This window comes from Methylobacterium sp. P5_C11 (genome assembly GCF_054049775.1).
In genome coordinates this window covers 1-50432 of sequence record NZ_JBFULS010000039.1, presented here as the reverse complement: position 1 = coordinate 50432, position 50432 = coordinate 1, and the positions used below count along the sequence as shown (strand labels likewise).

Below are 50432 nucleotides of genomic sequence, written 5' to 3'. Positions count from 1 at the left end.
CTCCCCGGCCGCCCGGGCGCGGACGCGACCCGGCACTCGGCCGGCGCCCAGCGGCGCACGATGGCGAGGGCCGTGCGCCGGCCGTAATCGCGGTAGTAGCGCCGCAGCAGGCTTGCCGCCGCGTCGGCGCCGTCGTCCAGGGTGGCGAAGGCGGTGTGGCCCTCCCCGTCGGCCCCGATCTCGCCGGGCCAGCGGGCGGACTTAATGCACCAGCCGTTGTTGAGCCGGACGCAGCGGGCGACGTAGGGCGAGTCCGCGGCCAGCGAGGCCGTGACCGCCAGCGCCCGCGGCATCAGCTGCGCGCCGGTCTGCGCGTGCCAGTTGGAGACGGAGCGGGTCGCGGGATCGAAGCGCGGCGGCTCCGCGTCCGGAGACGCGACTGCCGCCGCGGGGGGCGTGAGGGCGCGCAACACGGTCTCGGCCCCCGCCTCCGTGCGGGGGATCAGGCTCGTGAGCAGGACGAGGGCCTTCAGCAGCACGCGCACCGTCCTGCGCGGCGGCGCACCCTGTCCCGTGTTCCGGAGCCCGTCACGGATTCAGCACCTTGAGCGCCGCCGCGTGCAGCCGCAGATCGCCCGCCGCCACGATCCGGCCGCCGCCGGCGGCCGGGCCGCCATCCCAGGCCGTGACCCGCCCCCCGGCCCCCTCGACGATCGGGATCAGCGCGACGATGTCGTAGGGCTTGAGACCCGCCTCGACGACGAGGTCGATCTGGCCGGCCGCCAGCATGCAGTAGGCGTAGCAATCGGCGCCGTAGCGGGACATCCGGACCCGGTCTTCGAGCGCCCGGAAGCCCTCGGCCTCCGCGCCGGCCGCGAACAGCCGGGGATCCGTGGTCGCCAGGATCGCCTGGGCGAGATCTCCGCAGCGCCGGGTGAGCAGGGTCCGTTCCCCCGCAGGCGTGCGCAGGCGCGCGCTGGCCCCGTCGCCGGTAAAGCGCTCCGCGAGGTAGGGCTGGTGCATCATCCCGCGCACCGGCGCGCCGTTGCGGGTCAGCCCGATGAGCGTGCCCCAGGTTGGCAAGCCTCCGATAAAGGCGCGCGTGCCGTCGATCGGGTCGAGCACCCAGACGCATTCGGCGTCGGTGCGCTCGGACCCGAATTCCTCGCCGAGGATCCCGTGGCTCGGGAAGGTCTGGGCGATCATCGCGCGGAGCACGACCTCGGCCGCCCGGTCGGCCTCGGTGACCGGATCGAATGGGGCGCCCCCGCGGGCCTTGTCGTCCAAGCCGAACTGGGCGCGGAAGAACGGCAGGATCGCCTTCCCGGACGCGTCCGCGAGGTCGTCCATGAACCGCCCGAGTTCGACGACGCTCATCGATTCTCTTCCYTGTTCCGCCCGCAGGCCGTCCGGCCAACCGGCCGGTCCCGACGAAACCGGGGCGCGCCCCCGCCCGTCAAGCCCCCCTGGCTCATGCCACGGCCGGTGCCGGGTGGCCGGTCGCCCCCGATTCCGCGTCCGCGCCGCGGTCGGGCGCCGAACCGGCCGCGGCGTCCCCGGTCACGTCCACCTGCGCGGCCGCGAGCACCGCCTCGACGGCTTCGCGCAGCGAGCCCACCTGCCCGTCAGCCTCTGCCCCGCGCCGTGCGGCACCCACGAAACCGGTGGATTCGCTGGAATCGGTGTCCTGGGCGAGCCAGAGGCCGATCAGGATCGGCAGGCCCGGAACCCGGTCCCTCAGGCGCCGGATCAGCCGGCGCAGATGGGTCGGCTCACCGTCGAGCGCCAGGGAGACCACGCAGGCCATGCGCGCCGGACCCGGCTCGAAGCGCCCGATCCGTGCCGAGGCCGCCTCCGCGAAGGGCACGGCGCGGACGCCGAGCCCGCGCTTCTCGAGGATCTGCGCCAGGATGGCGGCGGCGGCCTCGTCCAGGAAGCCGCGCCCGGCGACGCACAGGACCGCGCCCGGGCGCGTCCAGGCCGCGGGCAGCGCCTCCGGGGGCGGCCCCACCGGCTCGGGGCTGCAGGCGCCCTCCGCCCCGTCGCCGGAGGCGCCCTCGACGGCATCGCTCCGATCCGCGAGATCGGCGATCAATTCGGCGAGTGCAGTCCGCATCGCCCCCTTCTGCTGCGCAGTCAGCACCCCCCGGGCCGCGTCGCGGGCGGCGAGTTCCAGCGCCTTGAGGACGACGTCGTCGTAGTAGGACGAAAGGGCGCATTGCTGCAGGATCAGCTCGGCATGACCCAGCACCTCCTCGGAATCGCCCGCCAGGATCCGCTGGTAGAAGTTCTGCACGGGCGTCAGCGCCGGCCTGTCCCCGAACAGCACGTCCAGGAATTCCAGGGGCTCGACGTGGCGGCCCAGCACCACGAGGCAGACGGTGAGCGGGGTCGAGAGCAGCAGGCCGACCGGCCCCCACAACCACGTCCAGAACAGGGCCGAGACGAGGATTGCGAAGGGCGAGAGCCCGGTCGACTGCCCGTAGAAGACCGGCTCGAACACCTGGCCGGTGAGCGGCTCCAGGATGACGAACAGGATCGCCACGGCGATCGTCATGTTCCAGCCGGGATCGACCGCGGCGGCCAGGGCCATCGGCAGCAGCGCCGACAGGACGGCCCCGAGATAGGGCACGAAGCGCATCAGGGCCGCGAAGATCGCCCAGAGCACCGGGTTCGGCACGCCGATCACGTACAGGCCGATGCCGATCACGATGCCGAAGGCGGCATTCAGGGCGAGCTGGACGACGAAGTAGCGGCTGAGTCGTCGGGCGGCGTCGTCCATCGCCACGGTGGTTCGGTGCAGGTCGCTCGATCCCGCGAGCCGGATCATGCGGTCGCGCAGATCCTCGCGCTGCATCAGTACGAACAGCAGAACGATGAAGACGATTCCGACCGTGGCGAGCGGATGCATCACCGGCGTCAGCACGGTCGATAGCATCTCCAGCGGACCCGGAGGCCGCGCGGTGATCTCGACCAGGACGGGCTGCGGCGCCGGCTGGGCCTGATCCGCGCTGGGCTGCGGTGGCGGGGCCGGCTGCTGCGGCTCGGCGCTGCCCGCCTCCTTGGCGCCGCCGTGGAGCGCGCGGCCGATATTGGCGACATACGCGGTGGCGTGCCCGACGGGCGAGTCGCGCAGTCCCTCGACCTTGTGCTCGATCGTCGCCCTGTAGCGGGGGATGTCGCCCGCGAGGTCGGCGGCCTGGATGCCGATCAGGGTCGCGAGCGCCGCCACGATGCCGACCGTCAGGAGCACGCTGACGGCGACCGCCGCGATCCGCGGCAGCCGCAGCCGCCGCAGGCGGTTCACCAGCGGCGTCAGCACGAAGGACAGCAGCAGCGCGATCGCGATCGGGATGAAGATCTCGCGGCCGAAATACAGGGCCGCGATGATGGTGGCGCCGACCACCACCGGCGATGCCATGGCGGCCCGCGGGGTTTCGGCCGCTGCCACGCGTGTCGGCGGCGGTGGGATCACGGGGTTTCCGCGGCGCGCCGCCGATTCGACCCCGACCGGGGTGCTCGTGCCCATTCCGTGTTCCGGGTTCCGAACGCTACGCGCGGGGCGCCGCCGGAGCGACGGCCGCCTCGCGAACGGGGAACGGCACGGGGACCGAAAACGATCCCGCGGACGTCACGGAGCCGTTACGCCCCCGCTACGCCGGCCCGGGCCACGTCGCCCGCATCCTTGAGTTCGGGCAGCGACCAGCAGAGCTGCATCACCCGCTTGGCCTGCGCCTCCGGCAGGACGCCGGCGGCGAGATCGGCAAACTTCGCCTCCAGCTGCGCGTCGGACATCGGCTTCTCGACGCTGCCGATGGCATGCTCGATGTGCCGGTGGAAGGTCCGTCCGTCGTTCAGCGTCACGGTCATGTCGACCTGCGCGGGATCGACGCCGGGGGTGATCACCGGGACGACCTTCTGGCGCAGCGCAACCACGCGCGGGTCGTTCACCGCCCGGTCGCTGAACTGCTTCTCGCCGCCCGCGCCCTCCACGAAGGCCACCGCGGCCGCGTGGTAGATGCTGAACTTGCCCTCTAGGCCGGTCTTCGGTGCGGTCTTGCCGGTCAGCTCCAGCACCAGCGGGTGGACCTTGAGGTCGACCCGGGCGATGTCCTCCGGCCTGACGTGGTCCGTGTCGCGGATCTGGATCGCGGCGTCGATCGTCGGATGCATGACGATACCGCAGGCGAAGGGCTTGTAGGTGTTGAGCTGCGCCTCGTAGCGGGTGCCGAGGCCCTCGGTGATCTCGGACCAGTCCTGCTTGGTGGAGATCGTGTTGGCCCAGCCGCGCTTGGCCTCGATCATGCCGTCCGACGAGGTGAAGCCCTTCCCAGCCAGGATCGCCGCAAACAGGCCGTTGGATGCGGCACGGCCGGGATTGAAGCTCTTGTTCATGGAGCCGAACGACTCGCGCAGGCCCACCGGCTGCGAAGCGGCGAGCCCCAGAGCGTAGACCATCTGCTGCTCGGTCAGCCCCATCAGCTTGCCCGCGGCGGCCGCCGCTCCGAACACCCCCGCGGTGCCGGTGATGTGCCAGCCGGCATCGTAGTGGTTCGGGTAGACGGCGTTGCCGATCCGGCACTCGGTCTCGATCCCGACCACCAGCGCGTCGAGGAAATCCTTGCCGGAGACCGGCTTCATCGCCGCGTAGGCCAGGATCGCCGACGCGACCGGGCCGGCCGGGTGGATGATCGTCTTCAGGTGGGTGTCGTCGAAGTCGAAGATGTGGCTCGATACGCCGTTGAGGAAGGCGGCGTTCATGATGTCGAAGCGCTCGGTCCGGCCGAACAGCCCGGCCTGCGGCGGCCCCGAGAACGGCTGCAGTGCCGAGACCGCCACGTCCACGGTCTCATGGTGGGAGCCACCGATCGCCACGCCGACCCAGTTGAGGAAGCTGCGCACGCCCTCGCGGCGGACGGGATCGGGCAGCGAGTCGTAGGACGAGCCGAGGATCCACCGGGCGAGGATCTTCGTGACGTGCGGCGGGGCCGCCTTCGCGGCCGGCTTCACGGCGTCCGCGGCCTGCCCGCCCTGCAGGGCGGGCGTCGCGAGGGCGAGGCCCGCGGCCCCGATGAGCGAGCGGCGATTCATCGACATGGCGTTCTCCCAGACAGGGCCGCCCGCGGCGGCTCCGGTTGGCCGACATGATAATGAATTCAGTCACCGCGCGTCAGCCCGCGGGTTTCACCCTGCCGGCTCTGACACCGGCTCACACCACCACGGGCAGCGCCTCCTGCTCGCCCACCGAGAAGACCCGCCGGTAGCGGGCGACCTCGTCGGCCGGTCCCTGCGCCTTGGTGGGATTGTCGGAGAGCTTCACGGTTGGCCGGCCGTCGGCTTCGGTAACCTTGCAGACGATGGAGACCGGATCGAGCTTACCGTCCGGCAGGAGGCCACGGAAATCGTTGGTGAGCAGCGTGCCCCAGCCGTAGCCGATACGCATGCGCCCGTGGAACCGGGCATGGATGCGCTCGATCTCGTCGATGTCGAGCCCGTCGGAGAAGATCGCGAGCTTGTCCCGGGGGTCGCATCCGCGCGCCTGCCAGAAGCGGATCACCTCCTCGCCGCCCTCGATCGGATCCTTCGAGTCGATGCGGATCCCGGTCCAGTCGCTCACCCAGTCTGGCGCGTTCGCCAGGAACCCGGTGGTGCCGTAGGTGTCGGGCAGGATCACCAGCAGGTTGCCGCCGTAATCCTCCTGCCAGTCGGCGAGCACGGCGTAGGGCGCGGCGGCGAGCGCCGCGTCGTCCTCGGCCAGCGCCGCGTAGACCATCGGCAGTTCGTGGGCGTTCGTGCCCACCGGCTCGACCTCCTGCCGGGCAGCGATCAGGCAGTTCGAGGTGCCGAGGAACGCGCCGCCGAGGCCCTCCGCCATGGCCTGCACGCACCAGTCCTGCCACAGGAAGCCGTGTCGGCGGCGCGTGCCGAAATCCGCCACCGACAGGTCCGGCAGCTTCTGCAGTCGCTCGATCTTCTCCCAGACCCGTGTCATGGCCCGGGCGTAGAGCACCTGCAGGTCGAGCTTGCCGAGGCCCCGCAGCACGGCGCGCGCCCGCAACTCGTTGAGGATCGCCAGAGCCGGGACCTCCCACATGGTGGTCTCGATCCAGCGCCCGTGGAAGGTCAGCTCGTACTGGCCGTCATGGACGGCGAGTTCGTACTCCGGGAGCTGGAAGCCCTCGAACCAGCTCACGAATTCCGGGCCGAGGATGCGTCCCTGGCCGCGGAAGACGTTGCCGCGCAGCCACGTGATCTCGCCCTTGCTCAGGCGCAGGCTGCGGGCATGGTCGAGCTGCTCCCGGAGCAGCCCGGCATCCACCTCGTCGGCGATGCGGATGCGCCGTGTGCGGTTGGTGATGCCGAAGGTGGTCTGGATGTCGGGGTGCCGGCGCAGGATCGTCTGCGCCATCAGCAGCTTGTAGAAATCGGTATCGAGCAGCGACCGCACGATCGGGTCGATGCGGAAGCTGTGATCGTAGACCCGCTTCGCCAGATCGAGCATTCTCTTCGCACTCTGTCGCGCTTCGAAGGCGCAGAGCGCATGCCGAACCTGCGCCCGTCAAGAAGACGGGCGGCCTCCTGCCGGAGACCGCCCGCGCAACCTGTGCTGCCTGAAACCGAGCCCTCAGGCGAGATCGACCTTCTTGGTTTCGGTCTTGGGGCTCTCGCCGGTGAGCGAGGCCTTCACGTAGCCGTAGAGGTGCAGCATCGTGCTGTTCGGGCTGTCCCAGTACTCGCCCTTCTCCGGATGGACGCGGATCAGCGCGACCTCGGGATCGTTCTTGCCGTTCGGGAACCAGGTCTTCAGGCTCTCATTCCACTTCGCGTCGATGATCGCTTGATCACGGACGATCTCGGCCTTGCCGGCCACCGAGACGTAGTTCTGGCTCGACGGGTCGGAATAGGCGAGGTTGATCTGGTTGTCCCGGCTGATCTCCGCCGTCTTGGGCGAGTGCAGCTTGGTGAAGAACCACAGGTCGCCGTTCTCGTCGGCGTCGTTGTTCCACATCGGGCGGCTGTTGAGCGTGCCGTCGGAATCGACGGTGGTCATCATGGCGATCTTCACGTCCTTGATGAGCTCGAACAGCTTCTTCGCGCCCGCGTGGTCGCGGTGGTTGCCCTGATGCATGAAAGTGGTCTCCTACGCGTCGTGTCGGTCCCGGCGGGGTCTCCGGAGGGGTGCCCTGCCTGAAGGCTGCCCCGACAACGGATCAGTCTCCCGTTGGTTCAGCTTGCCCGCGCGGCGAGGAGGTTCGGATGACGCGTCTTCGGGTGATCGGCCGCGCAGCGGCCTTCCTGATGCTGGCCGGGTCCGGCCTCCGCGTGCTGCCGGCCGCCGCCGAGGTGCGCTTCGGCCCGGGCGTGCGCATCGGCGGCCATGACTTCTCGAACCGGCGCACCGGCAGCGTCCATGTCGAGCGCGTGAAGCGCCTGCGCGGCCCGCTCGGCTGCCGCCGCCTGCGCCACGGAGTTTACAGGCGCGGCGACGGGAGCGTGGTGCGCGGCCCCATGGAGGAATGCAACCTCATTGCCCGCCCGCATTGACGCGAACCGGCTGGCCGCCCGGCGGGGACGACCGCAGGGACGTCGGTGCTCGGCGCGATGAGCGATTGCAGGGCCGGGGTCTGGTGTTCTCGGCCCGCTCGGTTACATGCACTGGCATACCTGTTTGCCCGCTGGAGGACATCTTGGCGATCACCCGCGACGACGTGCTGAAGGCGCTCGCCAGCGTCACCGTCGATGCCGCCGGCACCACCCTGCCGGGCTCCGGCCGGCTGTCCCAGGTCGTGGTCGATCCGAACAGCCGCGTGATGTTCTCGATCCTGGTCGATCCCAGCGAGGCCGAGCGCTTCGAGCCGGTGCGGCGGCAGGCGGAGGGCCGGGTCCTGCAGATGCCGGGCGTTTCGGGGGTGTTCGCGAGCCTCACCTCCGAGCGAGATCAGAGCCATCCGGCCCAGAGCAGCGCCGCCCCGCGGCCCGTGACGCCGCCGCCGGTCGCGCCACCGCGGCCCGGCGCGCCGCCGAACCAGGGGCCGCAGATCGCGGGCGTGCGCCACATCGTGGCGGTCGCCTCCGGCAAGGGCGGCGTCGGCAAGTCCACCACCGCCTGCAACCTCGCCCTGGCGCTCCAGGCGCAGGGGCTGAAGGTCGGCCTCCTCGACGCCGACATCTACGGCCCGTCCGTGCCGAAGCTGTTCGGCCTCTCGGGCAAGCCGAATGTCGTCGACAACAAGGCCATGGAGCCGATGGTCGGCTACGGGCTCAAGGTCATGTCGATCGGCTTCCTGATCGAGCCCGAGACGGCGATGATCTGGCGCGGGCCGATGGTGCAGTCGGCCATCACCCAGATGCTGCGCGACGTGCTCTGGGGCGAGCTCGACGTGCTGCTCGTCGACATGCCCCCCGGCACCGGCGACGCCCAGCTCACCATGGCGCAGGCGACGCCGCTCTCGGGCGCCGTGATCGTCTCGACGCCCCAGGACCTCGCGCTGATCGACGCGCGGCGCGGCGTGACCATGTTCAAGAAGGTCGCGGTGCCGATCCTCGGCGTGATCGAGAACATGGCGACCTTCGTCTGCCCGAATTGCGGCCACGCCTCCCACATCTTCGGGCATGGCGGTGCGCGCATCGAGGCGCAGCGCCTCGGCGTGCCGTTCCTCGGCGAGGTGCCCCTCGACATGACCATCCGGGAGACCTCGGATGCCGGCCGGCCGGTGGTGGCCACCGACCCGGACGGGCCGCACGCCAAGGTCTACCGGGAGATCGCCGCTCAGCTCTGGGCGAACCTGTCCGGCGCGCCGGCCGGGCGCACGGCCCCGAAGATCGTTTTCGAGTGAGGCGATGGCGCCGCCCGTCCTGGGCCTGATCCTGGCCGGCGGACGGGCGCGGCGCATGGGCGGCGGCGACAAGCCGCTGCTGCGGCTCGGGGGGCGGACGCTGCTGGAGCGGGTGGTCGAACGGCTCGGGCCGCAATGCGGCGCGGGGCTGGCGCTCAGCGCCAACGGCGACCCGGCGCGGTTCTCCGGGTTTCCCGGGCCGGTGCTGCCGGACCCCGTTCCGGATCAGCCGGGACCGCTCGCCGGCATCCTCGCCGGGCTGGAGCACGCGGCGGCGCAGGGCATCGCGCGGATGGTGAGCGTGTCGGGCGACGCGCCGTTCCTGCCTGAGGATCTGGTGGCCCGGCTGCTCGGAGCCGCTCCGGACGACGGCATCGCTCTGGCAGCGTCAGGGGCACGCCAGCACTACACGATCGCCCTCTGGCCGACGGCCCTGCGGGACGATCTGCGGGCTTTTCTGGAGCGGGGCGAGCGGCGCGTTGGCGGCTTCATCGCGCGGCACGGGGCCGCGACGGCAACGTGGCCGGTCGAACCGGTGGACCCATTCCTCAACATCAATTCGCCGGAGGATCTGGCGGCGGCGGAATCAGGCCGCCCGTAAGGCTACGGGCGGCCCGTTCTCAGACCCGCTTCAGGCGGCGCCGACGGTCGCCTTCACGATCTTGTCCGGCGAGCGCGGCGGCTCGCCCTTGTTGATCGTGTCGACCACGTCCATGCCTTCCACGACCTTGCCCCACACCGTGTACTGCTTGTCGAGGAAGCGGGCGTCGTCGAAGCAGATGAAGAACTGCGAGTTCGCCGAGTGCGGGAAGTTGGTCCGCGCCATGGAGCAGGTGCCGCGCACGTGCGGCTCGGCGTTGAACTCGGCCTTCAGGTCCGGCAGGTCCGAGCCGCCCGAGCCGGTGCCCGTCGGGTCGCCCGTCTGGGCCATGAACCCGTCGATCACCCGGTGGAACGGCACGCCGTCGTAGAAGCCCTGGGCGGCGAGCGTCTTGATCCGCTCGACGTGGCCCGGGGCGAGGTCGGGACGCAGCGCGATCACGACGCGGCCCTTGGTGGTCTCCAGTACGATGGTCTCGTTGTCGGCCATATGTCTTTCCTTCCGGTTGGGGAGAACTGTATCGGCGCGCGCCGGATCCGGCCAGCGCCCTGAGGGGATCGCCGGCGGTCAGGCCGGCGGGCGGTAGACGAAGCGGAGCGCCACAGGCCGGCCCGCGATCGCCCGGCCGAGGCCCGGCGTGATGTGGACCGGGGTGCAGCGCGCCAGGGCGTCGAGGGTCCCGCGCACCAGGGTCGTCCGCTGATCGCCCGCGACGCCGGCGGCGTAGGTGACGCGCGGCGGCCCGATCAGGCTGCCGTCACGCTTGAGCGCGAGCCGCAGGGTGATCTCGAAGGCGTCGGCCCCGCCGCTGGGGCGGTCGAGCCCGACCGGCGCCTGCCAGCAGGCGGCGAGCGCCGGATAGAGTTCGGCCAAAGTGTCGGCAGGCCGCGTCGCCATCCGCGACACCGGCACCGCGATCGTGGCGCGCAGGGTCTGCGGCAGGCTCAACGGATAGCCGCCCCCCGGCTCGTACGCGTAGCCGTAGAAGGGCACATCGTAGGCCGCCGCCGCCGCCGGGATCAGGCTCAGCAGCAGGATCGAGGCGGCGCGCCGGCCGTGCATGCGGCCGCTACTTGGCCTTATCGGCGAGGGTCATGCTGACGATCTTGTCGGGATCCTGCACGGCACCGCCCGGCGCACCGGGCGCGGCCTTCTTGATCTTGTCGAGCACGTCGAGCCCGTCCGTGACGTTGCCGACGATCGTGTACTGGCCGTTGAGGAACGGCGCGTCTCCCAGGCAGATGAAGAACTGCGAGTTCGCCGAGTTCGGGTCCTGCGAGCGGGCCATGCCCACCGTGCCGCGGCGGAACTGCGCGGTCTGCGAGAACTCCGCCGGGATGTTCGGCAGGCTGGAGCCGCCGGTGCCGTTGCCCTTCGGGTCGCCGGTCTGGGCCATGAAGCCGTCGATGACGCGGTGGAACTTCAGGCCGTTGTAGAAGCCCTGGGAGACCAGCGTCTTGATCTGCTTGACGTGCCTGGGCGCCAGGTCCGGTCGCAGCTCGACGGTGATCCGGCCGTCCTTGGTCTGGAGATAGACGGTGTTGGCGTCGGCGGCCCAGGCCGCGTTGGCGGTGCCCAGCGTGAGGGCGAGCGCGAGGAGGGCGTGGCGTCGGTTCATAGGACCTTCCAGTCTCAGGAATGGGCGGCGAAGCGCTGCCGGAGGCGCGCGGCCACGGCGGCGGGCACGAAGGGCGAGACATCCCCGCCCATGCCGGCGATCTGGCGCACCAGCGTCGCGGTGATCGGGCGGACCTGAATCGACGCCGGCAGGAACACGGTCTGCACCTCCGGCGCCATGGCGCCGTTCATGCCCGCGAGCTGCATCTCGTAATCGAGGTCGGTGCCGTCGCGCAGGCCGCGGATGAACAGCGCGGCACCGCTGCGCCGGGCGGCCGAGACGGCGAGATCGTTGAAGGTGACGATCTCCAGCGTCGCGCCCTCGGCCTGGGCCACCGGCCCGCAGGTCTCGGTGAGGAGCGCCGCCCGCTCCTCGGCGGAGAACAGAGGCGCCTTGCCGGGATGCACGCCGATGGCGATCACGAGGCGGTCCACCAGCCGACAGGCTTGGCGGACCACGTCGAGATGGCCGTTCGTGACCGGATCGAAGGAGCCGGCATAGAGGGCGGTGCGGGTCATCGCGACCCGACCTAGAGCATTTTCGCGCCGGACGGAACCTGGGGCGGAAGCGGGGCCATGGTGAGCCGCTGGCGCGGCGCTCTTTGCGCTGGATCCCGGATCAGGTTCCGCTGATGCTCCACCTGTCCGGGAAAGGGCGCGCTCGAGAATGAAACGCTACCCTTTCCCGGGCGCATGTAGCGACAGCGGAATGCGACCCGGGACCCAGCGCAGGACTCCGCTGCGCATCTGCGCCGACGCGAGCGCGGCCTCAGGCCTCCTCGCCTCCCTCTGCACCGGCTTCGGCGCCCTCGTCCTCGCCCTCGATGTGCTCCACCGAGACAACCTTCTCGTCCTTGGCGGTGTTGAACACCGTCACGCCCTGCGAGGCGCGGCCGACGATCCGGATGTCGTCCACCGGCACGCGGATCAACTGGCCGCCATCGGTGACCAGCATGATCTGGTCGGAGGCCTCCACGGGGAAGGATGCCACGAGGCTGCCGTTGCGGGCGTTGACCCGCATCGCCGTGATGCCCTTTCCGCCGCGTCCCGAGGTCCGGTACTCGAACGACGAGGAGCGCTTGCCGAAGCCCCGCTCCGACAGGGTGAGCACGTACTGCTCGGCGCCCCCCATCTCGTTGTAGCGGTCGAGCGAGATCGCCGCGGCCTCGGCGCCGTCCTCGGCCTCCGCCTCGACACCGTCCTCCGCCTCGCCTGTGACGGCGCGGCGCATCTTCAGGTAGCCGGCCCGCTCCTCGGCGGTGGCGTCGAAGGCGTTCAGGATGGTCATCGAGATGACCCGGTCGTCCTTCGCCAGCAGGATGCCGCGCACGCCGGTGGAATCGCGGCCCTTGAAGACGCGCACGTCCTCGACGGGGAAGCGGATGCACTGGCCCATCGCTGTCGTGAGCAGCACGTTCTGGTCCGGCCGGCAGATCTCGACATGGACGATGTGGTCGCCCGGATCGAGCTTCATGGCGATCTTGCCGTTGCGGTTCACCGTGGTGAAGTCCGACAGCTTGTTGCGCCGGACGTTACCGCTCGCGGTCGCGAACATCACGTCCAGCGTCTCCCAGGACGCCTCGTCCTCGGGCAGCGGCATGATCGTGGTGATGCGCTCGGAGGTGTCCTGCAGCTGCAGGATGTTGACCAGCGCCTTGCCGCGGGCGTTCGGGGCGGCCATGGGCAGGCGCCAGACCTTCTCCTTGTAGGCCTGGCCCTGGCTGGAGAAGAACAGCACCGGCGTGTGGGTGTTGGCCACGAACAGGCGGGTGACGAAATCCTCGTCGCGGGTCGCCATGCCGGAGCGGCCCTTCCCGCCTCGGCGCTGTGCCCGGTAGGTCGAGAGCGGCACGCGCTTGACGTAGCCGGCATGGGACACGGTCACCACCATGTCCTCGCGGGCGATCAGATCCTCGTCCTCGACGCTGCCGTCGAAATCGACGATCTCGGTCCGGCGCGGGGTGGCGAAGAGCGCGCGCACCTCGGCCAGCTCGGTCTTGACGATCGCCTGGATGCGGACGCGCGAGCGCAGAATGTCGAGGTAGTCGGCGATCTCGTCGGCGAGTGTCTTCAACTCGTCGCCGACCTCGTCGCGGCCGAGAGCCGTGAGGCGCTGCAGGCGTAGGTCGAGGATGGCGCGGGCCTGGGTCTCGGACAGGCGGTAGGTCCCGTCCTCAGCGACCCGGTGGCGCGGGTCGTCCACCAGGGCGATCAGCGGCGCGATGTCGTAGGCTGGCCAGTCGCGGTCCATCAGGGCCTCGCGGGCCGTGTTCGGGTCCGGCGAGGTGCGGATCAGCCGGATCACCTCGTCGATGTTGGCGACCGCGATGGCCAGACCGCACAAGACGTGGGCGCGCTCGCGGGCCTTGCCGAGCAGGAACTTGGTGCGCCGGGAGACGACCTCCTCGCGGAAATCCACGAAGGCCTGGAGGAGGTCCTTCAGGTTCATCAGTTCGGGGCGGCCGCCGTTCAGCGCCACCATGTTGCAGCCGAAGGAGGATTGCAGCGGCGTGAACCGGTAGAGCTGGTTCAGCACGACGTCCGCCATGGCGTCGCGCTTGATCTCGACGACGATGCGCATGCCGGAGCGATCGGATTCGTCACGCAGGTCCGAGATGCCCTCGACCCGCTTCTCCTTCACCAGCTCGGCGATCTTCTCGACCAGCGTCGCCTTGTTCACCTGATAGGGGATCTCGGTGAAGATCAGCGCCTCGCGCTCCTTGCGTAGCTCCTCGACATGCGACTTGGCCCGCATGATCACCGAGCCGCGCCCGGTCGCGTAGGCCTGCCGGGTGCCGGCGCGGCCGAGGATCATGCCGCCGGTGGGGAAATCCGGGCCGGGCACGATCTCGGTGAGCTGCTCGATGGTCAGCCCCGGCTCGTCGATCAGCGCCACGCAGGCGTCGATCAGCTCGCCCAGATTGTGGGGCGGGATGTTGGTCGCCATGCCGACCGCGATGCCGCCGGCGCCATTGGCTAGCAGGTTCGGGAACCGAGCCGGGAGGACTTTGGGCTCCTCCCGCGATTCGTCGTAGTTCGGCTGGAAATCAACGGTGTTCTTGTCGATGTCGGAGAGCAGCGCGGTGGCGGGCTTGGCGAGCCGCGATTCGGTGTAGCGCATGGCGGCCGGCGGATCGCCGTCCACCGAGCCGAAATTGCCCTGCCCGTCGATGAGCATCAGGCGCATGGAGAAGTCCTGCGCCATCCGCACCAGGGCGTCGTAGATCGATTGGTCGCCGTGCGGGTGGTAGAGGCCGATCACGTCGCCGACGATGCGCGCCGACTTCACGTATTTCCGCTCGGGCAGGTGCCCGGATTCGAAGGCGGAGTAGAGGATGCGCCGGTGCACCGGCTTCAGCCCGTCGCGGGCATCGGGAAGCGCCCGGCTCACGATCACGCTCATGGCGTAATCGAGGTAGGAGCGGCGCATCTCGTCGGTGATGGAGACGGGGCGGATGTCGCTGGCGGACGGGGCGGCGCCAGTCGGATCGTTCTCGGCCAAGTCGATTTCCGTTCTGAGGCCCGGACGGGCGGTGCTCGCGGCGGCCACGTGACGCAGGGTGCGCCCGGACGGCCTTGCGGAAGAGCAGTGATATCAGACGGTTAAATAAGGTTTTCCAAGGCCGCCCGCAAGGTCGCGTCCCGGCCCGCTCGGGGGTCGGGACGCAGGTCAATTCGCTCAGTAGAACGTGAGGTGGCGGTGGCCCACGGCACGGCCGCGGAACGCGTGGTGCCGGTAGCCGTGGTGCCGGTAGCCGTGATGCCGGTAGCCGTAGTGGCGACGGTATCCGTAGTGGCGGCGCCAATGGTGGCGACGATGCCAGTGATGCCGGTGATGCCAATGCCGATGCCAGTGATGGCGCCGATGCCAGTGGCGCCGGTAGTGCCAACGGGCCTGCTGCACCGCGGGTGCGGGCGCCGTAGCCTCGGCTGTCGCCGGGACCGGAAGGGGTGCCGCGCGCGCGGGCGCGCTCGCCAAGCCGCCGAGCAGCGCGGCGAGAAGGACCAGGATTGGCCAGGGTCGCATCGTTTCTCTCCCGTGTGAGCACCCGTCCGAGTCCAGCGGAACCGGGCCGGCGCGCCTCGCGCGCCACCGCCAGAAACCGCCAAGGTCGGCAAACGGTTCGATCCGTCCTGACTGCGCAGACGCACGACCCTTGCGCGCGGTTAAGGAACACCCAGTTTCCGCTCAGCCTGTCCGGGCGGCTCCCCGCCCTGCCCCTCGACGAGTCGCGTAAGATCCCCATGGCGTTCGCGTTGTCAGACTCCCTTCGAGCCCTCCTGCCGCGCCGCTTCCGGGACCGCCATCCGCGGGTCGCCGTGGTCCGGCTCTCCGGCACGATCGGGGCGGTGTCGCCGTTTCGCCCTGGCCTCTCGATCGGCGGCGTGGCCGGCAGCCTCGAGCGCGCCTTCGGGATGCCGGGGGCCAAGGCGGTGGCCCTCGTGATCAACTCGCCCGGCGGCGCGCCCGCGCAGTCGCACCTGATCCATCGGCGCATCCGGGCGCTGGCCGAGGAGAAGGGACTGCCGGTGATCGCCTTCGTGGAAGATGTCGCGGCCTCCGGCGGCTACATGATCGCCTGCGCGGCCGACGAGATCGTCGCCGATCCGACCTCGATCGTCGGGTCGATCGGGGTGGTCTCGGCCGGGTTCGGCTTCCACGGCCTGCTGGAGAAGCTCGGCGTCGAGCGCCGCGTCCACACGCAGGGCGAGGCGAAGTCGATGCTCGATCCGTTCCGCCCGGAGGATCCCGCCGACGTGGAGCGCCTGAAGCGCCTTCAGGCCGACGTCCAGGACCTATTCACCAGCCTCGTCACAACTCGGCGCCCGAAGCTGGACCGCACCGAGAACCTGTTCACCGGCGCGGTCTGGACCGGGCGCCAGGCCCTGCCCCTCGGCCTCGTCGATGCCCTGGGCGACGTGCGGACCGTGATGCGGGCACGTTTCGGCGAGAAGGTCGACCTGCGGCTCGTGGCCGAGGCCCGGGGCGGCCTGCTCTCCCGCCTGCTGCGGCGCGGAGGCGCCCCGGGCGGAATCGAGGCCGGGATCGGGCTCGCCGAGGGGGCCGCGGCCGCCTTCGAGGAACGCGCGGCCTTCGCCCGATACGGGCTCTGACCGCACCGCGCCGTCCGCCTCAGACAGCGACCTGTGCGAGGACGTTCTCGATCTCGCTTCCTAGGTCGGCCGCCACGGCGTCCACGGTCTGCGCCGCTTCGGTGACGGTCGAGCGCCATCCGGGCCGAGCGCCGGGCGGCGCCCGACACGGTGGTGAGGCCGCTGGCGATGGCCTCGGTTGCGCCGCACGAAGCTGAACACCGTGGCGAACCCGCCGGAACAGGCGACCGCGTCATCCACCACGCCCGCTTCGGCGAAGCCGGACAGGTTCGGCGTGATCACCCGCGCGACGCGCGTCCCGGCGAGATGCGCCTTCGCACCGTCCATGCGGGCCGCCAGGACGAGCGCCAGGGTCCGCAGATTGCGCTCGCCGTCGGCGCACTGCCGCGCCTCCCTATGCGACAACGTCTGCCGTGACACGGTGATCCAGATGGCGCCGGCGGTGCGCGAGGCCGCCAGCATCGCAAGCAGGATCACCTTCGTGGACAGTGTCGCCGCGCGACGTGAGTCAGGACGTCTGGGTATATAGTGGTGTCCGTACGTATTGATCGTACGGACACTGTGAGAGGACACTGAAGGAGCCGTCAAAACTCGCTACAAAGGCGAAGTGCTGTCTGCGGCCTCAATCCTTCCCTGCACGACGCGCGGAGACGCGCGCCAGAGCGGCGAGGTCCTTCTCGCCGTCGCCGTGGCTGATCGCCTCGATGAGGCCGTCGCGCAGGACGCTGGCGAAGGGCATCGGCACGCCGGCATTCTCCGCCGCCTGGAGGGCGAGCCGGACGTCCTTGGCGCCGAGCTTGAGGATGAAGCCCGGCGGCTCGTAGCGGTTCTCGGCGATCGAGGCGCCGTAGCCCTTGTAGACCGGTGAGGCGAAGAGCGTGTTGGTCATCAGGTCGAGGAAGTCGGCCCCCGGAACCCCGTGGCCTTCCGTGAGGGCGCAGGCCTCCGCCATGGCCTCGATGGCGGAGATCAACATGAAGTTGCCGGCGAGTTTGACGGCGTTCGCCCGTGTCGGGTCATCGCCGAAGCGCCAGGTCCTGGCGCCCATGGCGTCGAGGAGGGGCGACGCGCGGTCGATCAGGGCCGGCTCGCCCGCAGCCACGATGTTGAGCTTGCCGGCCTCCGCCACGTCCGGGCGTCCGAAGACCGGCGCCGAGATGTAGGGGACCCCCGCCCGCCCGTGCACGGCGGCGAGCTGGCCGGCCAGCGCCACCGAGACGGTGCTCATGCCGATATGCAGGCCCGGGCGCTCCGGCCGGTCGAGCAGGCCGCCCGCCACGATCACGGCTTCGAGGGCCGCGTCGTCGGCCAGCATGGTGATCACCACCTCGCCCGCGAAGGCCTCCGCGGCGCTCCCCACCGGGGTGACGCCTGCGATGCCCTGGGCGGCCTCCGGCGTGCGGTTCCAGGCCCGGACCCGGTGGCCGGCCCGCGCGAGGCTCGCCGCCATGCCGCGGCCCATCCGCCCCATCCCGATGAATCCGACGTCCATGGTGTGCTCCTCGGCGCGATCCCTCGTCTGCCAACCTGGGCAGGCCCGGCTGTCGGTCAACAGCGCCCGGCCGGATTTGCGCCGATCGCCGGGCGTGGCAAGGTCGGCGCCATGCTGCGCAACCGCATCACCGACATCCTCGGCCTGCGGGTCGGTCACGCGAGCGACCTGAAGATCGCCAGCGGCGTCACGGCGATCCTGTTCGACGCGCCGGTGGTCGCCGCCGTGGACGTGCGCGGGGGCGGCCCGGGAACCCGCGAGACCGACCTGCTCGATCCCGAGCGCACGGTCGAGCGGATCGACGCGCTGGTGCTGTCGGGCGGTTCGGCCTTCGGTCTCGATGCGGCCGCCGGCGTGACGGCGTGGCTCGCCGAGGCCGGTCGGGGTTTCCCGGTGGGCGCGATGCGCGTCCCGATCGTGCCCGGCGCGATCCTGTTCGATCTCCTGAACGGGGGCGACAAGGCGTGGGGCCGCTATCCGCCCTATCGGGAACTCGGCTTCCAGGCCGCCGCGGCCGCGGCGGCGGACTTCGCCCTGGGCTCCGTGGGCGCCGGGACCGGGGCGCGCACGGGCCGGCTGAAGGGCGGGATCGGCTCCGCCTCGGCCGCGGTGCCGGGGACCGGTTTCCGGGTCGGTGCGCTGGCAGCCGTGAACGCCTTCGGCAATGCCACGGTCGGCGACGGACCGCATTTCTGGGCCGCGCCGTTCGAGGAGGGCGCCGAGTTCGGCGGCCTGGGCTTCCCGGATCGGGTGCCGCCGCAGGCCCTCGCCTTCCCCGCGCGCGCCCTGCCCGGCTCCGCCACGACGCTCGCCGTGGTGGCGACCGATGCGGTGCTGACCAAGGCCCAGTGCCGGCGCCTCGCGGTGGCGGCCCAGGACGGCCTGGCCCGCGCCCTCGTGCCGGCGCACACGCCCCTCGACGGCGATCTCGTCTTCGCGGCGGCCACCGGCGCCGTGGCGGTCGACGACCCGGTGGTGGACGTCGCGCGCCTCGGCGATGCGGCGGCATGCGTGCTGGCCCGCGCCATCGCTCGCGGGGTGTTCTGCGCCCGGACTCTGCCGGATCGCGCGGTCGCTCCGCCGCTATCTTGGACGGGCCTGCCGCCGGCCTGGATCGACGTGTTCGGCGCCTGACCGTCCGCGCGGAACGAAGTTCCGGAGACGGTGTTACCGGGCGCGGCCGAAGGCCGTGTCGCGGTTCGGACCTTCCCGGGCGGCGGCCTGTTTCAATCGGGAGGGATCCTCATGAGAATGACCGGCCTGATCGTCGCCGCGTCCGTCGCGCTGTTTGCCGGCGGAGCCCAGGCGATGCCCGTGACGCCCCTGACCGGCGGCGAGGCCTCGATCACCCTCGTGCGCGGCGGCTGCGGGTTCGGCGCGCATCGCGGACCCTATGGCGGCTGCCGCCTGAATCGCGGCCCGCGGGGCGCCATGCGCCGGGCGGTCACCGGCGCCCCCGGCGGCTGCCCGCCCGGCCTGTATCGCGGCCCGCGCGGCTACTGCCACCGCTGACACGATGCGACGCCGCCCGGTTCGACGGGCGGCGTCCGTCGCCGGAGCCGCGCCCTTCGAGGAGGCGTGTCAGATCTCCGCCCGGGCATCCTCGATCAGCTGCGCCAGCCCGGCATCGACCTCCTCGGCCAGCATTCTGCGCTCGGCATCGGTGAGATCCTTGGCCCAGGCGCCGCCGCCGAACCCCTCCGTGCAGCGCGCCCGCTCGGAGGCGATGTAGGCCTCGGTCTCGGCCGGCCGCGTCTTCATGGCGTGAACGAGGCCGAACCACGCCGCCCGCTCCACCACGGCGAGCCGTGCCCGCAGGCGGATCGCCACCGCCTTGTCCGGATCGATCCCGTTCTCGCTCATGGTCTGTCCCCTTCATCCTGCTTCGAGAGCTGCGCGATCAGGCCCTGAAGCTGTCCCGGCACCGGCTCGCTCGCCGAACGCGCGTAGAGCACGCGCAGTTGCCGCCCGATCTCCGCGAGGCTCATGGAGCCCTTGGCGATCACCCGGTCGGCTTGCCGGTTCAGGCTCTCCTTCTCGGCGGTGGTGATCTCCTTGGCGGTGAGAACCACCACCGGCACGTCGCCGTCGGGCCTCGCACGCAGCGCCCGCAGGAAGCCGAACCCGTCCATCTCGGGCATCATCAGGTCGAGGAGGATCAGGCTCGGCCGCGCCTGGCTGACCCGCTCCAGGGCGATCCGGCCGTTCTCCGCCTCGTCGACGGTCCAGCCCTCTCGGCCCAGCGACCGACGCAGGCGCTCGCGGGCATCCGCGTCGTCATCGACCACGAGGACGCGCGCCTCGTCCGGCGCCTCCGGCCGGTAGCGCTCCATCAGACCCTTGAGGCGATCCCAGTCGATCGGCTTGACGAAGTAGTCGGTGGCGCCGAGCGCCTGGCCGAGGCCCTGCTCGGCCACCACCGAGGTCATGATCACCGGCGTCCCGGCCAGCTCGGGATCGTTGCGCACCGCGTGCAGCACCGCCCAGCCGTCCATCCGCGGCATCTCGACGTCGAGCAGGATCGCCCGCGGCCGCAGCGCCCGGGCGAGCGTCAGGCCGGCGCGCCCGTCATTGGCGGTGCGGACGTGGAAGCCCTCCCGTTCCAGGAAGCGCTGGAGCAGCTCCCGGGCGGCCGGATCGTCGTCGACCAGCAGCACCGTCTCGTGCTCCTCGTGCGGCTCCACCGGGGTGTGGGGCTCGGCCTCGGTCGGCGGCGCATCCTCGGGCTGCAGAATCGCGGGCAGGCGGATCGTGAAGGTCGCCCCCGCCCCCGGTGTGCTCGCGACGCTGATGTCGCCGCCCATCGTCCGGCAGAACGCGCGGGTGATGGCGAGCCCGAGACCCGTGCCGCCGAACTGTCGCGTGGTCGAGTCGTCGGCCTGGACGAAGCGCTCGAACAGGCGCCCGATCTGTTCCTCGCTCAGGCCGATGCCCGTGTCGCTCACCGCGAAGGACAGCCAGTCCGCCCCCGACTCCCGGTGACGGCGCACCGTCAGGGTGATGGTCCCCGTCTCGGTGAACTTGGCGGCGTTGCCGATCAGGTTCAGGAGGCACTGGCGGATCTTGGTCTGGTCCTGGTGCATGGAGCCGAGGTCGGCGCCGTCCCCCGCGCCCGTATCGAGCACGAAGCGGTTGCCCTTCTTCTCCACCAGGGAGCCGGTGGAGTCGGAGACGTCCCGGAGCAGCTCCGTCACCGGGAAGGTCTCGGCAGAGGCGGTCATGCGGCCGGCCTCGATCTTCGAGATATCGAGGACGTCGTTGATCAGCGACAGCAGGTGGCGCGCGGCCGCCTCGATCTTGCGCAGGTCGGGCAGGAGGGCCGCCTGGCCGATATCCTCCAGCTCCTCGCCGAGCATCTCGGAATAGCCGATCACCGCCGAGAGGGGCGTGCGCAGCTCGTGGCTCATGTTGGCGATGAACTGGCTCTTCGCCCGGTTCGCCGCCTCGGCGGCCTGCCGTGCGCGCTCCACCGCCTCCTCGGCCTCCTTGCGATCCGTGACGTCGATGCAGGTGCCGACCCATTCCCGCAGGGTCCCGTCCTCGGCGAGAACCGGCACGCCGCGCACCTCCATGGCCCGCCAAGCCCCGTCGAAGCGGCGCAACCGGTACTCGACCTCGTAGATCTGGCGCGCCTCTACGCAGGCCGCCCAGGCGTCGGCGGCGTGGCCCCGGTCGTCGGGATGGACGGCGTCCAGCCAGCCCCAGCCCTGGTAGGCCTCCTCGCTCTGCCCGGTATAGGTGCTCCAGCGGACCTGCGGCGGCGTCAGCTCGCCGGCCGCATTGGTGTTCCAGATCACCGCCGCCGAGGCGTCCACCAGCGCCCGGAAGCGCTGCTCGGAATGGCGCAGGCGCTCCTCGACCGCCCGGCGGCCGGTGATGTCGGTGTTGGTCCCGTACCAGCGCAGGATCCGCCCGGACGGGTCCCGGTGCGGCATCGCCTTCGACAGGAACCAGCGATAGGTGCCGTCCCGCGCGCGCAGCGGGAACGTGTCCTCCCAGGAGCGCCCCAGGGTGACCGCGGCCCGGTAGCGCTCGGTCACCGCATCGACGTGTTCCGGATGATGGACGGACCGCCAGCCCCATCCCTGCATCCCGTCGAGGGACGTGCCGGTATAGTCGTACCAGCGCTGATTGTACCAGATGATCGTGCCGTCGGCCTCGGCGATCCAGGCAAGCTGCGGCAGCGTCTCGGCGAGGTTGCGGTAATCGGCCTCCGTGACGGCCTCCGGCACGCCCTCAGTCTCGCTCATCGACCCGACGCTGTCCCGCCATCCGCCCCGAGGCGGCTTCCCGGTATTCCTTATACACGCATCGCATCCGGATCCGACCGTCCGGAAGCGGGTGCCGGCGGCCTGCGGATCCGCAGGGCGTCCACCGTGTAGAGCGCGAGCGCCGCCCAGATCAGCGCGAGCATCAGCGCACGGTGCGGCGCGACGTGCTCACCGTAGACGAGGACGCTCAGGAGGAGCAGGCAGGTCGGCGCCACGTATTGCAGCAGGCCGAGGGTCGTGAGCCGCAAACGCACAGCCGCGGCGGCGAACCAGATCAGCGGCAGCGCGGTGGTCACGCCCGTGAGCATCAGGAGGGCGCGATCCCCCGGCGCGGCCGGCAGGAACGGCTCGGGCGAGAGGACGAGCCAGACGATCGCGGCGGGCAGGAGCAGCAGGGTCTCGGCCAGGAACCCGACCAGCGCGTCGACCCCGACGATCTTCCGGGCGAGACCGTAGAGCGCGAAGCTCACCGCCAGCGACAGCGACATCAGGGGCAGTTCCCCGGCCCACACCACCGCGACGGCGACGCCCGTCGCGGCGATGCCGATCGCGACGGCCTGCGCCGGACGCAGCCGCTCGCCCAGCACCACCCGCCCGAACGCCACGCTGACCAGGGGATTGATGTAGTAGCCGAGGCTCGCGTCGAGCAGGTGTCCGCTGCTGACCGCATAGAGGTAGAGCAGCCAGTTCACGCCGATCATCGCGGCCGAGAGCAGCAGCAGGGCGTGCCGTGGCCTGAGGGGCAGCGGCAGGTTCAGGCGGTGGCGCGCCGCGAGGATCAGCGCCAACGCCCCGGCGAACAGGCTCGACCAGACGATCCGCTCGGCCAAGATATGGTAGGGCGTGTAGGCCCCGAGCATCCGGAAATGCACCGGGACCAGCAGGCCCCAGCTCAGATAGGCGGCGAGCGCGTAGACGAGGCCCACGGAGTCCTCCCGGTCGGCCCGGTTGGGCGGCCGGGTCCGCGGGCTTTAGCCTGGGCGCGCAGCCCGGGTCAGGGGGTGGCGCGCAGGGCTGCCATCCGGAGGTCGCGGTCGAGGGGTCACGCCGCCCGGATCGTGGCGAGAAAGTGCCGCACCTCGCTGCCGAGGTCCGCGGATTGCCGGGCCAGCGCGGCGGCGCAGGCCTGCACCTGATCGGCAGCCGTCCCGGTTTCTCCCGCAGAGGTGGCAACGGACGCCATGGTGGCGGTCACCGCGCGTGTCCCGGCGGAAGCCTGCACGACGGTGCGGGCGATCTCCTGGGTGGCCGCCTCCTGCCGCGCCACCGAAGCCGCGACTCTGGCGGCGACCGCGTCGATCTCGTGGATCCGTGCGGTGATCGCGGCGATCACCGTGACCGCCTGATCGGTCACCCCCTGGATGCGGCCGATCTCTCCGGCGACGTCCCCCGTCGCCCGGGCCGCCTGCGCGGCGAGATCCTTGACCTCGCTCGCCACGATCGCGAATCCCCGACCCGCCTCTCCGGCGCGGGCCGCCTCGATGGTGGCGTTGAGCGCCAGCAGGTTGGTCTGGGCCGCGATGGCCCCGATCATCTCCACCACCGCGCCGACCTTGGCGGCGGCGGCGCTGAGATCCTGCACGAGGGTCGCGGTCCGATCCGCTTCGACGACGGCGTTCTGAGCGAGGATGGCCGAGCCGCCGATCTGCTGGCCGATCTCCGCCACGGTGGTTTCGAGCTCCTCGGCGGCGGCCGCCACCGTACCGACGTCGCGTGCGGCCGTCTCGGCGGCGCCGGCGACGGCCGTGGACTCGTCGACGGTCTGCGTCGCGGTGACGGTCAGGGTCCCGGCGGTGGACTGCAGGGCGACGATCGACTCCGACACCAAGCCGATGATGCGCCCCACCGTCAGCTCGAAGCCCTCGGCGAGCTGCAACAGGGTCCGGCTGCGGTCGGCGGTGGCTTCCTCGGCCTGACGCCGCGCGGTCTCCGCCTGCTCGGTGGCCTTCCGCGCGACGAGGGCCTTGATGCCCGCGACGGCGGTGCCGATGGCACCGATCTCGTCGCTGCGCCGCGCGTCCGGGACCTCCGCGTCGAGCTGCCCGGCCGACATGGCTTTCAGAGCCACCGTCAACCTGCCGAGGGGCCGGGCGACGCCGACATTCACCACCAGGACGCCGATCAGGATGCTGGCGGCGATGCCGCCTGCCGACAGGCCGATCGCCCACGACAAGGTCGTGCGGGTGTCCGCGCTGAGGGCGGCGGACCCCGTGCGGATCGACGTGCCGAGATCGTCCGCGAAGGCGTCGAGCGCGAAGAACAGCGTCTTCTGGAGCGGATCAACCTTCCTGTGCGCGAGCGTCAGGGCCTGGGCGCTCATGCCCTTCCTGGCCATGGCGCACATCTCGCCGGTGAGTTCGGCGTAGGTGCCCAGGAGGATCGCGATCCGGTCGGTCCGATCGTCGAATGTCGGGGCGTTCCGGCGTACGCCGTCGAGGAGGCGCGAAGCTTCGGCCGGGAGGGGTTCGAACGCGGCGCCGATGCGGTCCGACTCGTCCGGATCGGCCTCGCCGAGGGTGCGGAAGGCCACGTAGCTCATCTGATAGACCACGCGCCCCAGGCGTGCCGCCATCGCGGCCGCCGTGGCGTCGTGGCCGAGATAGACGCTATAGGCCGTATCGGCCGCGGTCATCCGTTCGGAGATGTGCCAAAGAAAACCAAACGCATTCACCGCGATGAAGGCGAACGCGAAGGCGATCTTGACGGCAATGGGGAACTTGAAGGGGCGACGCACTGGCTAAAGCTCCGCGCTGGTCGCTGCTTATGTGTCGCCCGGTTATGAAGTCGACTGCGAACGCGGGTCTTGGGACGGATCGGACGATGAATGGGACGGTTGCGCAAGCTTTCATCCCAGACGTGTGGATTGATTTTACGTTCAACCGTCGGCGCGTCGAATCGCACGGCGTTCCGAACGGTCGGCCGACAGCGGGCCGGCGGGCTACCGCGCGCGAGGTCTTCCCCGGTGGTGCGCCGTCGGCTCCATGGTCAGGGGGCCAGCCAGCCGCCCTGCCACGTGGATCCGCTCCGGCGCCAGGCGGCGCGCCGGTGGCCGCGGCGGTCGAGGTAGAGGAAATCCAGGCGTTCCACCCGGACCAGCACGGCGGCGAAGTGCGGCCGTCCCAGCGCCCCGGCCGTGGCCTCGTCCGGCAGGGCGTAGGCGCCCCCCGTCGGCAGGGCCGTGCCTGGGCCAGGTTCGCTCCCATAGCAGACCCGGCTCATCGACCGAGACCCGGCCCAGGCCGCCTCGGCCACTGCGTCGTCGACGTGCAGCGCGGCGCGGCCCTCGATGCGGATCTGGATCTTCGTCGCCTCGTCGTAGGCCGTCAGCGCGCAGGCCGGGTTCGCCAGGATCTCGGCGGCCTTGTCGGAGCGGTGGTCGCAGTGGAACCGGAGGGTTCCTGCGGCGCGGTCGGCGGCGCGCAGCACCACCGTGCGCAGCCGCGGGCCGCCCGCCGCGCCGAGCGTCGCCACCGTCGGCAGGTGAAACCCGCTGCGGCCGTGCGCGGCGCCGTCCGCCAGCAGGCCCCACAGCGCCTCGAACGTGGCGTCCAGGTCGTCGTAGTAGGCGGGCAGCGGCGCGCGGCTCATGGGCGACCGCGCTTCCGCTGCCGCTCGCGGAAGATCAGCGCGAGATTGCGCAGGTAGATGCCGGTGGAGAGCCCCTGGCCGATGATGATCACCGGCTCGCGGCGCACGAACCCGTAGACCAGGGTCATCAGGCCGCCGAGGATCGACAGGAACCAGAACGACAGCGGGATCACGCTCCGTCCGGCCCGCTCGCTGGCGATCCATTGCAGGATGAAGCGCGAGCCGAACACCACCTGGGCGACGATGCCGAAGACCAGCCAGAAGTCGAGCCGGGTGACGAACACATCGTAGAAATAGGCCGGCAGATCGTGGGCGAGCTGGATCAGCATCCGACGTCCTGGTCTGTCGGCGCGCCCGCCGGGCGGGCGACCTCCTCCGGCCGCGGATCGGCGCGCTTGCGCCGGATCAGCCACCAGACCCCGGCGAGATCGAGGAGCCCGACCCAGAGCCGGTCGAACAGACCGTACTTCGAGACGCCCGTGAGCCGCGGCCGGTCTACCACGTCGCGGTGGACCACGGAGAAGCCCTCCCGGGCCACCAGGGCCGGCATGAACCGGTGGAGGGCGTCGAAATAGGGCAGCCGGAGATACACGGCGCGCCGGAAGACCTTGAGACCGCAGCCGGTGTCGCGGGTCGCGTCGTTCAGGATCCGCCCGCGGACACCGTTGGCGATGCGCGACTGGAGCATCTTGAAGCGCCCGTCCTTGCGCCCGCGCCGCTGGCCCTGGGCGAGGCCCGCATCCGGACCCGCCGCCTCCAGGGCGGCCAGGAGGGCGGGGATGAAGGCCGGATCGTTCTGGCCGTCGCCGTCGAGGGTCGCCACGACGGTGCCGCGGGCGGCCAGGACGCCGCTGCGCACCGCCGCCGACTGACCGCCGCTCCGGGCATGGTGCAGGATCCTCAGCCAGGGCCGCCCCGCCCGGGCCGCCGCCAGGGCCGCCCGCGTCCCGTCGGTGGACGCGTCATCCACGTAGATCAGCTCGAAGGCGAGGCCCGCGCAGGCGGCCTCGATCTCGGCCACCAGGGGCGCGATGTTACCGGCCTCGTTCTTCACGGGCACGACGATGCTGAGATGCGGGGCGTCGCTCACGGGGTCACCGCGTAGGCCGTCACGAAGACCCGGCGGCCGGTGTTGAGGTTGAAGCCGTCGACCTCCGCCAGGGGCGCGGGTGCGCCGCGCCCCACGGGCCAGGCCGCGTTGAAGGTGTCGCGGTCGCGGGATTCCACGAACAGCAGCCGGCAGCCGCCGCCCTCGAGGAAGGACCGGGCGGCGGCGCCGTCGGGAGGCAGGGCGAGGTCGGTGCCGACGAGGAAGACGAGGCTCGGCTCCCGGTAGCCGAGGCTCGCCACCTGCGGGTCCGCGCAGGGCATCCGGTCGCGCAGGGCCGCGAGCCGCGGCGAGACCTTCAGGGCCGGCAGCGACAGCTGCGCCACGCCCAGGACCGCCGGCCCGAGCAGGATGGAGGCCACCACCCCGAGCACGAGGGCGCCCTCGGCCGAACCCTGCGCGAAGGCGCGCCAGGCCAGCGCCGCGACTGCGCAGGCGGCGGCGAGCAGCGGGAGGGCCGGCCACGGGATGGTGTGGGCGTCGAGCCGCCAGCCCGCGAGGCACAGGCCGAGCGTGAGGGCCACCGGGATCGCCGGCACCAGCAGGGCCGTCAGGCGTGCGCCCCGCAGGCGCGGGTCCAGCGCCCCCCGGGTCATCGCCAGCACGGTGAGGACCGCGAGCCACGGCATCAGCGGCAGAATGTAGTGCGGCAGCTTGGTCGGCACCGCCTCAAGGATCAGCCACGCCGGCAGCACGGCGGCGATCAGGAAGGCGACGGCGGGCTCCCGCCGCGTGTGCCACGCGAACGGCAGGCTCATGGCCGCGAAGGCGGCCCCCGGCCAGAAGGTAGCGAACACGGTGAGCGCGTAGGCGCCGGGTGGCGCCCAGTGGCGCTCGGCGCCGCCGCCGACCTTGGCCAGCATGTCGTGCCCGACCGCCTCGGTGTAGAAGGCGCCGCCGCTCTTCCACGCGATCGCCGCGAACCAGGGGGCGACCGCCAGGAGCGTCAGGGCGAGGCCGGGCAGCGGCCGAAGGGCGCCGAGCCAGCGGCCGGACCGGGCCACGACCGACAGGCCGAGCGCCGGCAGCGCCACGAAGAGCGGCACCATCGGCCCCTTCACCAGGATGCCCGCCRCCATCCCGAGCCAGAACGCCGCGACGGTCGGCCCGGATACGGGCTTGCCGTCGCGCCGCGCCAGCCAGGTGCGGGCGAGCGCGGCGAGGCTCGCGGTGGCGCAGGCGACGAGCAGCGCGTCGGTCTTGGCGAGATGCGCTTCGGCCGAGAGCATCAGGCAGGCGCCGTAGAGGGCGGCGGCGAGCAGCGCCCCCCGGCGGGGCAGGAACGCGAGCGCGGCCCAATAGGCGAGCAGCACCGAGGCGGTGGCGCCGATCAGGGACGGTATCCGGTACAGGGCGATCTGGGTGCGCGCTCCGGGCATGCCCAGCGCCTCGCCGGCCGCCACCGCGGCGGCCTGCGCCCAGTAGATCCCCGCCGGCTTCTTGTGCCGCGCCTCGCCCTGGAAGCGGATGTCCACGAGGTCGCCCGTCTCCAGCATCTGCTTCGAAGCCTGGGCGAAGCGCGGCTCGTCCCGGTCCATCGGCTGGAGCGAGATCTGGCCCGGCAGGAACAGGATCAGGCACAGCGTCAGCAGGGCCGCCACGGCGCGGCCGTGGGTGAGGCTCAGCGCGTCGAGCCCGCGGACGATCCGGTCGACTGGTGCGAGGCGCGGGGCGCCGCCGGCGGAGAGGCTCGTGATCATGCCGGGCCGGTCAATCAGGATCGGGCGGACAGGTCAAATCCGTTCCCGCCCGACGGCGTCGGCTCAGGCGGCGAGCAGCGGACGCAGGTCGCGCATGTCGGCGAGCGTCTCCAGCGTGTTGATCCGTGCGATCAGGCGCTCGGTCGCCTCCGGACCGAGCACCGGCGCCATGAGGTCCCGCGCCTTGGCGTTGACGGCCTCGGTGGTCAGGGGGGTCTCCCGTGTGCCCGGCGGATGCCGGGTGTGATGCTCCACGATCCGCCCGTCCGCGAGGGTGATCGTCACGACGGCGCCGCGCGGGGCGGCGGGATCCATCAGGGCCGGATCGCCCACCAGCTCGACCTTGGCCTTCTGGGCGGCGATCACGGGATCGTGCATCAGACCGGCATCGTGGCTGTCGGTGAAGGAGACGGCGCCCTTCACCAGCGCCAGCGCCACGAGGTGCTGGCAACTCACGTCCGGCATGGCGCTCGACCCGACGATGCCGACCGCGTCGGTGGGCACCCTCACTTGGATGTGCCGCACGGTCTCCGGCGTCAGGCCGTACTGCCGGCGCAGGGTCAGGGTCGCGTCGAGGGGGGACTGGATCGGGTAACCGACCGAGAAGGTCTTGATCGCCGTCTCGGTGACGAAGAAGCGGCTGCCCAGCCCCTCGAGCATCAGCTCGGGCTTCGGCGCGGTGGAGAGCGCGTTGAGAAGGTTGTGGCGGCCGTCGAGAACGTCGGCGACGCCGGTCAGGCCCGCTTCCACCATGCCGACTGCCGTCACCCCGTTGCGCGCGCCCATGCCGGCGAAGTCGAACGCCTTCTCGACATGGTCCTCGTCGCGCACCCAGCTCCACAGGCCGGAGACCTGCTGGGCCGCGTAGGAGAGGGCGAAACGCATGCCCCGCTCATCGAGGCGGGCCAGGGCCGCGGCGGCGCCGAGCGCTCCGAAGGTCGAGCTCGTGCCCTCGGCGCTGCGATGCGTGCCGCGGACGAGGTCGGGACCCAGGGCCAGCAGCAGACGGCAGCAGAGATCGTAGCCGAGTGCCACCGCCCGGACGAACTCGGCGCCGGAATTGCCGTGCCGTTCGGCGAGCGCCAGGGCCGCCGGGACCGTGGCGCAGCCAGGATGGGCCTTGGTCACCGGCTCGAAGTCGTCCGTCTCGTCCGCATGGGCGCACATGGCGTTGGCGAGCGCCGCGTTGACCGTGGTGGTCCGGAAGCCGGATGCGACGACCCCCGCCTGCTCGGCCCCGCCGAGGGTCCGGACGTAGGCCAGCGCCATCTCGCCCGGCCGCATCCGAGCCCCCGAGACCATGGCGGCCAGGGTGTCGAGGATGCGGTGCTTGCAGGCGATCAGGACTTCCGGGGGCAGTTCCTGCGCCCGGGCGGCCGCCATGTAGCGAGCGAGGCGGCCGGTCACGTCCGCCTCCGCGGCCGCCGCCGGGAGGGCGGCCGCCAGGGTGAGGGCGCCGGCGCCCTGGATGAGGCCCCGCCGGGTCGGCGTGCTCACGTGGCGGCCCGCAGGCGCGCGAAGCCGGCATCGAGGTCGGCCTTGAGGTCGTCGGTGTCCTCGAGTCCGATATGGAAGCGCAGGGCCGGTCCGCCGGGTGCCCACTGCGTGGCGGTCCGGTAGCCGGCGCAGTCGAACGGGATCACGAGGCTTTCGAAGCCGCCCCACGAGAAACCCATCCCGAACAGCTCCAGTCCGTCCAGCATGGCGGCGACCGCCGCCTCGGGCACCGGCTTGAGGATCACGCCGAACAGCCCGGAGGCGCCGGAGAAGTCCCGCTTCCAGATGGCGTGGCCGGGATCGTCCGGCAGGCCGGGATGCAGGACGCGCAGGACCTCGGGGCGGGCCTGGAGCCAGCCCGCCATCTCCAGCCCGGCACGGCCGTGCTCGCGCAGCCTCAGGGTCATGGTGCGCATGCCGCGGAGCGCCAGGAAGATGTCCTCCGCCCCGGCGCACATCGCGAAGTGGTCGAAGGTGCGGCGCACGGCCGGGAAGTACTGGGCGTTGGCGGAGGTCAGGCCGATCAGCAGATCCGAGCCACCGCTCAGGTACTTGGTCCCGGCCTCGACAGCGATGTCGACCCCGCGCGCGTGCGGCGGGAACAGCAGCGGCGTCGCCCAGGTATTGTCCATGATCACGCAGGCCCCGTGCGCGTGCGCCACCGCGGCGATGGCCGGGATGTCCTGCATCTCGAAGCTCTGCGAGCCCGGCGCCTCGACCAGGACGGCCTTGGTGTTCGGCCGCATCAGGGTGGCGATGCCGGACCCGATGATCGGGTCGTAGTAGGTGACCTCGACGCCGAAGCGCGCCAGTACGCCGTCGCAGAACTGGCGGGTCGGCCGGTAGGCGGAATCGGTGACGAGGAGGTGGTCGCCCGCCGAGACGGCGGCCATCAGCGCGACGGTGAGCGCTGCGAGCCCCGAGGGGGTGACGACGGTCCCGGCGGCACCGGCGAGTTCCGTCCAGGCTCCGGTCAGGGCGTCCATCGTGGGCGTGGCCGACGTGCCGTAATTATAGCGCCCGCGCCGGTGCTTGATGGCGTCGTAGGTCGGATAGAGGACGGTGGAGCCGCGATAGATCGGCGTGTTGACGAAGCCGTGCTGAGCGCCCGGATCGCGGCCCGCATGGACGAGGCGCGTCGCGGGCGCGAAGGTCTGCTTGGACTCGGGCGAGGGCTTCAGGGACATCGGGGCTCGGCGATCGCGTTGCGCTGCGGTGCACGAAGCGCGCCGCGCCCGGCGAGGTCAAGCCGGACGCGCCGATCCACGGCCCGGCAGACATGTCTTGTCCGCGGTCACGGCGTCTCGCGGGGATCGGAGGCCACCATCCAGGCGGCGCACTCGTTGGACCCGTCCGGATAGACGCATTCGCTCACGGGCTTGGCGTAGAGGCGGGCGTTGCGGCCCCGGAAGAACGGGCTGTCGCTCGCAATGGCCTGGACGTCGGTCAATATCGCCGACCGAAGACTTGGAGTGGGGCTTCGTTAACGGCCACGCCGTACATCTGTTGCCGTCTCAAGTCGCGTCCCGGGTCGTTGCGTGCGTATCCTGCGTTCCCTCCTCGGCGCCGTCCTCGTCCTCGTGTCGACGGCGACCGTCGCCCTCGTCAGCGCCGACCGGCTCGCGCATCTGGCGCCGGCACCGGTGGTGCGCGCGGCTCAGGCCGAGCCGTCGGCCACCGGGTCGCTTCCGGCTCCGGTCAAGGCCGCCCCGGCGGCGAAGCCGGCCTTGCCGACCATCCCGAACGGGTTCGACACCGAGCGGCTGCACGCGCTGATGCGCGGCGACCCGATCCTGCCGGGCCGCTGAGCGCCGGTCCGGACGGGTTTTCCGACCTCCGGACCGCATCCCGAGGTCCGCGGCGCGGCGGCCTCGAAGGTGCCCTCCGGACGCCTCCGCGATCCCTGACGCCCGCCGTCGAGGCGCGTGAGGCGCGCGCCCCTCTCCATTCTACCGCGCGGTCCGGAACACCTGGAGGTCGAGGTCGCGCACCTTCTTGCGCAGGGTGTTGCGGTTCACCCCGAGCAGCTCCGCCGCGCGGATCTGGTTGCCGCGGGTGGCGGCCAGCGCCGCGCCGATCAGCGGACCTTCGATCTCGCGCAGGATGCGGTGATACAGCCCCGGAGGCGGTAACGTGTCCCGATAGCCTGAAAAATAATCCGAGAGGTGGCGTTCCACCGCGCTCGACAGGCTCTCCGATTCGCCGCCGCCCTTGCGGGCGGCGCCGTTAGCGGCCGGGCTGGACGGTGTCGCGAGAGGCAGGGTGTCGAGTTCGGCCTCGATCACCGGCCCGGTGATCGTCTCCTGCGGATAGAGGGCGGCCAGGCGCCGGACGAGGTTCTCGAGTTCCCGGACGTTGCCGGGCCAGCGGTAGCGCTTGAGCCGCTCCATGGCGTCGCCGTCGAGGGTCTTGCGGGTGAGACCCTCGCGCTCGACCAGGACGAAGAAGTGGCGGATGAGGTCCGGCACGTCCTCGGAGCGCTCGCGCAGGGCCGGCAGCCGCAGCGGCACGACGTTGAGGCGGAAGAACAGATCCTCGCGGAAGATCCCCTGCTGGATCGAGACCCGCAGGTCCTTGTTGGTGGCCGCGATGATCCGGACGTTGGTGCGGATCGGGACGCGCCCGCCCACCGTCGTGTACTCCCCCTGCTGGAGCACGCGCAGCAGCCGGGTCTGCGCCTCCATGGGCATGTCGCCGATCTCGTCGAGGAACAGCGTGCCGCCCTCGGCCTGCTCGAACCGGCCGGCGGAGCGCTGGAGCGCCCCCGTGAAGGCCCCCTTCTCGTGGCCGAACAGCTCGGATTCGATCAGGTCGCGCGGGATCGCCGCCATGTTGACCGGCACGAACGGGCCGGTGCGGCGGCGGCCGTAATCGTGCAGCGCCCGGGCGACGAGTTCCTTGCCGGTACCGGATTCGCCGGTGATCATCACGGTGAGGTCGGTGGGCATCAGCCGGGCAAGCGCCCGGTAGATCTCCTGCATGGCGGGCGAGCGCCCGACCAGCGGGATGTCCTCGTTCTCCGGCGGCGCCCCGGCGGGGGCGGTGCCGCGGGGCCGCGAGAGCGCCCGGCCCACGATGGCGATCAGTTCCTTCAGGTCGAAGGGTTTCGGCAGGTACTCGTAGGCGCCCCGCTCCGAGGCGCGGATCGCCGTCATGAACGTGTTCTGCGCGCTCATCACGATGATCGGCAGCTCCGGCCGCACCCGCTTGATGCGCGGGAGCAGGTCGAACACGTTCTCGTCGGGCATCACCACGTCGGTGATGACGAGATCGCCCTCCCCCTGCGCGACCCAGCGCCAGAGGGTCGCGCAATTGCCCGTCGAGCGGACCTCGTAGCCCGCCCGTGACAGCGCTTGGTTGAGCACGGTGCGGATGGCGGCGTCGTCGTCGGCGACGATGATGTGGCCGTTCGGCATGACTCTCTACTCAGACCTCCGACGGGGGGCCGGATACGGGGATCGACATCACGGATCGACCGCCGATTCGCGCCCGTCCCGGGCACTCGACATCGGCAGAAGGATGCGGAACGTCGTGCGGCGGGGAGCGGGATCGCACTCGACGATGCCGCCGTGGTCGCCGACGATCTTGGCCACCAATGCAAGACCGAGGCCGGATCCCTGCGCCTTGGTGGTGACGAAGGGATCGAACAGGTCCGGCAGCAGGTCGGCCGAGATGCCGGGGCCGTTGTCGCGGATCGCCACCTCGATCGGCAGGCTGACCCGCTCGCGGGAGCCCGGCACCTGCAGGCGCAGGCCGGTGCGGAAGGCGGTCGACAGGGTGATCTCGCCCTCGACCGCATCCGGGCCGATCGCCTCGGCGGCGTTCTTCACGAGGTTGAGGATTACCTGGATCAGCTGGTCGCGGTTGCCGAGGACCGGCGGCAGCGACGGGTCGTAGGTCTCGACGAAGCGGATATGCCGCGCGAAGCCCGACTGCGCCGAGCGCTTCACTTGGTCGAGCACCCCGTGGACGTTGACGGCGCCCCGGTCCGAGGGCCGTTCGTCGCCGAACAGCTCCATGCGCTCGACGATGCGCACGATCCGGTCGGATTCGTCGCAGATCAGCTGGGTGAGCAGGCGGTCCTCCTCGGCGCCGGTGCTCTCCAGAAGCTGCGCGGCGCCGCGGATCCCGGCGAGGGGGTTCTTGATCTCGTGGGCCAGCATCGCGCCGAGCGCCACCATGGAGCGCGCCGCACCGCGGTGAGTGAGCTGGCGGTTCATCTTGTCGGCGATGGTCCGTTCCTGGAGCATCATCACCACGGCGTCGTCCTCGTCGCCGAGCGGGGTCGCGAACACGTCGACGCTGCGCTCCAGCCCCAGCCGCGGCTGGGTCAGCTCCACCCGGTACTCGCTGACGCTGGCCCGCCGCCGCCGAACCTCGGTCACCAGGGCGATGATCGGCGAGGCGAACGGGATGATGTCGCGCAGGCGACGGCGCAGCATCAGGCGCGCCGAATAGTCGAAGAACGCCTCCGCGGCATGGTTGCAGCGGAGGATGCGCTCGTCGCCGCCGATGGTCAGGACCGGCAGCGGCAGGGCGTTGAGCACGGCCTCGGCGGCCGAGTCGCGCCGAGCCCCAGGATCCTGCGGGACGGGTTCGTCGCTCACGCCGCCTCCCGGACCGGGTTCGCCGCGCCCGCGAAGGCCCGGATCAGCAGGGCGAGCGCGGTCTCCGGATCGGTGGTTGTGAGGAGCGCCGAACGCTCGGCCGGATCCAGCGCCCCGCCGGTCTCGGCGTAGGCGGCGAGGTGCTTGCGCGCGTGGCGCACCCCCATGTCGCGGCCGTAGAGGGACAGGAGACCGGCATAGTGCTCGGCGGCGAGGGTCGCCTGTTCGGTCCGCGACGGCGGTGCGGCCGGCCGGCCGGCCAGAGCCGCCGCCACCTGCCCGACGAGCCAGGGGCGGCCGGTCGCGGCCCGGCCGATCATCACCCCGGCGGCCCCGGATGCCGCGAGGCAGGCCCGGGCGCTCGCGCTGTCGGTCACGTCACCGTTGGCGATCACCGGGATCGACACCGCCGCGACGACCGGCCGGATCGCCGCCCAGTCGGCGCGGCCCTTGTAGAATTGCTGCCGGGTCCGCCCATGGACCGTGACGGCGTTCAGGCCCAGGCGCTCGGCGCGGGCGGCGAGGTCGGCTGCGTTGCGGCTCGCGTCGTCCCAGCCGAGGCGCATCTTGACGGTGACCGGCACGGAGACCGCTCCGCGAACCGCGGCGAGCAGGCGCTCCGCATGGTCGAGGTCCCGCATCAGGGCCGAGCCCGAGGCGATGCCGGTGACGATCTTGGCCGGGCAGCCCATGTTGACGTCGATCACGTCGGCGCCGCCGGCCTCCGCGAGCCGGGCGGCCTCGGCCATGGGCTGCGCCTCGCAGCCGGCCAGCTGGACCACGTGCAGGTCGACACCCGCTCCCTCGGCGCGCAGCGTCGCCTCGCCGGAACCCCGGGTGAATTCGCGGGCCGCCACCATCTCGGAGACCACTGCGTCGGCGCCGCAGCGTCGGGCGATCCGGCGCATGTGCAGGTCGGTGACGCCGGATAGGGGCGCCAGCAGGCAGAGCGGAGCGGGTGGTGCCGCGCCGAAAGCCTTTCCGATCCGGCGCAGCGCGCTCAAATAATGATCAGTCGTCATTCTGCACAACAATGAGGCAAGGACGGTCGGCTGGCAAGCGGGGCCGCGCGTTGATTTCGGCCCCTCCCCCGCTTAAACGACGGGCACCCCCTGCGGCAGGGTTCCGGCGGCACCGCTGTTCCGCGCGCCGGCCGCCGCTCCGCTCCTCAGGCCCTCACGAGATTCGTCGCCCATGCCCGCCACCGGCACGCCAGCCACCGGACCCGCAAGCGCGGGAACCGGCGTCGCCGCGGTGGTGGTGGCGGCCGGCCGCGGCATCCGCATCGGCGGCGGCACCCCCAAGCAGTATCGCCGGGTCGGCGGCCAGGCGGTCCTGACCCGCACCCTGGCGGCGCTGGCCGCGGATGCCGCGATCGCGCGGATCCAGCCGGTGATCGCCGCCGACGCGGCGGACTTCTTCCGTAGCTGCCTGGAGGAACTCGCGCCCGCGGTCCGCGCCAAGATCACGCAGCCGGTCGAGGGCGGGGCGACCCGCCAGCTCTCCGTGCGCGCCGGACTCGAGGCCCTGGCGGCCGGCGCGGCGCCCGAAATCGTCCTGGTCCACGACGCGGCCCGTCCCTACGTGGACGCCGCACTGATCGCCCGCGCGATCGCCGCGGGGCGCGACCACGGCGCGGCCGTGCCCGGCGTGCCGGTGACCGACACGGTCAAGCGCGTCGTCGACATTGCGCCCGGCATCGGCCGGGTGCACGAGACGCCGCCCCGGGAGCACCTGCGCGCGGTCCAGACGCCCCAGGCCTTCGCGTTCGGCCCTCTGCTCGGCGCCCACCGGGACGCCGCCGCGCAGGGCCTCGACGGCTTCACCGACGACGGCGCGCTCGCCGAATGGGCCGGGCTGCCGGTGGTGGTGTTCGCGGGCGACGTTGCCAACCGCAAGATCACCCAGCCCGCCGACCTGATCGAGGCGGACCGCGCCTTCGCGTCGGAGACCTCAGAAACGCCAGCGCCGGGAGTCCGCGCCATGACCACCTACGTGACCCGCCTCGGCACCGGCTTCGACGTGCACGCCTTCACCACGGGCGACCATGTCTGGCTGGGCGGCGTGAAGATCCCCGCCGACCGCGGCGTGCTCGCTCATTCCGACGGCGACGTGGTGCTGCACGCGCTCACCGACGCCCTGCTCGGCGCCATCGCGGACGGCGACATCGGCACCCATTTCCCGCCCTCCGACGAGCGCTGGCGCGGGGCCTCCTCCGACCAGTTCCTGGCCCATGCCTGCGAACTGGTCCGCGCGCGCGGCGGCCGCATCGACCATCTCGACATCACCGTCCTCGCCGAGGCCCCGCGCATCGGGAAGCACCGCGAGGAGATCCGCGCGCGCATCGCCGCCATCGCGGGCGTGCCGCTCTCGGCGGTCTCCATCAAGGCGACGACCACCGAGAAGCTCGGCTTCGTCGGCCGGGCGGAAGGGCTTGCCGCCCAGGCGGCCGCGACGGTGCGGCTTCCCGAGGAGGACGGTCCCGCCCTCGACGCGCAGGCCGAGACCGCGATGCGGCAGGGCTGAGCGGTTTCGGGTCGAGCGCGATCGAGACAGGACACGTCCGGCTTCCCTCTCCCGTTGCAGGCGTGCCGCTTCTCGCGTCCGCCGGGGCGACGCGGGTTCAGGATCGGGCGCGGGTCCCCTCTCCCGTGCGGGAGAGGGACAGGGTGAGGGATCCCGGCCTTTTCGGAGCTGCCGCACCGTGAACGCGCGTCGACGGCGTGCCTGATCCGGAGCGTCTTGCCCCTCACCCCAACCCTCTCCCGCACGGGAGAGGGTGCGCGTCGCGCTCTGCCTCAGGCCACCCGCACCAGCAGCGCGATCGCGGCGACGCCCAGGGCTGCCATCGTCAGAAGGATGCCGCCGCCCCGGCAGACGAACTGGCGCGGCGAGTTCGGGGGCGCGAACATCCCGATCGGGTGTAGGATCCGGGCGACCAGCAGGGCGATCAGCAGCGCCCGCACTAGCCCGTGGCCGCCGCCGCCCGCCTCCAGGAGGCCGATAACGATCAGCGCCAGCGGCACGTACTCCGCGAAATTCGCGTGCGAGCGGACGCGCTTGAGCACCGTGTCGTCGCCGCCGTCGCCGAACAGCACGTTCTCGGAGACGCGAGCCCCGATCACCCATCCCGAGAGGCCCAGATACACGAGGGCGAGCAGCCCGGCGTAGAAGGCCGTGGTCGCGGGGAAGATCATGGACAGGGTGTCTCCGATGGTGGCCGCCGGTCCTTGAGCCGGGCTCGGCCTTGGGTCACAACACGAGATAGGGCGCGGCCGCCCGGGGAGAGCCCGTTCGCGATGATCGACGACGCCGAGCTTCTCGCCCGGGCCGAGGCTCTGGTGGCGGCCTACGCGGCCGCCGGGCGCAGGATCGCCACGGCCGAGTCCTGCACGGGCGGCCTCGTGGCCGGCCTGCTCACGACGGTGGCGGGCTCCTCGGCCGTACTGGAGCGCGGCTTCGTCACCTACTCGAACGAGGCCAAGGCCGAGGCGATCGGGGTGCCCATGGATCTGATCCGCCGGCACGGGGCCGTCAGCGAGGCCGTGGCGCGGGCGATGGCCGACGGGGCGCTGGGCGCATCGCGGGCCTCCGTCGCGGTGGCGATCACCGGCATCGCCGGACCCGGCGGCGGGAGCGCCGACAAGCCGGTCGGGCTGGTGCACTTCGGCCTCGCCCAGCGGGCGGGCGCGACGCGCCATCTGGAGCGGCGCTACGGCGATCTCGGGCGCGCGGGTATCCGCCGGGCGGCCGTCGCCGATGCGGTCGGCCTGCTGGAGGAGGCCCTCGGCGCCTGACCGCGGTACGGAGAGGACGGCCCATGGACACGGTGACGACCCGCCTGTGCATCGTCGGCGGCGGCCCTGCCGGGATGATGGCCGGCCTGCTCTTCGCCCGCGCCGGCATCGACGTCACCGTGCTGGAGAAGCACGCGGATTTCCTCCGCGACTTCCGCGGCGACACGATCCACCCGTCCACCCTCGACCTGATGGACGAGCTGGGCTTCACCGAGCGCTTCCGCGCCCTGCCCCAGCGGCGCGTCGAGAGTTTTTCGGGCGTCGTCGACGGACGCAGCTACCGGGTCGCCGATTTCAGCCGGCTTCCGACCCGGAACCGTTTCCTGTCGTTCATGCCGCAATGGGACTTTCTGGACTTTCTGGCCGGCGAGGCCGGGCGCTTTCCGGCCTTCCACCTGCTCCGCCGGACCGAGGCACAGGACCTGATCGAGGTGGAGGGCCGCGTCGCGGGGGTGCGCGCCGAGGGGCCGGACGGCGCGGTCGAGATCCGGTCTGACCTGGTGCTCTGTGCGGATGGCCGGCACTCGCGGATGCGCGACCGCGCGGGCTTCGCGCCCCGGGCCTTCGGCGCGCCGATCGACGTGCTGTGGTTCCGCCTGCCGCGCCGGGACGGGGATCCGGAGGCGGCGGCCGGGCGGTTCGGGCCGGGGCGGATCCTCATCACCCTCGACCGGGGGGATGCGTGGCAATGCGCCTACGTGGTGCCGAAGGGCGGCGACGCCGCGCTCCGGGCCAAAGGCCTGCCGGCGTTCCGGGCGGCCGTGGCGCAGATCGCGCCGTTCCTCTCCGACCGCACCGACGCGATCGCCGACTGGGACGACGTCAAGCTCCTGACCGTCACGGTCGACCGGCTCGACCGCTGGCACCGACCGGGCCTGCTCTGCATCGGCGACGCCGCGCATGCCATGTCGCCGGTGGGCGGCGTCGGGATCAACCTCGCGATCCAGGATGCCGTGGCTGCCGCCAACCTTCTGGCCGAACCCCTGCGGGCGGGCCGCGTCACCGAAGCCGACCTCACCCGGGTCCAGGCGCGGCGGATGTTCCCGGTGCGGGTCACGCAGGCGCTGCAACGGGCGATCCAGTCCCGCGTGATCGCTGCGTCGCTGGCGGCCGACGCGCCGTTCCGGGCGCCGCTCGCCCTGCGGATCCTCGATGCCCTGCCGTCGCTCCAGGTTCTGCCCGCGCGGATGATCGGGATGGGCGTGCGGCCCGAGCACGTGCGCGGGCCTCAGCGGGCCTGAGACCGTCTTTGCGAGCGCGGCGAAGCAATCCAGGGCAGCGCCACATGCGGAGGCGTCCCGCTTCCCTGGGTCGCTTCGCTGCGCTCGCGATGACGGCGGCTACGCCCGCGCCCCGTACATCCGGTTCGCCCGGCCCTCGAAGGCGTCGGTGAACTTGCGGAAGGCCCGGTCGAACATCGTGCCCATGAGGAGCCCCAGGGTGCGGCTCTTGAACTCGTAGGTGATGAAGAAGTCGATGTTGCAGCCGCCGTCGGGACTGTCCTTGAACAGCCAGCGGTTCTCCAGGTGCCGGAACGGGCCGTCGATATACTCGGCGACGATCTTCAGGTTCTGCGGATCGAGGCTGACCCGGGTGGTGAAGCGCTCGCGGATCGCCTTGTAGCCCACGCCCATCTCGGCGATCAGCACCTGCCGGCCCTCTTGTGTATCCTGCCGACGGATCACCCGCAGGGATTCGCAGAGCGGCAGGAACTCGGGGTAGCGCTCGACGTCGGCCACGAGATCGTACATCTGCTGCGGCGAATGCTTCACCGCGCGGGTGACCCGGAAGGACGGCATGGTCTTCGGATATCCTTAGGCCGAAAGCGCGGGCGACAGTTTTGCCAGGCGCGCCGCCTGAAGTCGCGCGAAGTCCTCGCCCGCATGGTGCGACGAGCGGGTAAGCGGCGTGGCCGAGACCAGCAGAAAGCCCTTGGCATAGGCGGTGGTCTCGTAGGCCTTGAACTCGTCCGGCGGGACGAAGCGCACGACCTCGTGGTGCTTCTTCGACGGCTGGAGGTACTGGCCGACGGTCAGGAAGTCGACGTCGGCCGAGCGCAGGTCGTCCATGAGCTGGAGCACCTCGTTCCGCTCCTCGCCGAGCCCGACCATGATGCCCGACTTGGTGAAGATCGCCGGATCGAGTTCCTTCACCCGCTGGAGCAGGCGCAAGGAGTGGAAATAGCGGGCGCCCGGCCGCACCGTGAGGTACTTGGCCGGCACGGTCTCGAGGTTGTGGTTGAACACGTCGGGCTTGGCGGCGACCACGATCTCGAGCGCCCCGTCCTTGCGCAGGAAGTCGGGGGTCAGGATCTCGACCGTCGTGCCGGGGCTCGCCCGCCGGATCGCCGCGATCGTGCGGGCGAAGTGCTCGGCGCCGCCATCCTTCAGGTCGTCCCGGTCCACCGAGGTGATGACCACGTGGTGCAGGCCGAGCTTGGCGACCGAATCGCCGATCTTCTCGGGCTCCGCCGCGTCGAGGGCGTCCGGCAGGCCGGTGCGCACGTTGCAGAAGGCGCAGGCCCGCGTGCAGGTGTCGCCCATGATCATGAAGGTGGCGTGCCGCTTCTCCCAGCACTCGCCGATATTGGGGCAGCCGGCCTCCTCGCAGACCGTGACCAGCCCGTGCTCGCGCACGATCTTCTGGGTCTCGGTCCAGGCCTTGGAGCCCGGCGCCTTCACGCGGATCCAGTCCGGCTTCTTGGTCTGGACGGGCTGGTCGGGCCGGTGCGCCTTCTCGGGATGGCGCAGGCGCGCCGTGCGCGGATCGTTCTTCAGGATGTCGAGGACGACGGCCATGGGTCGGGGGCTGCCACACCGCGGGGAGGCGCCCATGGGCGCGGTCGGGATCGCCCTGACTTAAGGCCCCAGGCCGCCGGCCGCAAACCGCCGCGACGCCGGGCCGCCCCGCGGTGGTTGAGGGTACGGCCGTTCCGTCAGATCCCGAGCGCCCGGACGAACAGCCCGGCCAGCACCGCGCCGACCAGGGGCGCGGCCACGGGGATCAGCGCGTAGCCCCAGTCGGAGGAGCCCTTGCCGGCGATCGGCAGCACCGCGTGGGCCACCCGCGGCCCAAGGTCCCGGGCCGGGTTGATGGCGTAGCCGGTGGTGCCGCCGAGGGACAGTCCGATGCCCCAGACCAGCATGCCGACCATGTAGGGCGCGACGCCCCGCGGGATCGCCCCGGTGGAGCCCAGCGTCGTGGTCACGAGGGCGGAGATCGTCAGGATCAGGAAGAAGGTCGCGATGATCTCGGAGATCCAGTTGGCCTTCGCGTCCCGGATCGCCGGCCCGGTGCAGAAGCAGGCGAGCTTCAGGCCGGGATCCTGGGTCGCGCCCCAGTGCGGCAGGTAATGGAGCCAGACGAGGACGGCCCCCACGAAGGCGCCGAGCATCTGAGCCGGGATGTAGGTGGCAAGCTTGCTGAAATCACCGGAACTGACCGCACCCGCCACCGTGACCGCGGGGTTGATGTGGGCGTCGGCGCTGCCGGTGGCGTTGGCCACGAAGACCCCGGCAAGGACCGCGAAGGCCCAGCCCGCCGTGATGGCTATCCAGCCGGCATTCTCGCCCTTGGAATGCTTGAGCAGGGCGCCGGCCACGACGCCGTCGCCGAGCACGATCAGGGTCATCGTGCCCAGGAATTCGCCCAGGAATGGTGGTGTCATCGTCCTGTCTCCCCCCGTTCGCTGCTTTTTTGTAGGAGTCCAAAGCTTGTGCGAGCGTGTGGCCGCCGGAGGCGGTCACCGATATGTGCCGTTCTCCCGTCTCCGCCCCCATCCTGGGTGCCGGAGTGCCGCGGAGGCCGCGAAGGAGGCCTCCGGGGATCGCGTCGCTGGCTGGAGCCCTCCTGCGAGGCGGCTCCGCCGCACCTCAGGATGAAGGTGCGATCGGGATCGATGCGGCGTGAGCGGCTCAGGCCCGCACGGCGCGGGCAGGAGCCGGAAGGCCGTCCTCAATCCTCGTCGGTCTTCCAGTCGAAGGAGCGCTGCACCGCCCGGCCCCAGGCGGCCGCAATCTTCTCGCGCTGGCCGGCATCCATCTTCGGCGTCCAGCGCTTGTCGACGCCCCAGTTGCGCTTGAGGTCGTCGAGACCCTTCCAGTAGCCGACCGCGAGACCGGCCGCGTAGGCGGCGCCGAGGGCTGTGGTCTCGGCCACCTTCGGGCGCACCACCGGCACGTCGAGCAGGTCGGACTGGAACTGCATCAGCGTGTTGTTGGCGACCATGCCGCCATCGGCCCGCAGCTCCTTCACGGGGATGCCGGAATCCTTGGCCATCGCCTGCAACACCTCGCGGGTCTGAAAGGCGGTCGCCTCCAGCACCGAGCGGGCGATGTGGCCGCGGTTGACGTAGCGGGTCAGGCCGATGATCAGGCCGCGGGCGCCTTCATTCCAGTGCGGAGCGTAGAGCCCCGAGAAGGCCGGCACGAAGTAGACGCCGCCATTGTCCTCGACCGTGGTGGCGAGCGTCTCGACCTCGGCGGAATCCTTGATCATGTGCAGGTTGTCGCGCAGCCACTGCACCAGGGCGCCCGTGATGGCGATGGAGCCCTCCAGCGCGTAGGCGGGCTTCTGGCCGTCGAGGCGGTAAGCCAGCGTGGTCACGAGGCCGGCCTTCGACGGGACCGGCTCCTCGCCGGTGTTCATCAGCGCGAAGCAGCCGGTGCCGTAGGTGTTCTTGGCCTCGCCGGGCGCGAAGCAGGTCTGCCCGAACAGGGCCGCCTGCTGGTCGCCAAGGATGCCGGCGATCGGCACGCCGGCGAAGGGCGCCTTGGTCTCCCCGTAGACCTCGCTCGACGAGACGATCTTCGGCAGCATCGCCTTCGGGATGCCGAAGGTCTTCAGCATGCCGTCGTCCCATTCCAGGGTCTTGAGCGACATGAGCTGCGTGCGGCTGGCGTTGGTCACGTCGGTGACGTGGAGGCCGCCCTCAGTGCCGCCGGTGAGGTTCCAGACGAGCCACGTGTCGATGTTGCCGAACAGCACGTCGCCGGCCTCGGCCTTCTCCCGGGCGCCCTCGACATGGTCGAGCAGCCAGCGAAGCTTGAGGCCCGAGAAGTAGCTCGCGAGCGGCAGGCCGGTGAGGTCGCGGAACCGGTCGCGGCCGCCGTCGCGGGCGAACTCGCCCACCAGCCGGTCGTTGCGGGTGTCCTGCCAGACCAGGGCGTTGTGCAGGGGCTTGCCGGTCTTACGGTCCCAGATCAGCGTGGTCTCGCGCTGGTTGGTGATGCCGACGGCCGCGAGATCGGAGGGCTGGAGCCCGCCCTTCTCCAGCGCCTCGCGCATCACCCCTTGCGTCTTCGTCCAGATCTCGCCGGCGTCGTGCTCGACATGGCCGGGAGCCGGGTAGATCTGCGCGTGCTCGGCCTGGGCGAGGGCGATGACGCCGCCCTCCCGGTCGAACACGATGAAGCGGCTGCTCGTGGTGCCCTGGTCGATGGCCCCGACGTAACGGCTCATCGTTCCCTCCCCTGTGATGCCCGACCGGTCTGTCGCCGGATCGAAGCCGAAAAGTTCAGGCCGCTTCGGCCTTGCGGTCGAGATAGGCGGCGAGGCGCGCCGCGCTGTCCGTGCCGGTGCGCAGACCGAGCTTGGAACGCCGCCAGAGGATATCCTCGGCGGTCACGGCCCATTCCTCCGTGCGCAGGTAGTCGACCTCGGCCGCCGTCAGGCCGCCGTCGAAGGCCTCGCCGAGATCGGCCATGGAGCGTGCCGTCCCGACGATGTCGCGTGCCCGGGTGCCGTAGGCGCGGGCGAGGCGGCGCGCGGTCTCCTCCGGCAGGAACGGCTTTTCCGACTTCAGCTTGGCGAGGAACTGGTCGAAGTCGGCATCCTTCATGGCGCCGCCGGGCAGGACCGCGTCGCCGGTCCAGGCCTTCTTGAGCGCCGGAAAATACGGCTTCAGCTTCTCCAGCGCGTGCTCGGCGAGCCGCCGGTAGGTCGTGATCTTGCCGCCGAACACCGACAGCACCGCCGCCTGGCCGTCTTGATCTTCCACGTCGAGGACGTAGTCGCGGGTCACCGCCGAGGCGTTCTCGGCCGCGTCGTCGTAGAGTGGCCGCACGCCCGAATAGCTCCAGACCACGTCGGCCGGGGTGATCCGGGTGTCGAACGAGCGGTTGATGCAGCCGCAGAGGTAATCGGTTTCGTCCTGTGAGATCGAGACCGGGCCGGGCTCACCGTCGTAGGGCACATCGGTGGTGCCGATCAGCGTGAAGTCACGCTCGTAGGGGATCGCGAAGATGATGCGCTTGTCGGGCTGCTGCAGGATGTAGGCTTGGTCGCCCTCGAACAGGCGCTTGACCACGATGTGGCTGCCCTTGATCAGCCGCACCGCCGCGCGGCTGTTGATCCCCAGCGTGCCCCCGAGCGTTTCGCTGACCCACGGCCCGGCGGCGTTGACTACGGCCTTGGCCCGGATCGTCCGCTCGTTGCCCCCGCGCTCGTCGCGCAGGGTCGCGACCCACCCGTCTCCCTCGCGCCGGGCCGAGACCACGCCGGTGCGGGTCAGCACCGTCGCGCCGCGCTCGCGGGCGTCCATGGCGTTGAGCACGACGAGGCGGCTGTCCTCCACCCAGCAGTCGGAATAGACGAAGCCGCGCGTGAGGCGTTTCTGCAGCGGCCTGCCGTAATCGGAACTGCGGAGGTCGACCCCGTGCGAGCCCGGCAGGGTCCGCAGCCGCGCGAGGTGGTCGTAGAGGAAGAGCCCGAGCCGCAGCATCCAGGCCGGGCGCAGGCCCTCGTCGTGGGGCAGGACGAAGCGCAGCGGCCAGATGACGTGCGGGGCGAGCCGCAGCAGCCGCTCGCGCTCGGCGAGCGCCTCCCGCACTAGGCGGAACTCGTAATATTCGAGGTAGCGCAGGCCGCCGTGGATCAACTTCGTCGAGGATGAGGAGGTGAATCCGGCGAGGTCCCCGCGTTCGGCCAGCAGGACCGACAGGCCGCGGCCAGCCGCGTCCCGGGCGATGCCGGTGCCGTTGATGCCGCCGCCGACGACCAGAAGTTCGTATGCGTCGGACGGCTCGCGCTGGCGCGATGCTGCCGCCATGGTTCCTCCAATCCCGCCCTCTCGGCGGGTTGGCATTATATTGATCCGACCGCGGATTTTCGCAAGCGAAAAATTGAATGTTCGTTATGGTTCGTCGTCGCGGTCCGCCACCGCCAGGGTGACGCCCTGGCGCTCCATCAGCGCGACGATCTCCGCCGGCGGCATCCGGTCGGTGAAGAAGGTGTCGACCTGCTCCAGCCGCCCGACCTGGACCATCGGGCGGCGCGTGAACTTCGTGTGATCGGCGACCAAGAAGGTGGTGCGGGCATGCGCCAGGATGGTCTGCGTGGCCCGTACCTCCTCGTAATCGTAGTCGAGGAGCGCCCCGTCGGCGTCGATGCCGCTGATGCCGATCACCGCCACGTCGACGCGGAACTGGCTGAGCGTGTCGCAGGTGAGCTGGCCGAGCACCGCGCCGTCGCGGTTGCGCACGGTGCCGCCGGCCACGACGATGCGGAACTCGGTGGTCTCGGCCAGGGAGATCGCGACGTTGAGGTTGTTGGTGATGATGCTGAGGTCGTCGTGCCGGCTCAGTTCTCGCGCGACGGCCTCGGGCGTCGTGCCGATGTTGATGAAGACCGAGCAGTGCGACGGGATCTGGCTGGCGGCGAGCCGGCCGATCCGGGTCTTCTCCGGCAGCAGGGTCACGCGGCGGTCGGCATAGTCGATGTTCTCGACGCTGGAGGGCAGGCCGCCGCCGCCGCGATAGCGCTCCAGGCGCCCCTCGGCGCTCAGTTCGTTGAGATCGCGCCGGATCGTCTGGACGGTCACGCCGAACTGTGCCGCCAGGGCCTCGATCGTGACGAAGCCCCGCTGGCGCACGGACGCCACGATGGCGCTGCGTCGCGCCTCGACGCCGGTCGGCTCGATCCTGTCCTCGAACCTCCGGTCGAGCGGTCGTGACATCGATACTCTCCGCGCCCCCAAGGCCCGCGCCAAATGGGCCGCTAAATTGATGATCGTTCGGTGTTCGTTTGCGAACATTTTCGGCGGGTACGCCCGGCATGCGAACTTGAACCGCGCCGCCGCGTCCCGCAACCGGCGATCGGGCGGCATTATGCTTCCAGTCGATCGATCGGCACAAAAAAGGCCTGTCGCGGATGCGACAGGCCGGGCCACCCGGGCGATCCCGTTTCCGGAACGCCCCGGAGCCGTCGGGCTCACATATGGTGGCGCATGCGGCGGTGATGCTTCATCCGCTTGTGCTTCATTCGCTTGTGCATCATCGGACGCGCGGCCGGCGCAGCACCCCGTTCCATCGCGGCCGCTTCACCGGCGCGCTCGACGCCGCCGCGGGGGCCGCCGGCCTGCGCGCCAGAGGAATTGTAGGGCGAGTTGCCCTGGGCATAGGCGGAGCCCGCGAGGAGCGTCAGCGACGCGGCGGCCAACAGAAGTTTCCTCATCATCAATCCCTGGCGTAGACCGGCGCAGGCAAAGCATCGCACGTGGTCAGGCGCGATGCCGCTGCGTCGGAAAATAAGCGGCTCAGGCGAGACTTGGTTCCGCGGCATCGGCCAAATGCACCGCACAATTGCCGGGAGCGTTAACTGGCCTTATGTCGCGACCCGTCCCGGCCCGGCCGTGACCGAGCGACAGGGGGTGCGGGTGGCGGTGGCCAGCAGCGGTTCGGCCTATCTCCTGCTGGATGTCGCCGGTACGGCCTGCGCCCTGCCCCGCAGCGCGGTCGCCGAGGTCCTGCCGCTTCCGGACCTCCACAATCCGCCGACGGCCTCTGGCTGGCTGGCCGGTTTTCTCAACCTCGGCGGGGTGCCGGTTCCGGTGATCGACCTCGCGGCCCTTCTCGGCCTGCGTCCCGTGGCTGCGGCGCCCGATCTGTACGCCCATCTCGTGCTGATGCAGGCTGAGGTCGTCGCCTACCTGGTCGACCGCGCGTCCGACCTCGTCACCGTCCCGGAGGCCGCGATCCGGCCCACCGGGGAGGCCGATACGCTCAACGGTTGCGTCGCCGCGGAACTGGTCCTCGGCGAGCGGCTCGTCCATGCGCTGGCGCCGGAGCGCCTCCTGACCGCGCAGGAGCGGATCCGCATCGAAGCGCTGGCACGGGCCGCCTCCGAACGTCTCGCCGCCCTGCCCGCCGCCGTCTGACCGACCGATGGCCCGTCCGGGTAGTCCCCGTCCCGATCTGGGTGCCGATCCCGCCTACGCGCCGCTCAAGGCGCGGATCATCGCGCGCACCGGACACCACTATTACATCGACAAGGACGAACTTCTGATCGAGCGGCTCCACCGCCGCTTCCGCGCCGCCGCCGCGGCCGATTGCACCGCCTATGCGGCCCTCCTGTCGGACGGTGCCGAGGGCGAGGCGGAATGGGCTCACCTCGAAGCCGAGATCACCGTCGGCGAGACGTTCTTCTTCCGCTACGCCGAGCAGTTCCAGGCGCTGCGCGAGACGATCCTGCCGGCGCTGATCGCGGCCCGGGCCTCCGAGCGCGTCCTTCGGATCTGGAGCGCCGGCTGCTCTACGGGGGCCGAGCCCTATTCCTTGGCGATCCTGGTGCGCGAGCTGCTCGGGGATGCCCTGCCCGACTGGCGGGTCGCGATCCTCGGGACCGACATCAGCGCCGAGGCGTTGGCCACCGCCCGCGCCGCGGAGTACGGGCGGTGGGCGCTGCGGACGATGCCGCCGGAGGACCGGCTTCGCTACTTCACCCGGTTGCCGGCCGCCCCGGGCGTCCGGCGCGAGGGCGGTTACGCCCTGCGGCCTGAATTCCGCGAACCGGTGCGGTTCGAGCGTGGCAACCTGCTGACCCTCGTGCAGCCGGGGCCGCCACAGGGCGAGCCGTTCGACCTGATCCTCTGCCGCAACGTGCTGATCTATTTCGATACCCGGACGGTCGCGGCCGTGGTGCGGGGCCTCGGCCGCCGGCTGCGGCCGCAGGGCTGGCTGCTGCTCGGCCATGCCGAGCCCAGTCCCGCCTTCGCGAGCTTCCTCGACGCCGTGAGCCTGCCCGGGACCGTGGCCTACCGCCCCCGCGAAGAGGCGCCGCCCACGGCGGAGCCCGGGATGCCGACCCCGGGGGCCGCCTGTCCAGCGCGGGCCGGGACGGAACTGGGCGACCCGGAGCCTGACCTGGGCCGACCGCCGTCGCGTGCCCGCGCCCATCAGGCCGCCCCGGCGCTCGATGGCCTACCGGATCCGGCCCCCGCTCCCGCGGCCGCAGCCGCGCAGGCCCGGGATGACCGGGCGGCCGAGGCCGCACACCGGGATCTCGATTCGATCCGCACCCTCGCGGATTCCGGCGAGACCGGCGCGGCATGGCGGATCCTGCGTGCCGCCCTCGACCGAGACCCGACCGACACGGCCCTGCGTTTCTACGAAGGCCTGCTGGCCCGCACCCTCGGACGCGATGCCGAAGCCGAGCGGGCGCTCCGGGCGGCTCTCTACCTCGACCGCGGGTTCGTGATGGCCCACTATCATCTCGGTCTGCTGCTGATCGCCCTGCAGCGGCCGGACGAGGCGATCCGCGCCCTCGACAACGCTGTCGCCTTGAGTCAAGCCCTCAAGCCCGACACGGCGCTGCCCGAGGGCGACGGCGCCTCCGCGGGCGAGATCGCGGTCAGTGCGGCCGCCGCCCGCGCCGCGATCGGCGGCGCCGGCAGCAGGAGTTCCTGATGGAGGCGCGCCCGAGTGCACCGCCCGTCCGTCCACGCGCACGGTCGGAGCGGGATTTGCCGGATCGGGATCTGCGCGCCGAGCGATCCGCCGCCCTCGCCCGGCGCGGCGCCGGCGCGGCGGCTTCCGATTCGGGGGTCGATCACTTGGTCTGTGCCTGCAGCAGCGAGCGCTACGGTGTGCCCTTGGCCGCTGTCGCGCAGGTGCTGCCGTCGCGGCCGTGCACGCCCGTGCCCGGCGCGGTGCCGGCGCTGGTGGGCCTCGTCGCGTTGTCCGGCAGGATCGTCGGGGTGCTCAGCCTCGCCCGCGCCCTCGGCCGGCCGGAGGCCCCGCCAGAGAGCGGGACAGCGGCGGGCCATCTGATCGTCCTGCGGGGTGGCCAGACGCAACCCCTCGCCCTCGTGGTGGATCGGGTGCTGGGCATCGCCCGGGCCGCCGGATCGTCCGATGGGTCCGCGCCGGATCCCGCCGATCCCGACGGCTTGGGCAACGATGCCGCTTCGGTCTATGCCCCCGGGGCCGCGGGCGACGGCAGCGTGGATTTCGTCGTCATCGACCTGCCCCGCCTCCTGCGCCGCGTGTTGCCCTGACCGGGCCGCCAGACCCAACCGGAGCCATTCCCACCCGTGTCAGTCTCGATCGGAAGACGCATCCTCCTCGGCTTCTTCGCCATGACCGTGGTGGTCGTGGCGCTGGGTGTCTACGCGCTGGAGCAGATCGGCGCGGTGCGCGACACCACCGACGCCATCGTCCACCGGGACATGTCGATCCTGCGTCAGCTCGACGACCTCGGGAACGAGGCGCGCGACCTCGGGCTCCTGCGCCGATCCGCCGTGATCGCGATGCTGACGCAGGCCCAGGGTCGACCGGCCCGTACCGAGGACACCCAGGCCACTTGGCGGCAGACCGCCGCCCAGGTTGAGAACCGGCTCACTACGACGATCCAACTGGCCAAAGACTACGGAGCCCGGTCGGTGTCTGCCGAGCGCGTGGCGTCCTGGGACCGTATCGCCGCGGCGGCGAGCGCGGTCCAGGGTTCCTTCCGCGAGGTCAAGTCCCTCAGCGAGGCGCAGTTCGCCGCTATCGCCCAGCAGGATGTGGCAGGGGTCGAGAGCCGCAACGCGGAGATCACGCGCCTGCAGGCGCCCTTTCTCGACGGGATCAAGACTCTTCGGTCGCAGCTCGATGGCAGCATGGCCCTCGGCCAGCGCGCCGCGCAGGAGGTCTATGAGCGCTCGCGCCTCTCGATCTACCTGACGCTGGCGGCGTCCATCCTGCTGGCGATCCTGATCACGTGGCTGATCAGCCGCGCGGTGGTGCGCCCCCTCGAACAGGTGATGGCGTTCGTGGCGCGTGTTGGCGACGGCGACCTGTCTGGGGAACTGGCGGCCCGCGGACGGGACGAGATCGGGCGTCTGGCGGCGACGCTGAACGCGATGGTGTCGGGTCTGTCGGACCTCGCCCGGACGAACCGGGCCGCCACCGCCGACCTGAACGCGGCGGCGGCGGAGATCCGCGCCTCGGCGCAGGAGCAGGCGGCCTCGGTCGAGCAGCAATTCGCCGCCGTGCAGGAGACCGCC

49 protein-coding genes and 1 pseudogene are annotated in these 50432 nt (G+C 71.4%); 14 read left to right on the top strand and 36 right to left on the bottom strand.

Translation table 11 applies throughout. From position 1 onward, the window contains the following. The 6 genes and pseudogenes from ACXJKQ_RS19180 to ACXJKQ_RS19155 form a co-directional block, all read right to left on the bottom strand. Positions 1-479: pseudogene (locus tag ACXJKQ_RS19180) on the bottom strand (hypothetical protein); the annotation flags it as partial. A gap of 49 nt (positions 480-528) precedes the next feature. Next, positions 529-1317 carry a histidinol-phosphatase gene (gene hisN, locus ACXJKQ_RS19175; RefSeq protein ID WP_457107313.1) on the bottom strand — a complete coding sequence of 263 codons (789 nt, stop codon included), beginning with the start codon at positions 1315-1317 and terminating at the stop codon, positions 529-531. Positions 1318-1411: 94 nt separating this feature from the next. After that, a complete protein-coding gene (locus tag ACXJKQ_RS19170; protein ID WP_457107312.1) occupies positions 1412-3469 on the bottom strand; it encodes an AI-2E family transporter in 2058 nt (685 codons plus the stop codon). 113 nt (positions 3470-3582) lie between these two features. Beyond that, positions 3583-5037 (bottom strand): MmgE/PrpD family protein, encoded by a 1455-nt coding sequence (locus ACXJKQ_RS19165; protein WP_457107311.1) that lies wholly within the window; start codon positions 5035-5037, stop codon positions 3583-3585. Between the two features lie 112 nt (positions 5038-5149). After that, positions 5150-6442, bottom strand: a complete 1293-nt coding sequence (locus tag ACXJKQ_RS19160) for a nicotinate phosphoribosyltransferase (RefSeq protein WP_457107310.1) — start codon at positions 6440-6442, stop codon at positions 5150-5152. 123 nt (positions 6443-6565) lie between these two features. Then, positions 6566-7069 carry a pyridoxamine 5'-phosphate oxidase family protein gene (locus tag ACXJKQ_RS19155; RefSeq protein WP_457107309.1) on the bottom strand — a complete coding sequence of 168 codons (504 nt, stop codon included), beginning with the start codon at positions 7067-7069 and terminating at the stop codon, positions 6566-6568. Positions 7070-7239: 170 nt separating this feature from the next. On the opposite strand from ACXJKQ_RS19155, the gene ACXJKQ_RS19150 reads away from it, so the two are divergent. From ACXJKQ_RS19150 to mobA, 3 genes are all read left to right on the top strand, one after another. After that, positions 7240-7485, top strand: coding sequence for a hypothetical protein (locus ACXJKQ_RS19150; RefSeq protein ID WP_457107315.1), 246 nt, complete (start codon positions 7240-7242; stop codon positions 7483-7485). Between the two features lie 143 nt (positions 7486-7628). Beyond that, on the top strand, positions 7629-8777 hold the full coding sequence (locus ACXJKQ_RS19145; protein ID WP_457107308.1) for an Mrp/NBP35 family ATP-binding protein: 1149 nt from the start codon (positions 7629-7631) through the stop codon (positions 8775-8777). A 4-nt stretch (positions 8778-8781) separates the two neighbouring features. Next, on the top strand, positions 8782-9378 hold the full coding sequence (gene mobA / locus ACXJKQ_RS19140) for a molybdenum cofactor guanylyltransferase MobA (RefSeq protein ID WP_457107307.1): 597 nt from the start codon (positions 8782-8784) through the stop codon (positions 9376-9378). 30 nt (positions 9379-9408) lie between these two features. Here the strand turns inward: mobA and ACXJKQ_RS19135 are convergent, their stop codons facing one another. The 6 genes from ACXJKQ_RS19135 to ACXJKQ_RS19110 form a co-directional block, all read right to left on the bottom strand. Continuing rightward, a complete protein-coding gene (locus ACXJKQ_RS19135; protein ID WP_043352288.1) occupies positions 9409-9867 on the bottom strand; it encodes a peptidylprolyl isomerase in 459 nt (152 codons plus the stop codon). Positions 9868-9945: 78 nt separating this feature from the next. After that, entirely contained in the window at positions 9946-10440 is a 495-nt protein-coding gene (locus ACXJKQ_RS19130) for a hypothetical protein (protein ID WP_457107306.1), read from the bottom strand. Between the two features lie 7 nt (positions 10441-10447). Further along, the gene (locus ACXJKQ_RS19125; protein ID WP_457107305.1) at positions 10448-10996 is read right to left on the bottom strand and encodes a peptidylprolyl isomerase; all 549 of its coding nucleotides are present in this window, start codon (positions 10994-10996) and stop codon (positions 10448-10450) included. Between the two features lie 14 nt (positions 10997-11010). Beyond that, on the bottom strand, positions 11011-11514 hold the full coding sequence (gene coaD / locus ACXJKQ_RS19120; protein WP_457107304.1) for a pantetheine-phosphate adenylyltransferase: 504 nt from the start codon (positions 11512-11514) through the stop codon (positions 11011-11013). Positions 11515-11764: 250 nt separating this feature from the next. Beyond that, positions 11765-14497 carry a DNA gyrase subunit A gene (gene gyrA / locus ACXJKQ_RS19115; RefSeq protein ID WP_457107303.1) on the bottom strand — a complete coding sequence of 911 codons (2733 nt, stop codon included), beginning with the start codon at positions 14495-14497 and terminating at the stop codon, positions 11765-11767. A gap of 177 nt (positions 14498-14674) precedes the next feature. Then, complete coding sequence (locus ACXJKQ_RS19110; RefSeq protein ID WP_457107302.1) at positions 14675-15022, bottom strand: hypothetical protein; 348 nt, start codon at positions 15020-15022, stop codon at positions 14675-14677. 218 nt (positions 15023-15240) lie between these two features. Between ACXJKQ_RS19110 and ACXJKQ_RS19105 the strand changes: the two genes are divergently transcribed. After that, positions 15241-16110: a S49 family peptidase gene (locus ACXJKQ_RS19105; protein WP_457107301.1), complete on the top strand. Its 870-nt coding sequence runs from the start codon at positions 15241-15243 to the stop codon at positions 16108-16110. Between the two features lie 60 nt (positions 16111-16170). On the opposite strand, the gene ACXJKQ_RS19100 is transcribed toward ACXJKQ_RS19105, so the two are convergent. Both ACXJKQ_RS19100 and ACXJKQ_RS19095 read right to left on the bottom strand, forming a co-directional pair. Further along, the gene (locus tag ACXJKQ_RS19100) at positions 16171-16587 is read right to left on the bottom strand and encodes a hypothetical protein (protein WP_457107300.1); all 417 of its coding nucleotides are present in this window, start codon (positions 16585-16587) and stop codon (positions 16171-16173) included. A gap of 145 nt (positions 16588-16732) precedes the next feature. Continuing rightward, entirely contained in the window at positions 16733-17602 is an 870-nt protein-coding gene (locus ACXJKQ_RS19095; RefSeq protein WP_457107299.1) for an NAD(P)-dependent oxidoreductase, read from the bottom strand. Between the two features lie 111 nt (positions 17603-17713). Here ACXJKQ_RS19095 and ACXJKQ_RS19090 point away from each other — a divergent pair, with 111 nt between their 5' ends. Together ACXJKQ_RS19090 and ACXJKQ_RS19085 are read left to right on the top strand one after the other, a co-directional pair. After that, positions 17714-18736, top strand: a complete 1023-nt coding sequence (locus ACXJKQ_RS19090) for a P1 family peptidase (RefSeq protein ID WP_457107298.1) — start codon at positions 17714-17716, stop codon at positions 18734-18736. A gap of 111 nt (positions 18737-18847) precedes the next feature. Continuing rightward, positions 18848-19114 (top strand): GCG_CRPN prefix-to-repeats domain-containing protein, encoded by a 267-nt coding sequence (locus tag ACXJKQ_RS19085; RefSeq protein ID WP_457107297.1) that lies wholly within the window; start codon positions 18848-18850, stop codon positions 19112-19114. Positions 19115-19183: 69 nt separating this feature from the next. Here ACXJKQ_RS19085 and ACXJKQ_RS19080 read toward each other — a convergent pair whose 3' ends face one another. The 11 genes from ACXJKQ_RS19080 to ACXJKQ_RS19030 form a co-directional block, all read right to left on the bottom strand. Continuing rightward, positions 19184-19465 (bottom strand): hypothetical protein, encoded by a 282-nt coding sequence (locus tag ACXJKQ_RS19080; protein ID WP_457107296.1) that lies wholly within the window; start codon positions 19463-19465, stop codon positions 19184-19186. After that, on the bottom strand, positions 19462-21852 hold the full coding sequence (locus ACXJKQ_RS19075; RefSeq protein ID WP_457107295.1) for a hybrid sensor histidine kinase/response regulator: 2391 nt from the start codon (positions 21850-21852) through the stop codon (positions 19462-19464). Before ACXJKQ_RS19075 ends, ACXJKQ_RS19080 begins: the two co-directional genes overlap by 4 nt. Before the next feature lie 50 nt (positions 21853-21902). Then, complete coding sequence (rarD, locus tag ACXJKQ_RS19070) at positions 21903-22799, bottom strand: EamA family transporter RarD (protein WP_457107294.1); 897 nt, start codon at positions 22797-22799, stop codon at positions 21903-21905. A gap of 116 nt (positions 22800-22915) precedes the next feature. Further along, positions 22916-24607: a methyl-accepting chemotaxis protein gene (locus tag ACXJKQ_RS19065; RefSeq protein WP_457107293.1), complete on the bottom strand. Its 1692-nt coding sequence runs from the start codon at positions 24605-24607 to the stop codon at positions 22916-22918. A gap of 251 nt (positions 24608-24858) precedes the next feature. Continuing rightward, complete coding sequence (locus ACXJKQ_RS19060; RefSeq protein WP_457107292.1) at positions 24859-25461, bottom strand: pyridoxamine 5'-phosphate oxidase family protein; 603 nt, start codon at positions 25459-25461, stop codon at positions 24859-24861. Next, on the bottom strand, positions 25458-25790 hold the full coding sequence (locus ACXJKQ_RS19055) for a lipid-A-disaccharide synthase N-terminal domain-containing protein (RefSeq protein WP_457107291.1): 333 nt from the start codon (positions 25788-25790) through the stop codon (positions 25458-25460). Before ACXJKQ_RS19055 ends, ACXJKQ_RS19060 begins: the two co-directional genes overlap by 4 nt. Next, positions 25784-26551 carry a glycosyltransferase family 2 protein gene (locus ACXJKQ_RS19050; protein WP_457107290.1) on the bottom strand — a complete coding sequence of 256 codons (768 nt, stop codon included), beginning with the start codon at positions 26549-26551 and terminating at the stop codon, positions 25784-25786. Before ACXJKQ_RS19050 ends, ACXJKQ_RS19055 begins: the two co-directional genes overlap by 7 nt. Continuing rightward, positions 26548-28269, bottom strand: coding sequence for an ArnT family glycosyltransferase (locus ACXJKQ_RS19045; protein WP_457107289.1), 1722 nt, complete (start codon positions 28267-28269; stop codon positions 26548-26550). The genes ACXJKQ_RS19050 and ACXJKQ_RS19045 overlap by 4 nt, the downstream gene beginning before the upstream one ends. A gap of 63 nt (positions 28270-28332) precedes the next feature. Further along, entirely contained in the window at positions 28333-29766 is a 1434-nt protein-coding gene (locus ACXJKQ_RS19040) for an MmgE/PrpD family protein (RefSeq protein WP_457107288.1), read from the bottom strand. Further along, positions 29763-30953: a cystathionine beta-lyase gene (gene metC / locus ACXJKQ_RS19035; RefSeq protein WP_457107287.1), complete on the bottom strand. Its 1191-nt coding sequence runs from the start codon at positions 30951-30953 to the stop codon at positions 29763-29765. The genes ACXJKQ_RS19040 and metC overlap by 4 nt, the downstream gene beginning before the upstream one ends. A gap of 107 nt (positions 30954-31060) precedes the next feature. Further along, positions 31061-31216 carry a ribosome modulation factor gene (locus tag ACXJKQ_RS19030; RefSeq protein ID WP_457107286.1) on the bottom strand — a complete coding sequence of 52 codons (156 nt, stop codon included), beginning with the start codon at positions 31214-31216 and terminating at the stop codon, positions 31061-31063. An 88-nt stretch (positions 31217-31304) separates the two neighbouring features. Between ACXJKQ_RS19030 and ACXJKQ_RS19025 the strand changes: the two genes are divergently transcribed. Beyond that, positions 31305-31574, top strand: a complete 270-nt coding sequence (locus ACXJKQ_RS19025) for a hypothetical protein (protein ID WP_457107285.1) — start codon at positions 31305-31307, stop codon at positions 31572-31574. A gap of 141 nt (positions 31575-31715) precedes the next feature. Here ACXJKQ_RS19025 and ntrC read toward each other — a convergent pair whose 3' ends face one another. Genes ntrC through dusB form a run of 3 tightly spaced genes read right to left on the bottom strand, consistent with a single transcriptional unit; the run spans position 31716 to position 35395 of the window. Next, the gene (gene ntrC / locus ACXJKQ_RS19020; RefSeq protein ID WP_457107284.1) at positions 31716-33182 is read right to left on the bottom strand and encodes a nitrogen regulation protein NR(I); all 1467 of its coding nucleotides are present in this window, start codon (positions 33180-33182) and stop codon (positions 31716-31718) included. 48 nt (positions 33183-33230) lie between these two features. Beyond that, entirely contained in the window at positions 33231-34373 is a 1143-nt protein-coding gene (locus tag ACXJKQ_RS19015; RefSeq protein WP_457107283.1) for a two-component system sensor histidine kinase NtrB, read from the bottom strand. Beyond that, a complete protein-coding gene (gene dusB / locus ACXJKQ_RS19010; RefSeq protein WP_457107282.1) occupies positions 34370-35395 on the bottom strand; it encodes a tRNA dihydrouridine synthase DusB in 1026 nt (341 codons plus the stop codon). The genes ACXJKQ_RS19015 and dusB overlap by 4 nt, the downstream gene beginning before the upstream one ends. A gap of 172 nt (positions 35396-35567) precedes the next feature. Between dusB and ACXJKQ_RS19005 the strand changes: the two genes are divergently transcribed. Then, on the top strand, positions 35568-36899 hold the full coding sequence (locus ACXJKQ_RS19005) for a bifunctional 2-C-methyl-D-erythritol 4-phosphate cytidylyltransferase/2-C-methyl-D-erythritol 2,4-cyclodiphosphate synthase (RefSeq protein ID WP_457107281.1): 1332 nt from the start codon (positions 35568-35570) through the stop codon (positions 36897-36899). Positions 36900-37171: 272 nt separating this feature from the next. On the opposite strand, the gene ACXJKQ_RS19000 is transcribed toward ACXJKQ_RS19005, so the two are convergent. After that, on the bottom strand, positions 37172-37570 hold the full coding sequence (locus ACXJKQ_RS19000; RefSeq protein ID WP_457107280.1) for an MAPEG family protein: 399 nt from the start codon (positions 37568-37570) through the stop codon (positions 37172-37174). A gap of 102 nt (positions 37571-37672) precedes the next feature. Between ACXJKQ_RS19000 and ACXJKQ_RS18995 the strand changes: the two genes are divergently transcribed. Beyond that, positions 37673-38170 carry a CinA family protein gene (locus ACXJKQ_RS18995; RefSeq protein WP_457107279.1) on the top strand — a complete coding sequence of 166 codons (498 nt, stop codon included), beginning with the start codon at positions 37673-37675 and terminating at the stop codon, positions 38168-38170. A 23-nt stretch (positions 38171-38193) separates the two neighbouring features. Further along, on the top strand, positions 38194-39411 hold the full coding sequence (locus ACXJKQ_RS18990; protein WP_457107278.1) for an FAD-dependent oxidoreductase: 1218 nt from the start codon (positions 38194-38196) through the stop codon (positions 39409-39411). Between the two features lie 99 nt (positions 39412-39510). On the opposite strand, the gene ACXJKQ_RS18985 is transcribed toward ACXJKQ_RS18990, so the two are convergent. The 7 genes from ACXJKQ_RS18985 to ACXJKQ_RS18955 form a co-directional block, all read right to left on the bottom strand. Next, positions 39511-39969, bottom strand: a complete 459-nt coding sequence (locus ACXJKQ_RS18985) for a type II toxin-antitoxin system RatA family toxin (protein WP_457107277.1) — start codon at positions 39967-39969, stop codon at positions 39511-39513. A 15-nt stretch (positions 39970-39984) separates the two neighbouring features. After that, the gene (gene lipA, locus ACXJKQ_RS18980) at positions 39985-40968 is read right to left on the bottom strand and encodes a lipoyl synthase (RefSeq protein WP_457107276.1); all 984 of its coding nucleotides are present in this window, start codon (positions 40966-40968) and stop codon (positions 39985-39987) included. Positions 40969-41105: 137 nt separating this feature from the next. Then, complete coding sequence (locus ACXJKQ_RS18975) at positions 41106-41837, bottom strand: MIP/aquaporin family protein (RefSeq protein ID WP_457107275.1); 732 nt, start codon at positions 41835-41837, stop codon at positions 41106-41108. Between the two features lie 287 nt (positions 41838-42124). Then, entirely contained in the window at positions 42125-43630 is a 1506-nt protein-coding gene (gene glpK, locus ACXJKQ_RS18970) for a glycerol kinase GlpK (RefSeq protein WP_457107274.1), read from the bottom strand. Between the two features lie 55 nt (positions 43631-43685). Continuing rightward, a complete protein-coding gene (glpD, locus tag ACXJKQ_RS18965; protein ID WP_457107273.1) occupies positions 43686-45218 on the bottom strand; it encodes a glycerol-3-phosphate dehydrogenase in 1533 nt (510 codons plus the stop codon). Between the two features lie 84 nt (positions 45219-45302). Continuing rightward, positions 45303-46124: a DeoR/GlpR family DNA-binding transcription regulator gene (locus tag ACXJKQ_RS18960; protein ID WP_457107272.1), complete on the bottom strand. Its 822-nt coding sequence runs from the start codon at positions 46122-46124 to the stop codon at positions 45303-45305. Positions 46125-46378: 254 nt separating this feature from the next. Continuing rightward, positions 46379-46606 carry a hypothetical protein gene (locus tag ACXJKQ_RS18955; RefSeq protein ID WP_457107271.1) on the bottom strand — a complete coding sequence of 76 codons (228 nt, stop codon included), beginning with the start codon at positions 46604-46606 and terminating at the stop codon, positions 46379-46381. Positions 46607-46829: 223 nt separating this feature from the next. Between ACXJKQ_RS18955 and ACXJKQ_RS18950 the strand changes: the two genes are divergently transcribed. The 4 genes from ACXJKQ_RS18950 to ACXJKQ_RS18935 all read left to right on the top strand — a co-directional run. Beyond that, a complete protein-coding gene (locus ACXJKQ_RS18950) occupies positions 46830-47324 on the top strand; it encodes a chemotaxis protein CheW (protein WP_457107314.1) in 495 nt (164 codons plus the stop codon). A 7-nt stretch (positions 47325-47331) separates the two neighbouring features. Continuing rightward, on the top strand, positions 47332-48852 hold the full coding sequence (locus tag ACXJKQ_RS18945; protein WP_457107270.1) for a CheR family methyltransferase: 1521 nt from the start codon (positions 47332-47334) through the stop codon (positions 48850-48852). 56 nt (positions 48853-48908) lie between these two features. Next, positions 48909-49442: a chemotaxis protein CheW gene (locus ACXJKQ_RS18940; protein ID WP_457107269.1), complete on the top strand. Its 534-nt coding sequence runs from the start codon at positions 48909-48911 to the stop codon at positions 49440-49442. A 36-nt stretch (positions 49443-49478) separates the two neighbouring features. After that, positions 49479-50432: HAMP domain-containing protein (locus ACXJKQ_RS18935; protein WP_457107268.1), on the top strand; the 954-nt coding region annotated here is incomplete at its 3' end.

Coding starts and splice junctions, on each gene's coding strand:
- ACXJKQ_RS18985 (WP_457107277.1), bottom strand. CDS start 39,969: ATGCCGTCCTTCCGGGTCACCCGCGCGGTGAAGCATTCGCCGCAGCAG.
- glpK (WP_457107274.1), bottom strand. CDS start 43,630: ATGAGCCGTTACGTCGGGGCCATCGACCAGGGCACCACGAGCAGCCGC.
- mobA (WP_457107307.1), top strand. CDS start 8,782: ATGGCGCCGCCCGTCCTGGGCCTGATCCTGGCCGGCGGACGGGCGCGG.
- ACXJKQ_RS19090 (WP_457107298.1), top strand. CDS start 17,714: ATGCTGCGCAACCGCATCACCGACATCCTCGGCCTGCGGGTCGGTCAC.
- ACXJKQ_RS19055 (WP_457107291.1), bottom strand. CDS start 25,790: ATGCTGATCCAGCTCGCCCACGATCTGCCGGCCTATTTCTACGATGTG.
- hisN (WP_457107313.1), bottom strand. CDS start 1,317: ATGAGCGTCGTCGAACTCGGGCGGTTCATGGACGACCTCGCGGACGCG.
- lipA (WP_457107276.1), bottom strand. CDS start 40,968: ATGGCCGTCGTCCTCGACATCCTGAAGAACGATCCGCGCACGGCGCGC.
- ACXJKQ_RS19110 (WP_457107302.1), bottom strand. CDS start 15,022: ATGCGACCCTGGCCAATCCTGGTCCTTCTCGCCGCGCTGCTCGGCGGC.
- ACXJKQ_RS19135 (WP_043352288.1), bottom strand. CDS start 9,867: ATGGCCGACAACGAGACCATCGTACTGGAGACCACCAAGGGCCGCGTC.
- glpD (WP_457107273.1), bottom strand. CDS start 45,218: ATGGCGGCAGCATCGCGCCAGCGCGAGCCGTCCGACGCATACGAACTT.
- ACXJKQ_RS19160 (WP_457107310.1), bottom strand. CDS start 6,442: ATGCTCGATCTGGCGAAGCGGGTCTACGATCACAGCTTCCGCATCGAC.
- ACXJKQ_RS19005 (WP_457107281.1), top strand. CDS start 35,568: ATGCCCGCCACCGGCACGCCAGCCACCGGACCCGCAAGCGCGGGAACC.
- ACXJKQ_RS19075 (WP_457107295.1), bottom strand. CDS start 21,852: ATGAGCGAGACTGAGGGCGTGCCGGAGGCCGTCACGGAGGCCGATTAC.
- ACXJKQ_RS19060 (WP_457107292.1), bottom strand. CDS start 25,461: ATGAGCCGCGCGCCGCTGCCCGCCTACTACGACGACCTGGACGCCACG.
- ACXJKQ_RS19125 (WP_457107305.1), bottom strand. CDS start 10,996: ATGAACCGACGCCACGCCCTCCTCGCGCTCGCCCTCACGCTGGGCACC.
- ACXJKQ_RS19130 (WP_457107306.1), bottom strand. CDS start 10,440: ATGCACGGCCGGCGCGCCGCCTCGATCCTGCTGCTGAGCCTGATCCCG.
- ACXJKQ_RS19170 (WP_457107312.1), bottom strand. CDS start 3,469: ATGGGCACGAGCACCCCGGTCGGGGTCGAATCGGCGGCGCGCCGCGGA.
- ACXJKQ_RS19165 (WP_457107311.1), bottom strand. CDS start 5,037: ATGTCGATGAATCGCCGCTCGCTCATCGGGGCCGCGGGCCTCGCCCTC.
- ntrC (WP_457107284.1), bottom strand. CDS start 33,182: ATGCCGAACGGCCACATCATCGTCGCCGACGACGACGCCGCCATCCGC.
- ACXJKQ_RS19000 (WP_457107280.1), bottom strand. CDS start 37,570: ATGATCTTCCCCGCGACCACGGCCTTCTACGCCGGGCTGCTCGCCCTC.
- ACXJKQ_RS18990 (WP_457107278.1), top strand. CDS start 38,194: ATGGACACGGTGACGACCCGCCTGTGCATCGTCGGCGGCGGCCCTGCC.
- ACXJKQ_RS18960 (WP_457107272.1), bottom strand. CDS start 46,124: ATGTCACGACCGCTCGACCGGAGGTTCGAGGACAGGATCGAGCCGACC.
- coaD (WP_457107304.1), bottom strand. CDS start 11,514: ATGACCCGCACCGCCCTCTATGCCGGCTCCTTCGATCCGGTCACGAAC.
- dusB (WP_457107282.1), bottom strand. CDS start 35,395: ATGACGACTGATCATTATTTGAGCGCGCTGCGCCGGATCGGAAAGGCT.
- ACXJKQ_RS18945 (WP_457107270.1), top strand. CDS start 47,332: ATGGCCCGTCCGGGTAGTCCCCGTCCCGATCTGGGTGCCGATCCCGCC.
- ACXJKQ_RS19105 (WP_457107301.1), top strand. CDS start 15,241: ATGGCGTTCGCGTTGTCAGACTCCCTTCGAGCCCTCCTGCCGCGCCGC.
- ACXJKQ_RS18975 (WP_457107275.1), bottom strand. CDS start 41,837: ATGACACCACCATTCCTGGGCGAATTCCTGGGCACGATGACCCTGATC.
- ACXJKQ_RS19095 (WP_457107299.1), bottom strand. CDS start 17,602: ATGGACGTCGGATTCATCGGGATGGGGCGGATGGGCCGCGGCATGGCG.
- ACXJKQ_RS19150 (WP_457107315.1), top strand. CDS start 7,240: ATGCTGGCCGGGTCCGGCCTCCGCGTGCTGCCGGCCGCCGCCGAGGTG.
- ACXJKQ_RS18995 (WP_457107279.1), top strand. CDS start 37,673: ATGATCGACGACGCCGAGCTTCTCGCCCGGGCCGAGGCTCTGGTGGCG.
- ACXJKQ_RS19085 (WP_457107297.1), top strand. CDS start 18,848: ATGAGAATGACCGGCCTGATCGTCGCCGCGTCCGTCGCGCTGTTTGCC.
- ACXJKQ_RS19155 (WP_457107309.1), bottom strand. CDS start 7,069: ATGCATCAGGGCAACCACCGCGACCACGCGGGCGCGAAGAAGCTGTTC.
- ACXJKQ_RS19080 (WP_457107296.1), bottom strand. CDS start 19,465: ATGAGCGAGAACGGGATCGATCCGGACAAGGCGGTGGCGATCCGCCTG.
- metC (WP_457107287.1), bottom strand. CDS start 30,953: ATGTCCCTGAAGCCCTCGCCCGAGTCCAAGCAGACCTTCGCGCCCGCG.